At 41.6% G+C, this 45,954-nt stretch carries 43 protein-coding genes and 1 rRNA gene (1 of these 44 only partly in view); 17 read left to right on the plus strand and 27 right to left on the minus strand.

Annotated elements, in window-relative coordinates; genetic code table 11:
• Window positions 1–809, minus strand: a 16S ribosomal RNA gene (locus AADY36_RS16540); it reaches 732 nt to the left of the window's first position.
• Between the two features lie 534 nt (window positions 810–1,343).
• Between AADY36_RS16540 and AADY36_RS16545 the strand changes: the two genes are divergently transcribed.
• Window positions 1,344–1,877, plus strand: a complete 534-nt coding sequence (locus tag AADY36_RS16545) for a gamma carbonic anhydrase family protein (protein ID WP_054563788.1) — start codon at window positions 1,344–1,346, stop codon at window positions 1,875–1,877.
• On the opposite strand, the gene AADY36_RS16550 is transcribed toward AADY36_RS16545, so the two are convergent.
• Window positions 1,874–2,128, minus strand: coding sequence for a DUF1488 domain-containing protein (locus AADY36_RS16550; protein WP_055022178.1), 255 nt, complete (start codon window positions 2,126–2,128; stop codon window positions 1,874–1,876). The genes AADY36_RS16545 and AADY36_RS16550 overlap by 4 nt on opposite strands.
• Window positions 2,125–2,949, minus strand: a complete 825-nt coding sequence (gene aroE / locus AADY36_RS16555; protein ID WP_055022179.1) for a shikimate dehydrogenase — start codon at window positions 2,947–2,949, stop codon at window positions 2,125–2,127. The genes AADY36_RS16550 and aroE overlap by 4 nt, the downstream gene beginning before the upstream one ends.
• Window positions 2,950–2,990: 41 nt before the next feature.
• Between aroE and AADY36_RS16560 the strand changes: the two genes are divergently transcribed.
• The 3 genes from AADY36_RS16560 (at window position 2,991) to AADY36_RS16570 (ending at window position 5,618) form a co-directional block, all read left to right on the plus strand.
• Window positions 2,991–3,422 (plus strand): group II truncated hemoglobin, encoded by a 432-nt coding sequence (locus AADY36_RS16560; RefSeq protein WP_054554758.1) that lies wholly within the window; start codon window positions 2,991–2,993, stop codon window positions 3,420–3,422.
• Between the two features lie 81 nt (window positions 3,423–3,503).
• A complete protein-coding gene (locus tag AADY36_RS16565; RefSeq protein ID WP_239962544.1) occupies window positions 3,504–5,099 on the plus strand; it encodes a methyl-accepting chemotaxis protein in 1,596 nt (531 codons plus the stop codon).
• A 66-nt stretch (window positions 5,100–5,165) separates the two neighbouring features.
• Window positions 5,166–5,618: a hypothetical protein gene (locus tag AADY36_RS16570; protein WP_239962546.1), complete on the plus strand. Its 453-nt coding sequence runs from the start codon at window positions 5,166–5,168 to the stop codon at window positions 5,616–5,618.
• On the opposite strand, the gene hemF is transcribed toward AADY36_RS16570, so the two are convergent.
• The 6 genes from hemF to AADY36_RS16600 form a co-directional block, all read right to left on the minus strand.
• A complete protein-coding gene (gene hemF / locus AADY36_RS16575; protein WP_239962548.1) occupies window positions 5,615–6,565 on the minus strand; it encodes an oxygen-dependent coproporphyrinogen oxidase in 951 nt (316 codons plus the stop codon). The genes AADY36_RS16570 and hemF overlap by 4 nt on opposite strands.
• A gap of 2 nt (window positions 6,566–6,567) precedes the next feature.
• Window positions 6,568–7,134, minus strand: coding sequence for an L-threonylcarbamoyladenylate synthase (locus AADY36_RS16580; protein ID WP_055022182.1), 567 nt, complete (start codon window positions 7,132–7,134; stop codon window positions 6,568–6,570).
• A 34-nt stretch (window positions 7,135–7,168) separates the two neighbouring features.
• Entirely contained in the window at window positions 7,169–7,738 is a 570-nt protein-coding gene (locus tag AADY36_RS16585; RefSeq protein WP_054563781.1) for a DNA topoisomerase family protein, read from the minus strand.
• A gap of 71 nt (window positions 7,739–7,809) precedes the next feature.
• Window positions 7,810–8,283: a DUF494 family protein gene (locus AADY36_RS16590; RefSeq protein WP_342409245.1), complete on the minus strand. Its 474-nt coding sequence runs from the start codon at window positions 8,281–8,283 to the stop codon at window positions 7,810–7,812.
• Entirely contained in the window at window positions 8,276–9,373 is a 1,098-nt protein-coding gene (gene dprA, locus AADY36_RS16595) for a DNA-processing protein DprA (protein WP_054563779.1), read from the minus strand. The genes AADY36_RS16590 and dprA overlap by 8 nt, the downstream gene beginning before the upstream one ends.
• A 29-nt stretch (window positions 9,374–9,402) precedes the next feature.
• A complete protein-coding gene (locus tag AADY36_RS16600; RefSeq protein ID WP_342409246.1) occupies window positions 9,403–10,521 on the minus strand; it encodes a LysM peptidoglycan-binding domain-containing protein in 1,119 nt (372 codons plus the stop codon).
• A 118-nt stretch (window positions 10,522–10,639) separates the two neighbouring features.
• On the opposite strand from AADY36_RS16600, the gene def reads away from it, so the two are divergent.
• From def to trkA, 4 genes are read left to right on the plus strand one after another with little or no spacing between them, the layout of a single operon-like run.
• Entirely contained in the window at window positions 10,640–11,149 is a 510-nt protein-coding gene (gene def / locus AADY36_RS16605) for a peptide deformylase (RefSeq protein WP_054554770.1), read from the plus strand.
• Window positions 11,150–11,169: 20 nt separating this feature from the next.
• Entirely contained in the window at window positions 11,170–12,123 is a 954-nt protein-coding gene (fmt, locus tag AADY36_RS16610) for a methionyl-tRNA formyltransferase (RefSeq protein ID WP_342409247.1), read from the plus strand.
• On the plus strand, window positions 12,116–13,402 hold the full coding sequence (gene rsmB, locus AADY36_RS16615) for a 16S rRNA (cytosine(967)-C(5))-methyltransferase RsmB (RefSeq protein WP_054563776.1): 1,287 nt from the start codon (window positions 12,116–12,118) through the stop codon (window positions 13,400–13,402). The genes fmt and rsmB overlap by 8 nt, the downstream gene beginning before the upstream one ends.
• Window positions 13,403–13,414: 12 nt before the next feature.
• On the plus strand, window positions 13,415–14,791 hold the full coding sequence (trkA, locus tag AADY36_RS16620) for a Trk system potassium transporter TrkA (RefSeq protein ID WP_054563775.1): 1,377 nt from the start codon (window positions 13,415–13,417) through the stop codon (window positions 14,789–14,791).
• An 80-nt stretch (window positions 14,792–14,871) separates the two neighbouring features.
• Here trkA and AADY36_RS16625 read toward each other — a convergent pair whose 3' ends face one another.
• From AADY36_RS16625 to AADY36_RS16665, 9 genes are all read right to left on the minus strand, one after another.
• Window positions 14,872–15,090: an EF-hand domain-containing protein gene (locus tag AADY36_RS16625; RefSeq protein WP_054563774.1), complete on the minus strand. Its 219-nt coding sequence runs from the start codon at window positions 15,088–15,090 to the stop codon at window positions 14,872–14,874.
• Between the two features lie 86 nt (window positions 15,091–15,176).
• Window positions 15,177–15,392, minus strand: coding sequence for a calmodulin (locus tag AADY36_RS16630; protein ID WP_342409248.1), 216 nt, complete (start codon window positions 15,390–15,392; stop codon window positions 15,177–15,179).
• Window positions 15,393–15,532: 140 nt separating this feature from the next.
• Window positions 15,533–15,745: a calmodulin gene (locus AADY36_RS16635; RefSeq protein ID WP_054554776.1), complete on the minus strand. Its 213-nt coding sequence runs from the start codon at window positions 15,743–15,745 to the stop codon at window positions 15,533–15,535.
• A gap of 67 nt (window positions 15,746–15,812) precedes the next feature.
• On the minus strand, window positions 15,813–16,022 hold the full coding sequence (locus AADY36_RS16640) for a calmodulin (RefSeq protein WP_054563772.1): 210 nt from the start codon (window positions 16,020–16,022) through the stop codon (window positions 15,813–15,815).
• Window positions 16,023–16,490: 468 nt separating this feature from the next.
• The gene (locus AADY36_RS16645) at window positions 16,491–17,147 is read right to left on the minus strand and encodes a flagellar brake protein (RefSeq protein WP_272982726.1); all 657 of its coding nucleotides are present in this window, start codon (window positions 17,145–17,147) and stop codon (window positions 16,491–16,493) included.
• 38 nt (window positions 17,148–17,185) lie between these two features.
• Window positions 17,186–18,637, minus strand: a complete 1,452-nt coding sequence (locus AADY36_RS16650) for a TrkH family potassium uptake protein (protein WP_054563770.1) — start codon at window positions 18,635–18,637, stop codon at window positions 17,186–17,188.
• Between the two features lie 95 nt (window positions 18,638–18,732).
• Entirely contained in the window at window positions 18,733–19,350 is a 618-nt protein-coding gene (locus AADY36_RS16655; RefSeq protein ID WP_054563769.1) for a YigZ family protein, read from the minus strand.
• Between the two features lie 57 nt (window positions 19,351–19,407).
• A complete protein-coding gene (gene pepQ, locus AADY36_RS16660) occupies window positions 19,408–20,730 on the minus strand; it encodes a Xaa-Pro dipeptidase (RefSeq protein ID WP_054563768.1) in 1,323 nt (440 codons plus the stop codon).
• Between the two features lie 93 nt (window positions 20,731–20,823).
• The gene (locus AADY36_RS16665; RefSeq protein ID WP_054563767.1) at window positions 20,824–22,710 is read right to left on the minus strand and encodes a transglycosylase SLT domain-containing protein; all 1,887 of its coding nucleotides are present in this window, start codon (window positions 22,708–22,710) and stop codon (window positions 20,824–20,826) included.
• A gap of 195 nt (window positions 22,711–22,905) precedes the next feature.
• On the opposite strand from AADY36_RS16665, the gene fadB reads away from it, so the two are divergent.
• From fadB to tusA, 3 genes are all read left to right on the plus strand, one after another.
• Window positions 22,906–25,065: a fatty acid oxidation complex subunit alpha FadB gene (gene fadB / locus AADY36_RS16670; protein WP_342409249.1), complete on the plus strand. Its 2,160-nt coding sequence runs from the start codon at window positions 22,906–22,908 to the stop codon at window positions 25,063–25,065.
• A 5-nt stretch (window positions 25,066–25,070) separates the two neighbouring features.
• The gene (gene fadA / locus AADY36_RS16675) at window positions 25,071–26,237 is read left to right on the plus strand and encodes an acetyl-CoA C-acyltransferase FadA (protein ID WP_054563765.1); all 1,167 of its coding nucleotides are present in this window, start codon (window positions 25,071–25,073) and stop codon (window positions 26,235–26,237) included.
• 153 nt (window positions 26,238–26,390) lie between these two features.
• Window positions 26,391–26,630 carry a sulfurtransferase TusA gene (gene tusA / locus AADY36_RS16680; RefSeq protein WP_054554785.1) on the plus strand — a complete coding sequence of 80 codons (240 nt, stop codon included), beginning with the start codon at window positions 26,391–26,393 and terminating at the stop codon, window positions 26,628–26,630.
• A gap of 211 nt (window positions 26,631–26,841) precedes the next feature.
• Here the strand turns inward: tusA and AADY36_RS16685 are convergent, their stop codons facing one another.
• The 7 genes from AADY36_RS16685 to dnaA form a co-directional block, all read right to left on the minus strand.
• Window positions 26,842–27,291 (minus strand): hypothetical protein, encoded by a 450-nt coding sequence (locus AADY36_RS16685; RefSeq protein WP_054563764.1) that lies wholly within the window; start codon window positions 27,289–27,291, stop codon window positions 26,842–26,844.
• A gap of 61 nt (window positions 27,292–27,352) precedes the next feature.
• A complete protein-coding gene (glyS, locus tag AADY36_RS16690) occupies window positions 27,353–29,422 on the minus strand; it encodes a glycine--tRNA ligase subunit beta (RefSeq protein WP_054563763.1) in 2,070 nt (689 codons plus the stop codon).
• Between the two features lie 8 nt (window positions 29,423–29,430).
• Window positions 29,431–30,330, minus strand: coding sequence for a glycine--tRNA ligase subunit alpha (glyQ, locus tag AADY36_RS16695; RefSeq protein WP_054554789.1), 900 nt, complete (start codon window positions 30,328–30,330; stop codon window positions 29,431–29,433).
• A 141-nt stretch (window positions 30,331–30,471) separates the two neighbouring features.
• Window positions 30,472–32,898: a DNA topoisomerase (ATP-hydrolyzing) subunit B gene (gene gyrB, locus AADY36_RS16700; protein ID WP_054563762.1), complete on the minus strand. Its 2,427-nt coding sequence runs from the start codon at window positions 32,896–32,898 to the stop codon at window positions 30,472–30,474.
• 12 nt (window positions 32,899–32,910) lie between these two features.
• Window positions 32,911–34,005, minus strand: coding sequence for a DNA replication/repair protein RecF (gene recF, locus AADY36_RS16705; protein WP_054563761.1), 1,095 nt, complete (start codon window positions 34,003–34,005; stop codon window positions 32,911–32,913).
• A gap of 6 nt (window positions 34,006–34,011) precedes the next feature.
• Window positions 34,012–35,115 (minus strand): DNA polymerase III subunit beta, encoded by a 1,104-nt coding sequence (gene dnaN / locus AADY36_RS16710; protein WP_342409250.1) that lies wholly within the window; start codon window positions 35,113–35,115, stop codon window positions 34,012–34,014.
• A 13-nt stretch (window positions 35,116–35,128) separates the two neighbouring features.
• Window positions 35,129–36,526 carry a chromosomal replication initiator protein DnaA gene (gene dnaA, locus AADY36_RS16715; RefSeq protein WP_055022065.1) on the minus strand — a complete coding sequence of 466 codons (1,398 nt, stop codon included), beginning with the start codon at window positions 36,524–36,526 and terminating at the stop codon, window positions 35,129–35,131.
• 506 nt (window positions 36,527–37,032) lie between these two features.
• On the opposite strand from dnaA, the gene rpmH reads away from it, so the two are divergent.
• The 4 genes from rpmH to yidC all read left to right on the plus strand — a co-directional run bounded on the left by rpmH (window position 37,033) and on the right by yidC (window position 39,638).
• Window positions 37,033–37,167, plus strand: coding sequence for a 50S ribosomal protein L34 (rpmH, locus tag AADY36_RS16720; protein ID WP_008488847.1), 135 nt, complete (start codon window positions 37,033–37,035; stop codon window positions 37,165–37,167).
• Window positions 37,168–37,174: 7 nt separating this feature from the next.
• Complete coding sequence (gene rnpA / locus AADY36_RS16725) at window positions 37,175–37,597, plus strand: ribonuclease P protein component (protein ID WP_058583673.1); 423 nt, start codon at window positions 37,175–37,177, stop codon at window positions 37,595–37,597.
• Window positions 37,598–37,725: 128 nt separating this feature from the next.
• On the plus strand, window positions 37,726–37,998 hold the full coding sequence (gene yidD / locus AADY36_RS16730; protein ID WP_054563758.1) for a membrane protein insertion efficiency factor YidD: 273 nt from the start codon (window positions 37,726–37,728) through the stop codon (window positions 37,996–37,998).
• An 8-nt stretch (window positions 37,999–38,006) separates the two neighbouring features.
• Complete coding sequence (yidC, locus tag AADY36_RS16735; RefSeq protein WP_054563757.1) at window positions 38,007–39,638, plus strand: membrane protein insertase YidC; 1,632 nt, start codon at window positions 38,007–38,009, stop codon at window positions 39,636–39,638.
• A gap of 57 nt (window positions 39,639–39,695) precedes the next feature.
• Here yidC and AADY36_RS16740 read toward each other — a convergent pair whose 3' ends face one another.
• Window positions 39,696–40,901: a PepSY-associated TM helix domain-containing protein gene (locus AADY36_RS16740; protein ID WP_342409251.1), complete on the minus strand. Its 1,206-nt coding sequence runs from the start codon at window positions 40,899–40,901 to the stop codon at window positions 39,696–39,698.
• A gap of 9 nt (window positions 40,902–40,910) precedes the next feature.
• Window positions 40,911–43,058: a TonB-dependent siderophore receptor gene (locus tag AADY36_RS16745; RefSeq protein ID WP_342409252.1), complete on the minus strand. Its 2,148-nt coding sequence runs from the start codon at window positions 43,056–43,058 to the stop codon at window positions 40,911–40,913.
• A gap of 209 nt (window positions 43,059–43,267) precedes the next feature.
• Here AADY36_RS16745 and mnmE point away from each other — a divergent pair, with 209 nt between their 5' ends.
• Complete coding sequence (mnmE, locus tag AADY36_RS16750) at window positions 43,268–44,632, plus strand: tRNA uridine-5-carboxymethylaminomethyl(34) synthesis GTPase MnmE (protein ID WP_130166143.1); 1,365 nt, start codon at window positions 43,268–43,270, stop codon at window positions 44,630–44,632.
• A 147-nt stretch (window positions 44,633–44,779) separates the two neighbouring features.
• Window positions 44,780–45,520 carry an isocitrate lyase/PEP mutase family protein gene (locus tag AADY36_RS16755; protein ID WP_342409253.1) on the plus strand — a complete coding sequence of 247 codons (741 nt, stop codon included), beginning with the start codon at window positions 44,780–44,782 and terminating at the stop codon, window positions 45,518–45,520.
• Window positions 45,521–45,954 lie beyond the last annotated feature (434 nt).

The raw sequence follows: 45,954 nt of genomic DNA on the forward strand, positions 1-45,954 counted from the left end.
CGTGGACTACCAGGGTATCTAATCCTGTTTGCTCCCCACGCTTTCGTACATGAGCGTCAGTGTTGACCCAGGTGGCTGCCTTCGCCATCGGTATTCCTTCAGATCTCTACGCATTTCACCGCTACACCTGAAATTCTACCACCCTCTATCACACTCTAGTTTGCCAGTTCGAAATGCAGTTCCCAGGTTGAGCCCGGGGCTTTCACATCTCGCTTAACAAACCGCCTGCGTACGCTTTACGCCCAGTAATTCCGATTAACGCTCGCACCCTCCGTATTACCGCGGCTGCTGGCACGGAGTTAGCCGGTGCTTCTTCTGTAAGTAACGTCACAGCTAAGTGCTATTAACACTTAACCTTTCCTCCTTACTGAAAGTGCTTTACAACCCGAAGGCCTTCTTCACACACGCGGCATGGCTGCATCAGGCTTGCGCCCATTGTGCAATATTCCCCACTGCTGCCTCCCGTAGGAGTCTGGGCCGTGTCTCAGTCCCAGTGTGGCTGATCATCCTCTCAAACCAGCTAGGGATCGTTGCCTTGGTGAGCCATTACCTCACCAACTAGCTAATCCCACTTGGGCTAATCTTTTGGCGTGAGGCCCGAAGGTCCCCCACTTTGGTCCGTAGACATCATGCGGTATTAGCAGTCGTTTCCAACTGTTGTCCCCCACCATAAGGCATATTCCCAAGCATTACTCACCCGTCCGCCGCTCGACGCCAGAGGTGCAAGCACCTCTTCGTTTCCGCTCGACTTGCATGTGTTAGGCCTGCCGCCAGCGTTCAATCTGAGCCATGATCAAACTCTTCAATTAAAAGTTTTTTGAAACCGAAGTTTCGCGCTCAATGAATTCTGTATAAATTGACTATATAGTCACTCATAAGAAATTGAGACTCTAAATTTGTTTGCTCCACTTAGTAAACCAAGCTTCGCTGTTAGAACTCAATCTGTACGAGTGCCCACACAGATGATTGCTTTATATTGTTAAAGAACGTTGCGACGTTGTCGCTAGGGATGCGTATAATACATCCTTAATTTTTCGAGTCAACACTTAATTTCAAACTTTCTTTCAATTATTTGAAACCGAAGTTTCACTTAACTCTCTGCTACGTTGTTCAGCGCCTTTCGTTGCTGCCCGCCGTGTCAGTGGGGTCGCATTATAGGGAGATGGATTTTTTACGCAAGCACTTTTTTCAATAAAATTTAAAAAAACGTACTGTTCGCTCAGCTTTTGAACTAAACGCCCTGAAACTGGGTGTTTTGCAGTCAATTTAGGCCTGTTTTGGTGTATTTATTTGCTTCGCTGTTACACTAGACTGAGCGCATTTTAAAATTAAAAGGTGAATTTATGACTATCCGTTCTTATAAAGGGATCACTCCGACATACGATAATAGTGTTTATATTGATGAGTCATCGGTTTTAGTGGGTGATATTACGCTTGGTAAAGATTCAAGTGTTTGGCCTCTTGTTGCTGCGCGAGGTGATGTTAACTATATACGTATTGGTGAACGTACGAACATTCAAGATGGCAGTGTTTTACATTTAACTCGTGCCTCTAAGTCAAACCCCGACGGCTACCCTCTTATTATTGGTGATGATGTCACTGTTGGTCATAAAGTTATGCTACACGGCTGCCAACTTGGTAATCGTATACTTGTTGGTATGGGCGCAATAGTAATGGATAACGCAATTGTTGAAGATGATGTGATCATTGGTGGTGGTTCACTGGTACCACCTAACAAGCGTTTAGAGTCTGGTTACCTCTATGTAGGAAGCCCTGTTAAACAGGCTCGCCCTTTAACAGAGCAAGAGCGCGCCTTTTTAAAAATCTCTGCTGATAATTATGTTCAGCTTAAAGATGAATACTTAGCTGAGGGCTAAAACACTTCGGTTAATTCAATTTGTCCTGCCGAGTTATACTGCTCATCTTCGATCAGTTGCTCGGCGAGTTCTTCGTAATCGAAACGATAAGATTCAAAGTAATTTACTGCACTGCTTTGATCTGCAAAATCATACTTGCTGGTATTAATAACACACTCCACCATCAAGCCACTTACTTGTGCGAAGAATACCAACTGCTTTTCTTCAGGCTTAAATTCGAGTCTGTCTATAAATTGAATAGCTTGATTCACGCAATTTCTCCTGCTTTAAGCGCGATAACAACGGGAATAATTTCTGGCATTTTATTGCGCCATACAAAATAAGCTTGTGCTGCTTGGCCAACTAGCATGCCACAACCATCGAGTGTTAAACATGTTGTGTTAATCGACTTAACCCAACTAATAAATGCGGTATCGTCATTAGCGTAAAACATATCGTAAGCGCACTGACACGTAGCAACATGGTCTTCAGCTATACCCGGCAGGTCTCCAGTTACACTACTTGAGGTTGAATTAATCACCACATCATAGTTGTTTGCTGGGATATCATTTAAAGCAAAGCCCTGTACATCTATTTCACCATTAAAATGACTCGCTAGCGCCTTTGCTTTTTCGGCGGTACGGTTGGCTATTGTTAAGCTTTCGATATGCTCATTCAATAATGGCTGAATGACACCTCGCGCTGCACCACCGGCGCCAATAAGAAGAACTCGCTGCCCTTTTAAGGTGACATTATTAGCTAAAAGATCTTTAACAAGTCCTACACCATCGGTGTTATCACCCAGTAGGCTGCCATCTTCAAGCTGTTTAATAGTATTTACGGCTCCGGCAATTTTCGCTTGCTCTGTTAGTTCATCGACCATAGCAAACGCTTGCTCTTTAAACGGCAAAGTGACATTAGCCCCTTTACCACCAGCAGCGAAAAACTCAGCGACAGTTTTTTCAAATGCATCTGTTGGTGCTAAAATGGCGCTGTATTGTATTTGCTCGTTTAATGATGCAGCAAATTGTGCGTGTATTGCGGGTGATTTCGAATGTTTTATTGGATTTCCAAAAACCGCGTATTTGTCCATAGTGAAGCAACCTCTTCGCCCTGTAGAGCTTTATTAATATTATGATTAAACGACTTTTTTCTAAATCGAAACCAACGCCTGAAACACCTACCCCAGAAAAAACACCTTACGAAATTATTGGCGGTGAAGCAGGAGCTCGAGCAATTGCAAATCGATTTTACGACATAATGGCCACAGATGAATACGCCAAACCATTATATGATATGCATCCGCAGCCTTTAGATAGAATTCGCCAAGTCTTCTTTGAGTTTTTATCTGGCTGGCTGGGCGGCCCTGACCTATTCGTTGAAAAATATGGTCACCCAATGCTAAGAAAGCGTCACATGCCTTTCCCTATTGATCAAGACCTACGTGACCAATGGATGCATTGTATGAATAAAACGCTTGATATCGAGATTGATAACCCACTACTTCGCGAAGGGTTAAGACAGTCGTTATCGCAACTCGCCAGCCATATGATCAATCAAAACTAACTAAGCTTTGCGCTATATCAATGTACGCTTTTTCTAAATAAAGATAATAAATTTTCCTTAATTTAGAAAAAGCGTCGTCGAATGAAGTCTATCCAATTTAAAATTTATGCTTTGTTAGCACTAACAGGCGTATTGGTATTATTTGCCAGTATATTTAGTAGTGCCCAGCAACAACATGAATTAGCAAGAGATACGGTTGAAAGTAACATAAAACTGCTTGCCGATAATTACTTTGATTCTATTAATACCATGATGCTGACAGGCACTATGGCTAATCGTGAAATTCTAAGTACTAAATTAAGAAGCCACCCTAATATTGAAGACGCTCATATCATACGTAGTCCAATCGTTAATAAAATTTATGGGCCTGGAAATGCCAACCAAGTTGTGACTAACGATGCTGAGCGAAAAGCACTAACAGGCACTGAAGCACTATTTATTGATAATCAAAAAAGTACGATGACTTATCTAAAGCCTATGTTTGCTCGCAGTGATTATAAAGGAACAAACTGCTTAGGCTGCCATCAAGCACAAGAAGGCGATGTGTTAGGTGTAGTAAAAATTAGTTATTCGTTGGCTGATATTGAGCAAGAAGTATCGCAAAACACCTTAATGAACACGCTACTATTAGCGGCTATTTTCATTTCGGCTTTCTCACTACTAGCAGTGATGTTTAGAAAAATTTTCATCAAACGCTTAAAAGTCATTAGCCATACCATGCACTTGGCAACCACCAATAAAGATTTAAGCCTCACGGTAGATGACAGTAATAATGACGAGCTTAGCTCTCTTGCCACCAGCTTTAATCACATGATTGGTGCGTTTAAAGATAATATTGCTCAAGTTTCTCATTCTTCTAAGGTATTGATCCACTCTGCCGAAAGCATTTATGCCTCAGCGGATGCAACCGAGCAAGCGATCTTAAAGCAAAAGCAAGGGACAGATTCGGTCGCTGCCGCCATCAATGAACTAGAAAGCTCATCAAGCGAAGTTAAAAACACCACCCATTTTGCATCTGAAAAGTCAGAGCACAGTAATCAACTTGCACAACAAAGCTTACATGTTGCTGAGCACACTGAGCAAAGTATTAATCAACTTGCGGCAGATGTTAGAGCAGCTGCCGAGCAAGTAAGTCAACTGCAAACCCAAACGTTAGATGTTGGTAAAGTACTCGAGGTGATCAGTAGCATTGCCGAACAAACAAACTTACTTGCACTTAATGCTGCGATTGAGGCGGCTCGTGCTGGTGAAGCTGGCCGAGGCTTTGCTGTGGTAGCCGATGAAGTACGTACTTTAGCGACCCGCACCCATGACTCAACCGACGAAATTCGCCGCACTATCGACAAGCTACAAAGTGAAGCGGCACAAACCGTTAATACGATGAATAATTCTTGCGAAGAAGCAGACGAAAGAGCTGTGCAAGTTAAGCAAGTAGCTAAAGCATTACGTGATATTTCTTCACAAATGAGTGAGATAAACCAACTTAACGTGCAAATTGCTGATGCCACTGAACAGCAAAACCTCGCGGCTGAAGAAATTAACCAAAGCGTTATCGCGATTAGTGACAATGCCGAGCACTCATTAGTCGACGCCCATGAAAACCAAAAAGTCAGTGAAGAGCTGTTGTCGTTAGCTCGTTCACTTGATGAGCAAGTAAGACGCTTTAAATTAAGCTAAATTGCGCGCTTTTCGTGCAACTGCTAGAGTTGTTATATGTATTTCATAGTAAATAAGGATGTTTAAATGAAATTTTTAACAACTCTTTTAGTCTGTATTGGGATTATTGCAGCGTTACTATTTACCTATCAACACAGCGTGAATGAATCTGCGGATCAAATAAGCACTGTTAATGAATATATACATCGTGATGATATTCAGCAGATTGCTCAATCTCTTCTCAGCCAAGATAAAACCTCACAAAGCGATAAGTATGAACAAAGTATTGTTGGTGGTTTTGATAAGCTTATTCAGCACCCTGAATATTTTGAGGTGAAACTTGATTTCTATGCCTGTGATATCAGTCAATGCTTAACACAGGTTAGCGCACCTATTGATACAACACCTGATAAGCTAAAAATATTAAAAGCAGAAGTGCTATTTAGTGTCTTGGCAGAGCTGCCTAGCAGTGACAGTGTTGCCACCCTCGTAGAGGGTGACAACGCAATGTTGGTTCGAGTGTTTTCAATACTTGATTAAAGCTGCCATTGACGTGCAACTAAATCAGATTCTTTGCTATTTAACCAATCTTGCGGGCGTAAATAGTACTGATACAACTTAGCCTCAGGGCTATCTGCAGCAGGTACATAGTTATATTCCCAACGAGCTAATGGTGGCATCGACATCAAAATTGATTCAGTACGTCCACCTGTTTGTAAGCCAAATAATGTGCCGCGGTCCCAAACAAGATTAAACTCAACATAACGACCACGACGATACAATTGAAAGTCGCGTTGCTGTTCGGTTGTTGGCGTGTCTTTACGGCGCTCAATTATAGGAAGGTAAGCATCTAAATAGCCATTTCCTACCGCCTGCATAAAGGCAAAGCTTTGTTCAAAGCCAAGCTCATTTAAATCATCAAAGAATAAGCCACCAACACCACGTGTTTCACTGCGGTGTTTTAGAAAAAAGTAATCATCACACCAGTTTTTATATTTATCGTAAACCTCTGCACCGAATGGCTGACATAAATCGCTAGCCACCTGATGCCAATGTTGTACATCTTCAAAAACAGGGTAATAAGGGGTTAAATCAAAACCACCACCAAACCACCAAATTGGCTCTTCGCCTTCTTTTTCGGCAATGAAAAAACGCACATTGGCATGGCTAGTTGGAATATGTGGATTATTAGGGTGGATCACTAATGACACACCACATGCATGAAAACTACGACCAGCGAGCTCTGGACGATGCGCTGTTGCTGATGCTGGCATTGAAGCACCAAATACATGCGAGTAGTTTACCCCACCCTGTTCGATGACATTACCACCTTGGATAACACGAGTACGGCCACCGCCGCCTTCTGCACGCTGCCAATTATCTTCAACAAATTTTGCTTTGCCGTCAGCATTTTCAAGGCCCTGACAAATTGTATCTTGTAAGGCCATTAAATAGGTTTTAACTTGTTCGAGTAGCTCGCTTTGCATGTTTATCCTCTAAATACTTTACCGGTCGCTGCGTCTTTGATCACACTTGGTTGGCTGTTGCCACCTAACGGCTCATCAACATAAAAATCTACCGTGTCTGAAAATTCGCTTTTCGCTTGTGCGATAGTCATTACCGTTTCTTGACCGGTTAAGTTTGCACTTGTTGACACCAACGGCTTACCAAATTGCTGACACAGGGCTTTTACCGTTGGATGATCAGTAACACGTACCGCAATAGTATCAAACTGGCCTGTTAGCCACTTTGGAGTTTCTTTTGCTGCTGGCATCACCCAAGTGATAGCACCTGGCCATTGTGAAAAGATATCAGCTCGTTTATCCATCGGGATTTTGGCATCATCTACATACTTTAATAACTGGCCATAATTGTCAGCAATTAAAATTAAGCCTTTTTCTACAGGGCGTTGTTTGATGGCTAAAAGCTTTTCAACCGCAGCTTGGTTATCAGGATCGCAACCAAGACCAAAAACAGCTTCGGTTGGGTAAACGATTACACCGCCTTGCTGCAAAGCGTCAATTGCATTGGCTGGTTGTGCAACAGGATCAGACAAAGAAACTCTCCTAAATAAACAAATTACAAGTGCATTAAGATTCGACTAACTTATGCATACACGACTTCTGCGGGCATTGTAACACAACACCTGAGGCAGTTTTCTTTTCGGTCATAATTGGCCACTGGCAGGCCGGGCACTCGGTCGGCACAGGTTTGTGGTTAAGGGTATATTTACAGCGCGGATAGCCATCACAAGAATAAAAGGTTTTGCCAAACTTATTACTACGCGCAACCAACTGGCCTTTTTTGCATTTAGGACAAGCAGGTAATTGAGGGGCATCGTCAGGCTCTTCATCATGAGCAATATAGTGGCACTCAGGATAGCCAGTACACCCAATAAACATACCGTAGCGGCCATTTTTAATTACTAATGGCTTACCACACTCTGGGCAGGCACTGTCTTCGAGTACTTTTATTTGTTGGCTATCGTGATGAGCTAATGGGCGGATAAAGTCACACTTTGGGTAACTGGCACAGCCTAAGAACGGCCCTGACTTTGAGTTGCGCATAACCAATTCAGAACCGCATTTAGGGCAAACCTCATACTCTTTTTCGAGTGCATGTTTATCTGCAGAAAAAAGAGAATGGTCGATTTTACTCATAAGATTCCTGTGGGGTTGGCTAATTTTCGCCTAATATACCCAAACTCAACAAAGATACAAGCAAAGTCTACTTAGTGTAATTCATCAGCTGGCTCGTCAAATATTAAGTCTTCCATTTGTGCGTAAGCTTGCTCTGACCCTGGTACATTAAATAACACCATTAGCACCACCCACTTTAGGTCTTCCAAAGAAATAAATGGTTTATCTAGAGCACAAAGTCTATCTATCACCATTTCGCGAGTTACGGTGTTAATTACACCTATTTGCTCGATAAACATTAAAAAACCGCGACACTCAACACTTAACATTTGGCATTCACTATCAGTGTAAATACGCATAGCATGTTGTGGTTGGGCATTAAGGTACGGGTAGATATCGCTTTGTTGTAAGTCAGCAAGTTGCTCTAGCCAATCAAGGGCTTTGTAGATTTCAGGTTTATTGAAGCCAGCACGAACCAACTCATCGGTAAGTTCGTTCTCTTCAGTAAAGATTTCAGCTTCACTATGGATATAGTTTTCAAAAAGATACATGAGGATGTCAAACATGTTTATGTCCTCCAAGTCTTATATAACCATCTAGTACTCGTTCGATTTTATCTGCGAGCTCTAGGTCGAGTAACCGAGCTTGTACTTCGTCTACAGGTAATTGGCTGCGCTGTGTTATTTGATCAACACTTGTTACCTCATACCCTATACTTTTGAACACTGGGCAGTCGGGTTCATCTGCAATAGGCTGTTCTATACTATATAGACTGTTTTCACAGAAAAAGCTCACTTCATCAAGAATATCAGTAATATTTTCTGTCAATTTAGCGCCTTGCTTAATTAAAAAATGGCTTGCCTCTGAAAGTGGGCTTTTTATTGAACCTGGCACGGCAAACACCTCTTTATTTTGCTCAAGTGCATAGCGTACGGTAACCAATGAGCCACTTTTAATTTGCGCTTCGACAATCAATACTCCTAATGACAATCCAGAGATAATACGGTTTCGGCGCGGGAAATTAGCGGCATTAGCAGCCGTTCCCGGTAAGAACTCAGAAACCAACAAGCCCCGCTCAGCAACCTGTTTAATGAGTAAGCGATGGCGTTTTGGATAAGCTATATCGATACCCGTACCAAGTACGGCAATGGTGTTTCCTGACCCTGCTAATGCGCCTTTATGGGCTGCACCATCAATACCCATAGCCATGCCTGATGTCACCGTCATGCCAACAGCAGAAAGTTGATGGGCAAACTCAGCAGCTACTTCAAGCCCTGTCGGTGTGGCATTACGACTACCGACAATTGCTATTTGCGGTGACAGTAATAGTTCTGTGTTACCTAAACAAAATAATAAGATAGGTGCATTGGCTATTTGCTTGAGTAAGGGCGGATAGCTGCTATCAAAGTAGCTTATGACTTTGATTTTAAGTCTTGCTATTAACTCTTGGTAGTGGGCTACTAACTGCCAGTCAGTATTAACTAAGTTATCTGCTTGGCTTTGTGATAAGCCCAGCTGCTGAAGCTCTAAACTAGATAGCTTAAATAGCTCATCCAGTTGCTGTTTTTGACTTAATGCAATAAGGCTTTTTATTCCAAGCCCTTTACATAAATAAAAGGCAAGCCAATGGGATAGCTTGCCTGAAACCTGTGCCATGCTCCCTCCTTGAGCGCCCAAATTGTGAGTTAGTTTATAACTGCATAATCTCCAACTCGGATCGGGTGCTGATTCTTCACAATCAATGCGTAGCTAACGTTGTCATATACCTTAAACACCATTAACTCACCGACTTTTTCCTTTGGCATGTGCCATACATTGCTGTCTTCATTGCTTTCAATTCCTAACACATCATTTGTATCAGTCATGAATTTCTCAAGACTGTTAGAATCTTCGCGGTAACGCGGACCATTGCGGCCGTCATACACTTCAGGTGATTGACGCTGAATATCAAGTACAAAACCTGGTTTCACTTGGTCGGAACCTAAGTTTAGTACAACAATGTCCATGGTACTAAATTCACGCATTTCATTAGCTGCGGCGATAATAGTGCCATCTAAAGTAGCTTCAGGGCGTTTCATAGTGAAATAGGCTGGCAACATTTGCCCTTCCATCGCCGGCATTAAAAAGTCATGCGGCTTAATTTCTTGTTTTACCAGTTCAACTTTAACTGAGGCAGGTACGCCGTTTTCTACGTCACCGCTTCTAAATGCGCGAACAATCGCCACTAATTCCGCTTTATTCGCTAGTACTTCATTGGTATTTGGATCAACAAGATCATTGCCTTTACGGTATACGCCATAAGCTTCGTTAAGTGTTAAGTCACCTTTAACGTAAAGCGTATGGCCCATAGTATTCATTTTGGTATTAACACTGGCACCCAAAATATATGGTTTTTGTGCAATAACATCGGCGCTAATCGCTTGCTCATAACTCAAATATGGGCGCAGCAACTCCAAAGGCAACGTCGGCACTGCTTGCTTGCCTTTTGGTGTAATTCGCCCTTCTGGAGAGAGTTTTTTATAACGCGCATTTTTAACTAAACGAGGATTTCCGTCTTTATCGTAAATTAAAGTGAGCGCATCACCCGGGTATATTAAATGCGGATTCGCAATTTGCGGGTTCATTTGCCATAAATCAGGCCATTGCCAAGGTTCATCAAGATACACGCCCGAGATATCCCAAAGCGTATCGCCTTTTTTGACAACATATTGTTTTGGTGCATCTTTTTTAATTGTTAAAACATCAGCAGCTACCGGAAAAGCACAGCTAATGGCTAACAAAGCCGCAACTAGTGGGTATCTCATTTGGCTTCCTTGAGTTGTTTTTAGATTATTATCGACCAAAACCTGTTAAAGGTGAACACGAATGGCTAAAATAAGAGCATACAATACCCTAAATGAATCACAAGTGTAAAAGGTAACTATGGCTAGGTTAGAAGTTTTGAGATTTCCGGATGAGCGTTTACGTACAATCGCGAAAGAAGTACCAGAAGTAAACGATGAAGTTCGTCAAATCGTCAAAGACATGCTTGAAACTATGTATGACGAAAACGGTATCGGCTTAGCAGCGACGCAAGTAGATATCCACCAGCGAATTGTGGTGATCGACGTATCTGAAGAGCGCGACCAACCGTTAGTGTTAATCAACCCAGAAATCACCAAAAAAGATGGTTCAACTGTGAGTGAAGAAGGCTGTTTATCTGTTCCTTACTCATACGCAAAAGTTGACCGCGCAGAAACAGTTACTGTTAAAGCGCTTAATGAAAACGGTGAAGAATTCAGCCTTGACGCTGACGAGCTATTAGCAATTTGTATTCAGCATGAGCTTGATCACCTTAAAGGCACCCTATTTATTGATTATCTATCGCCTTTAAAGCGCCAACGTATCCGTAAAAAGCTTGAGAAAGAAGCTAAGCTGGCTGCTAAATCATAAGTTAATCAATAGGAATATCTGTGACACAACCATTACGCATTATTTTTGCTGGTACGCCGGATTTCGCTGCGCGCCATTTACAAGCACTGATTAACTCAGAGCACGAAGTTGTTGGTGTATATAGCCAACCAGATCGCCCAGCGGGCCGAGGTAAAAAGCTAAAAGCCAGTGAAGTTAAAGAACTGGCACTTGCTCATGATTTACCTGTATTTCAACCGCAATCACTAAAATCAGATGAAGCGCTTGCAGAGCTTACCAGCCTGAACGCCGATATTATGATTGTGGTAGCGTACGGCTTACTGTTACCAAAAGCAATTTTAGATGCACCGCGCTTAGGCTGCTTAAACGTGCATGGCTCTATTTTACCGCGCTGGCGTGGTGCTGCACCGATCCAACGTGCTATTTGGGCTGGTGACAATGAAACCGGTGTAACAATAATGCAAATGGATGAAGGCTTAGATACCGGCGATATGCTGCATATCAGCCGTTGCCCGATTGATAGCACAGAAACCAGTAGCTCTTTATACGATAAATTAGCTGCACTTGGTCCTGATGCACTGATCAGTACAATCAATCGTCTTGCTGCAGGTGAAATCACCCCAGAAAGGCAAGATGACGCACAAGCAAATTACGCCAAGAAGCTATCAAAAGACGAAGCCAATATTGATTGGTCAATGGATGCTGCGCAAATTGAGCGTAATATCCGTGCCTTTAATCCATGGCCTGTTTGCTTTACTGAAATGGCAGGACAAACGGTAAAAATTTGGCAAGCCGAAGTTGTATCGCAAACTGCACAAGCCGGTAAAATCATTGCTGCTGATAAGCAAGGTATTACCGTTGGCTGTGGGCAAGATGCACTTAAAATCACCCTTCTTCAACCACAAGGTAAAAAACCAATGGCTGTTACTGACTTTTTAAATGGTCGCAGTGATTGGGTTGAACCTGGCTCAGTATTAGGTCAAAGCAATGAGTAATGTAAGAGCACTTGCTGCTGAAACCCTCTATAACGTGGTCGATAAAGGTGCATCGCTAAATCAAGAACTACCTTTTGCAAGCCAAGGATTATCGCCGAAAGATAAAGCCCTACTACAACAAATTTGCTACGGTGTGCTGCGCTATTTACCTAGCCTAGAAAATTATTGTCAGCAACTTTTAGATCAACCACTAAAAGGTAAGCGCCGTATTTTCCAGTTCTTGTTGTATGTGGGTATTTACCAACTTCAACACATGCGTGTACCGCCTCATGCAGCAATCAGCGAAACGGTTAATGCGCTTCAGCAAATGCGCGCACTGGGTTTAAAAGGCCTGATTAACGCTATTTTACGCAGTTTCCAACGTGAACAAGTTGAGCTTGAAGAAAAAGCAAAGCAAATTCCTGTTTGCAAATTTAACCACCCAGGTTGGTTTATCAAACAAGTTACTGCAGCTTACCCTGATAACTGGCAAGAAATTCTTGAAGCGAATCAGCTACAAGCACCTATGTGGTTACGTGTAAACCAAGCGCAATACAGCACCCAAGAATACAGCGAAATGCTTAAAGCAAATGATATTGAGCATACCCTTAATGCTGATTTTCCTGATGGTATTAAACTAGCTAAACCATGTGATGTATACGCATTACCAGAATTTGATACCGGAGCCTGCTCAGTTCAAGATGCAGCGGCACAATTAGCTGCACGCTTTTTAGATCCTCAAAATGATGATGTCATTTTAGATGCGTGTGCAGCGCCAGGTGGTAAAACGTGCCATATCCTAGAGCTTGCTGACGCCGACGTATTAGCACTTGATAGCGACAGCGAGCGCCTAGAACGCGTTAAACAAAACTTAGTGCGTATTGGTTTAGCTGCCGATTTACAATGTGCCGATGCTTCACAACCGCATATCTGGTGGGATGAGCAGCAATTTGACCGTATTTTGCTTGATGTGCCTTGTTCAGCAACAGGCGTAATCCGTCGTCACCCTGACATTAAATGGTTACGTCGTGCATCTGATATTGAAGATCTGGCTAATTTACAAGGCGATATCTTAAATAGCATCTGGCCTCTACTTAAGCCTGGTGGTACGTTAGTTTATGCGACCTGCTCTGTATTACCGCAAGAGAACCAACAACAAGTTGCCAAGTTCCTTGCCAATAATCCAAGTGCTGAACACATACCTTTGCATGAAAACGACACCCCTACTTTACCTGGCCTGCAATTATTGCCTGGTGAAAGTGACGGTTTCTATTATGCAAAGCTAGTTAAAAAACACTAATAAGAACAAGCTATGAAAATAATCATACTCGGTGCCGGACAAGTTGGTGGCACACTGGCAGAAAACCTCGTTGGTGAGCAAAATGAGATCACCGTTGTCGATATCGACGGTAACCGTTTGCGAGAGCTACAAGATAAGTACGACTTACAAGGTGTTACTGGCCACAGTGCGCATCCCGATGTATTGCGTCGCGCAGGCGCAGAAGACGCCGATATGATTATTGCCGTAACCAGTTCAGATGAAGTGAACATGGTTGCTTGCCAAGTTGCTTATAGTATTTTTAACACGCCAACCAAAATTGCCCGTATTCGCTCAGAGCAATACTTAAAGTACCGTGAAAAGCTATTTCATAACGACGACTTACCTGTTGACCACTACATTGCTCCTGAAGCGCTGGTAACTAAGTATATTCGTCGCTTAATCGACTATCCGGGGGCTTTGCAGGTATTACAATTTGCCGATGGCATGTTATCGCTGGTTGCGGTGAAAGCCTATTACGGTGGTTTGCTGGTGGGTTATGCACTTTCAGCCTTGAAAGAACACATTCCGAATGTCGAAACCCGCGTAGCGGCTATTTATCGTCAAGGTAAAGCGATTAAACCGCTTGGCACAACCGTTATCGAAGCGGACGATGAAGTGTTCTTTATCGCTGCAACAAAGCATATTCGAGCAGTCATGAATGAGCTTCAAAAGCTCGAACGTTCATACAAAAAGATCATGATTGCTGGTGGTGGTAATATCGGTGCGGGCCTTGCGCGTTCACTTGAGAAAAACCACAGCGTGAAGCTGCTTGAGCGCAATAAAGAGCGCGCAGCACAGCTCTCAGAAATGCTTGATAACACCGTAGTGTTCTGTGGCGATGCCTCTGATCAAGAACTGTTATCTGAAGAACATATTGAACAAGTGGATGTGTTCATCGCGGTTACTAACGACGATGAAGCAAACATTATGTCTGCGATGCTGGCAAAGCGTATGGGCGCACAAAAAACCATGGTGCTTATTCAACGTGGCGCTTATGTTGACCTAGTACAAGGCGGTGAGATTGATATTGCTATTTCGCCTCAACAAGCCACTATCTCGGCGCTGTTAACACACGTTCGCCGTGGTGACATCGTTAATGTTTATTCGTTACGTAAAGGCGCAGCAGAAGCCATTGAGGCTGTCGCTCATGGTGATGAGCATACTTCTAAAGTTGTTGGCCGAGCAATTGCTGATATCAAACTACCAGCCGGAACAACCATTGGTGCAATTGTGCGTAACGATGATGTACTGATTGCCCATGACGATACAGTTATTCAGTCGGGTGACCATGTAATCATGTTCTTGATTGATAAAAAGCACATTACGGTTGTTGAAAAGCTGTTCCAAGTAAGCGCTATCTTCTTGTAAAAGCTTATAAACGAAAAAAGCAGCCATGACAGCTGCTTTACGACTCTTGAAGTGAAAGTACCTAACTTTTCTAAAAGATTCTATTGAATTTGAGCGAACTCTTCTTTTGAAAGTTCGCCATTACCATCACTATCTAGCTCTGGAAATAACTTTTCAAGCTGCATATTTGCAGACGCTTCCTCTTTGCTGATCACACCATCACCGTCGGTATCGAATGTTGAAAAGCTTACGCCTTGTGCAAAGGCTGCTGATGATGTTGCTAGTGCTAAAATTGCGATTGTTGTGCTTAACTGTTTCATAATAACTACCTTAAATTTGAAAAGAGTGAAATCCGTTTCTGAGATCCCTGTTTAGTGGAAATTGGTATAACTACGTATTAATTCAGTTATTCGGCTTCAGAGAACTCTGCTTCAGTAAGAACGCCGTCGCCATTCACGTCTAATTCTTTAAACTGCGACATAATTTTTGCGTCAACGGCTGCTTCACTTTTGCTAACCACGCCGTTACCGTCTACGTCTAGAGTGTCAAAATCAGTTGCTGCAAAAGCTGCTGAAGAAGATGCAAGTGCGATTAAAGCTAATGTTTTGTTTACTGTTTTCATAATCATATTCCTTCAATTTTAAGAGTGTTAGCTGATCACACTTCCAGTGTTGTCCTTTGTCATGGATTCCCTTATCCATTTAGGCTGTCTTTGGCAGCTCAGAACTAATCAGCTAAATAAACTGGTTTTGCTTAATCACATTAAGCTTTTGAAAATTCTTGTTTCGATAATTCACCGTTACCGTCAGTGTCTAATTCACTGAATTTGCTCATTAGCTCTGCATCTACCGATGCTTCGCTTTGGCTGATAACACCATTGCCATCAACATCTAGAGTATCGAAATCACTCATCGCAAATGCTGCTGATGAAGATACAAGTGCCATAAGTGCTAGTGTTTTATTTACTGTGTTCATAATGTCATTCCTTCAAAATGTGTTGTCTTGAGTTAGAAGTCCTTTTCAGTGTGTCCTTACAATGAAATTAAGCTTTTGAGTACTCTTGTTTAGACAGCTCACCGTTGCCGTCTGTATCAAGCTCTTTAAATTGGCTCATTAACGTTTCGCTTACTGATGCTTCGCTTTTGCTGATAGCGCCATCGCCATTAACATCCAGTGTGTCAAAGTCAGCGGCAAACGCTGCTGATGAAGTTGCAAGAGCTACAAGTGCTAAAGTTTTGTGTAACGTTTTCATAATCACTATTCCTTCAATGTTGTCTCAACTGTGATAAAGGATATGTTCCTGAATCAGTTTTTCTCTGTGTTCGCTAAGACTATTTCAACTTCGATGCCAAAGTTAAAAAGAATAATAAAATCAACACATTAAATCATAATATCGAGAATTAGGGGGAAATAACGCTATTTGTTTGTTGCTGTTTTGCAACAAGCTCGGTGGTTGGTTTTTTGTCACCTTTAAGATCAATAAGTTACAAAGATTAAAATGGAGACAATCGCGATTAACTCGGATTAGAAAACAGAAAAATTAGAAATTTGAAAATAAACTCTATCTGAACAACAAAACTTGAAGAAAAAAATCGAAATTAATTTAATTGATAAAACATTGATTTAATTAGTTATTTAAATTTATTTATAAATTAATTTTAATATTTATAGGGTTAAATCGGGGAAAATAGCCATTTTGTTGCAAAATGGCGAATTGGTATTAGATATCCAACACAGAAAGGTCAATTAAGTGCTCTTTCATAAACGCTTTCATTTCATCTTCACTCGTATCAAGCTGTACACCGAACATAAAACCGCCTGCTCTTTTGCGCACGCTACATACTGTGCCATTAAACTCACGTTTACTAAGTGTGATTTGGCAGCTTTGCCCTTTAAAAGCGCTTAAGTCCTCCTTGCTATTAAGATCAAACTGCACGCCTGTGAGTGAAATATCTTTAATAAGCCCTGCCAGTTTTTGCTCTGCAATGACTAAGTTTGCAGGGAATAACGTAGGAATACGTGCTTCACTACGTAAGCTATAAAGCTGCACTTGCTTAGGAAACTCGAGAAAAATTAAACGGTGAGGATGGGATGCCAAGGCGCTTATTTGCTGACGAAAAGCAATTACTTGCCCACCACCCGTTTCAAGTACCGCGCGTATAACGACCATCACCCCATCTTTGATGAAATCACTACCATTTGCTAAACGCTTTGCTGATGGGTAATTGATAATGATGTACTGATCATTCATCAAACCAATAAATTCTGTTTTTACGCGTTTACTGTCGGTTGGTGTAGTAATTTCAACATCTACCAAACTACCCGCAGGGATACAGGTTAGCTTTTCAAGATTACGTTGTTTTTGAGTTTTTGGCACAGTAATGCCTCCACTTCTAGATAATCACCTTACTTTGGTTAGCCTCGCCAGAAGGTTGGCGTAAATAACACTAATAAGGTGAATATTTCTAAACGACCAAATACCATTGCAATAGTAAGTAGCCATTTTGCCGTATCAGAAATCGCTCCGTAATGAGCAGCGACTTCACCTAAACCTGGGCCTAAGTTATTTAAGCAAGCAGCTGTTGCTGAGAATGCACTGATGTTATCCATGCCGGTGCCCATCAGCGCCAACATAATAATGACAAACACCAAAGCATACGCAGAGAAAAAGCCCCAAACAGCTTCTACAACTTTATCTGGGAGTGCTTTTCGGCCTAATTTAATTGAATAAATAGCCCTTGGATGCACAAGACGATTGAGCTCACGAATACCTTGTAAATAAAGTAAGAACACCCGCACGACCTTCATACCACCACCGGTAGAGCCGGCACAGCCGCCAATAAAACTTGAGAAAATAAGTAAAATAGGTAAGAACAGCGGCCATGCTGAGAAGTTGTCTGTCGCAAAGCCCGCGGTAGTACTCATTGATACCGCTTGGAACATAGCTTGATCGAGAGTCTCATCACCATCAGCATAAATATTATTTGAAGACAGTACAGTAAAACAGACAATGACCAATGCTAATTGAATCAATAAGAACACTTTAAATTCAGGGTCGCGTAAATAAACACGAATATTGCGTGAAGCTACCGCCGCATAATGCAGCGAGAAGTTAATGGCTGCGATCAGCAAAAACACTACGCAAATAAAGTTAATTAATGGGCTATCAAACTGCCCCATTGATGCATCGTAGGTAGAGAAGCCGCCTATCGCAATCGTAGAGAACGCATGACAGATTGCATCAAACCAATCCATTCCTGCAGCCCAATAAGCAAGCGTACAGGCTATCGTCAGCGATACATAGATATACCAAAGATGCTTTGCGGTATCGGCAATACGCGGTGTCATTTTTGAGTCTTTAACCGGACCTGGTGTTTCTGCACGGTATAGCTGCATACCACCGACCCCTAGCATAGGCAGTACCGCGACTGCTAGTACGATGATCCCCATACCACCTAGCCATTGCAGTTGCTGGCGATAAAAGAGGACTGATTTAGGTAGGTATTCTATGCCCGTAAGTACGGTAGCCCCTGTGGTTGTCAGCCCTGAAAAGGCCTCAAATACGGAGTCAGCTAAGGAAAGATTAGGCTCTTGTAAGAACACTAAAGGCACCGCAGCGAAGGTACCTAGTACCAACCAGAACAAGACTACAATCAAGAAGCCTTCACGGGCTTTAAGATCACCATGCTCATGACGGTTTGGATAATAAGCTGCTAAACCAATAACAACACTAAAAATGAAAGCGAGAACGAATGGCACACCACCACCGTCTTTGTAGATCAAAGACACCAGTGCCGGTGGCACCATAGTGATACTAAATAACGCCACCAGCTGGCCGAGAATTTTTATTATGGTACGAAATTGCATCTAGGCGTATCGCTTTCTTATTAAATGTTTAGCTAATACAGTTTATTGTCTTACAGCCTTAATTGTAAGTAAACGGAATGTATTATTTTTACATTTCAAATTTTTCTGACTTTTAGGCTAACTCCGCCATGAGTCAATTCATGGATATCATCAATCGCTTGCTCTGCCTGACGGCTATCGATTTCAATTTGCCATGTGATGTTCTCTGCAAATTGTTTTTCGATATTAAGCACCTGATACTGATTTTTTAATAACTGCTCAATTGCACCTTGTACGCTGTAATCACTTTGGCCAACCAGCTCAACACTCGGTACCTTGGTAATGGTTTTAAGCTCTCGCATGGCATTATTTAAACTACCGCCATAGGCGCGAACTAGCCCACCTGTACCAAGCTTGATGCCCCCGAAATAACGGGTTACCACCGCTGTAATTTCACCAATACCAGAGCCTGTTAATACATTAAGCATTGGCTTACCTGCTGTACCATTGGGCTCACCATCATCAGAAAAGCCATACACATGACTACCACCGGGGTTACCCGCAACATGTGCCCAGCAATTATGACGAGCATCGCTGTATTTATCTTGAATTTCTTTGATAAAGGCTTTTGCTGACGCAAGATCTGGGGTGTGGGCAATATGCACAATAAAGGTGCTTTTTTTGATTTCTTCTTGGTAAAAAACCGGCTCAGCCGGATATTGGTATTCAGACATAATTGCTTATCTAAAAAAATGGGGCCTATTGGCCCCGATATTCACTAACCTTTATCGTTAATCTAAGTGTAGATCACGAGTCATGTTTTCTAGGCTATCTTCATGAACGATAATATTATCTTCAATACGGATACCGCCAAATGGCTTAAACTCTTCAACTTTTTCCCAGTTAATAAACTGTTTGTTGTCAGTTTGCGCAAGGTCACCTAATAACGAGTCGATAAAGTATAAACCAGGTTCAATAGTAAATACTTGGTTCTTTTCGATTAAGCGAGTGCAACGTAGGAACGGATGACCTTCAGGTGGTGCTTGGTGCGCACCTGTATCATCAGCCATGAAGCCACCCATATCGTGAACTTGTAAACCAAGGTGATGACCAAGACCATGCGGGAAGAACGTCGACGTAATACCACGCTCAACAATTTCAGCGGCTGGTAACTTCACAATATTAAAGTCGCTTAGTACTTGCGCTACACGCTGGTGACAATCTAAATGCAATTCACCGTATAACAAGCCAGGTTTTAATGCTTTACCTAAAGCGATTTGATGCTCAGTCATTACTTTAATTAAATCGCTAAACTCACCTGACTTTTTAAAATCATAAGTACGTGTGATATCAGCAGCATAACCATTAAAGTTTGCACCTGCGTCAATAAGGAAAGAGTGATGCGTTTGCGGCGCTTTAGGTTCAAAATGCGTGTAATGTAAAATTGCACAGTTCTCATTTAGTGCAACGATATTGCCGTAAGGCATCTCGTTTTCACTCTGGCGGGTAGCCATAAGGTAAGCTTGCTGAATATCAAACTCTGAACCACCAGCAAAAAACGTATCACGTGCTGCTTTGTGGCCATCTACCGCGATACGGTTAGCTTGGCGTAAACACTCAAGCTCGTACTGTGTTTTATAAGCACGATGAAAATGAAGGTAGTTCATAACTGGCTCTGGGTTCATAATACTAAAGCCCAGCGCTTGCGCTACTTCTAGGTATTCACCGATATAGGCATATTTAGCTTTATCATAAGGAAGCAGTTTTTCTACCTGATCTGGCTGTACTAATAATTCAATATCAAAATACTCAGCCCAAAAATCACGTGGTTCGTCAGGTACTTTATGCCAAAAGTCGACAGGACGATAAAAAATCAGTTTCGGCTTAGATGCACCATCAACCACAATCCAACAATGTGGGTTGTCGATCACTGGTAACCAAGCTTTAAATTGCGGATTCACCTTAAACGGATAATACATGTCATCTAAAAACTGACGTTTAGCCTGACCTGAGTGAATTACTAACCCTTCTAAACCTTCACGCTCTGTAATTGTTCGAGTGCGTTGTTGCAAGGTTGCAATATGTTCGGCATATAACACCGCTAATTTATCCATAGTAAACCCATCTTTAGTAAATTTAACTTGTTAGCAGTCTATCATAGCCAGCACCATCCCCCAACTGAGGGAGGATAGTGTGACAAATCGAGTTTAACCACCCATCGACATATCAAGAATTGGCGCTAGAACATTGCCATCGCGTCCTAATCGTGTGTGATAAACCTGCCTGTAAGCAAATACATTCTTAACGTAGTTTCGTGTTTCTGTATAAGGAATTAACTCAATCCACAGTTCAGCTGGCATAGCTTGCTCTGGGATCCAACGTTTAATACGATGATAACCCGCATTATAAGAAGCCGTTGCAAGGATTTCGTTGCCGTGGTTTTTCTTTTTCAAATACTGCAAATACTCACTACCAAGGCGAATATTAGTACGAGGCTGGTATAACTGCTTTCGTGATACAGAGCTTTTATTCATATACTTAGCAGTGCTTGGTAACAACTGCATCAAACCATGGGCATTGGCATGAGAACGTGCATCGGGCGCAAAAGAACTTTCACGACGTGAAATTGCAATGCTCCAAGCAACATCAATATGGCTGCGACTGCTATATGTTGCAAATACATCTTTGAACGCAAATGGGAAACGTAAGTCGACATAGTCCCACTCTTTTAACTGCGCCAAAGTGTAGATAGTACTGTCGTACCAATCAAGTTCAGCAGCAAGCAAAGACGCGGCGAGCTTTTCTTCTTTGGTTGATGTACCCGTTAAATAATTCCACTCACGACGCGCAGATGTAAAGCGCTCAAGCTCATATAAAGCACGAGCTCGCTTAAAGCCTGGAGCATTCGCCACTTCAAGCTTTAGCTTATTACTAATATTTATCTCTTTATTATTTAAGCTAACCGGAATACCTAAGCGTGCAGATGCTAAAAAGCCGTAATAATCACGCTCTTTAGCTACTGTTTGCCAGATTTCACGAGCACGCTCGACTTCACCACGTTGGTTTAAGCTATATGCTAACCAATATTGTTGACCTAGGCTCAGGTTTTCTTTGCCTGTAAAAAACGCCACAATGCCAGACCAATCTTGTCTCTCTAACATATTGCCAAGTTGCCATTGCATTAACTTTCTAGTTTGACGGTCTTTAGGCACTTTATTTAACCAAAAGCGCGCTTGTTGGTGGCCACTTGAAGCAAGCGACAAGGCAAAGCTGTAGTAAACATCCGCTTTTTGCTCGTCTGTATAATCGAACATGGTTTCGAGCTTTTCCCAGGCACGCAGTGCAAGGTCTTTATCTCGCCATACTAGGCGCTTAACTCCATAAATCGCAATCTGCCCTTCTTTAGCTGATTTTTTCTTGTAGCGATAAAGGCCCGCTGAAGCACTCGGATCTTTGCGTACCTTTAGATATAAATCAGCTAAATATTGGTCAGCACGAGGCAGTAGTGTTTTTAAGTATGGGATTAAACTTGATGAGCCCCCTTCGGCAGCCAAGCTAATGCGCTGCCAAACCCGCTCTTCGGTCTGGTAACCTTTTTTCTTCCAAAGAGAGAACAACTTATCGCACTCTTTTGGTTGTGATTTTCCTACCACCCATAAATCAGTAACTTGATTCATGATGGCTTTTTCAGGCGCACCTAAGTCCAATTGAAAACTTAAATAAGGACAGGTCAATTCGTTATTGCTTGTTTCGCGATAGTTACGAATATAAGCCGCTTTTTTGTTGTACTTTTTTAAGTAATTTAGCCATGCCTTACGTACAGGCCACTCTAGTGGCGTGTTTTGGTAAACATTGAGGTAGTTTTCGATTTCTGTCTGGTGTTTTAAGCTCGGATTACGTTGCCAATAAGCCTTTTCGACATAAGGCTTCAAAGGGTGATCAAGCCCACTTGCTGCCTCTTTCATGTCTTGATAATCACCGTAACGCGCCTTTTTTTCTGCTTTTAAAAAAGCGTCATGTTTATCGTTGGCTTCAGCTGCAAAAAAAGGAAAAAGTAATGCGGCAGCTGTCCAACCAAGGAGTTGTTTTTTCATGATGACCTTTAACAAAAATTAAAGAATTAATAACAAAAAACTTCTCCTACACCTTAGCACCAAACCAGCTATATTTTAACCAATCGCGATAAAGCGCAGTAAATTTTTCGTTGCATTTTCATTTTAAAGCAAGCACACTGATTGAAATGCAAACTCATCGTACCAGTCTTAGTTAATAAACTAGGGAGAATAATAATGTTATATAAAAGCGATTCATTTGAAGTTGCTTTCATCAAGGACAACATCGCCGAGTTTAAGTTCTGTGCAGACGGCTCAGTAAATAAACTTTCGCAGCAAACCTTGCAAGATTGCGCTTTAGCATTAAAAGAATTGGCAACAAACTCAGATATCAAAGGCATGGTGTTCACCAGCGATAAAGATCATTTCATTATCGGTGCCGACATTTTCGAATTTTTACCTACCTTCACTAAACCTCAAGAAGAACTTGTTGCATGGATCAAAAATGCAACTGACGTTTTTGATGCAATTGAAGATTTACCTTTCCCAACGCTAAGTGCTGTAAACGGCATGGCGCTTGGCGGTGGATGTGAGTGGGCACTTGCTACCGATTACCGCGTTGCTAGCTCTAACGCTAAAATTGGCCTACCTGAAGTTAAACTAGGCATCATGCCTGGTTTTGGTGGTACAGTTCGCCTTCCGCGCCTTATTGGCGCTGATAATGCGATGACATGGATCACTACAGGTAAAGAAAACCGCGCTGCTGATGCCTTAAAAGTAGGTGCTTTTGACGCAGTAGTTAGTGCTGACAAACTTTTAGAGTCAAGTATTGCAACACTTGAGCAAACAATTGCTGGCAAGCTAGATTGGCAAGCAAAACGACAAGTAAAATTACAGCCACTGAAAATGAACCGTGTTGAGCAAGGTATGAGCTTTGCGATGGCTGAAGGCATGGTAATGGGTCAGACAAAAGGTCACTACCCAGCACCTGTTATGGCTGTAAAAACAATCAAAGCTGCAGCAAACTGTGAACGCGCTGAAGCAATGGCGATTGAAAACGCTAACTTTGCTAAATTAGCAGCAACAAGCGAAGCTGCTGCACAAACAGGTATTTTCTTAGCTGACCAATACATTAAAGGTAAAGCGAAGAAGCAAGCTAAACACAGTGAACTTGAGATCAAACAAGCAGCTGTATTAGGCGCAGGTATTATGGGCGGCGGTATTGCATACCAGTCTGCTTATAAAGGCACACCTATTATCATGAAAGACATCAACCAAGATGCACTTGATTTAGGAATGGGCGAAGCATCTAAGCTACTTGGCAAAAAAGTACAACGTGGCCATATGGCGATGGATAAGATGGTTGCTACCTTAGGCAAGATCAAGCCAACGCTAAACGATTCAGACTTACAAAGCGCAGACATCGTTGTTGAAGCCGTAGTTGAAAACCCTAAAGTGAAGCAAGCCGTTCTTGCTGGTCTTGAAAAAGACTTACCAGCGGGCACTATCCTAACTTCAAATACCTCAACAATTCGTATTGACGAGTTAGCATCGGCACTTGAAAAACCAGAAAACTTCTGTGGTATGCACTTCTTTAACCCAGTGCCAAAAATGCCATTAGTAGAAATCATTCGTGGTGAAAAAACATCAGAAGCGACAATTAATGCGGTTGTTGATTACGCATTAAAACTTGGTAAATCACCAATCGTTGTAAACGACTGCCCTGGTTTCTTTGTAAACCGCGTACTATTCCCTTACTTTGCAGGTTTCAGCAAACTTGTTGTTGAAGGTGCTGACTTCACTAAAGTTGATAAAGTGATGGAAAATGTATTTGGTTGGCCAATGGGTCCTGCATATCTTCTTGATGTTGTAGGTATCGATACGGCTTACCACTGTACAGGTGTAATGGCTGACGGTTTCCCTGAGCGTATGGCTCGCCAAGATAAAGACCCAGTTACTGTATTTGCAAACGAAAAACGCTTTGGTCAGAAAAATGGTGCAGGTTTCTACCAGTACGCACCAGACCGTCGTGGTCGCCTGAAAAAAGCAAAAGATGCAACAGCAACTCAGTTACTAAGTGCTATCACTGATGCACCTAAAGATTTCGACAAACAAGAAATCATTGACCGTTGTATGATCCCGATGATCAACGAAGTACTACTTTGTTTACAAGAAGGTATCGTAGCGTCTCCACAAGAAGCTGACATGGCGCTAATTTACGGCATTGGTTTCCCTCCATTTAGAGGCGGTGCATTCCGTTACTTAGATCAAACTGGTTTAGCGAACTTTGTTGCGACAGCAGACAAGTACGCTCATTTAGGTGCGATTTACCAAGTATCAGATGAAACTCGCAAGTGGGCCGAAGAAGGCCGTGTATTCTATAAGGTGGAAGGATAAGAAACATGAATAATCCAGTAATCGTAGATTGTATCCGCACACCAATGGGTCGTTCAAAGAACGGCGTATTCAAAAACAAGCGTGCGGAAGATTTAAGTGCTCACTTAATGAAAGGTTTGTTAGACCGTAACCCAGCCGTTGATCCAGCATCAATTGATGATATTTACTGGGGCTGTGTACAACAAACTTTAGAGCAAGGTTTTAACATTGCTCGTAACGCATCACTACTAGCCGGTATCCCTCACTCAGTACCAGCTGTTACAGTTAACCGTTTATGTGGTTCATCAATGCAAGCATTACACGATGCAGCACGCGCTATTATGACTGGCGCTGGTGATACCTACATCATTGGTGGTGTTGAACACATGGGTCACGTACCTATGACTCACGGTAATGATTTTCACCCAGGTTTATCAACGTCTGTAGCACAAGCTGCTGGCGTAATGGGTTTAACTGCAGAATACCTTGCTACGCTGCACGGCATTAGCCGCGAGCAACAAGACGAATTTGCTTACCGTTCACACCAACGTGCACACGCAGCAACTGTTGAAGGTCGTTTCCGTCGTGAAATCCTGCCAATGGAAGGTCACGATGCAGATGGTTCTTTAATCTTAGTTGAAGACGATGAAGTAATCCGCCCAGAGACAACTGTTGAAGGCTTATCGCAACTACGCCCTGTATTCAATCCAGCATCAGGTAGCGTAACGGCAGGTACTTCTTCTGCACTTTCTGACGGCGCGTCAGCAATGCTTGTAATGAGCGAAGAGAAAGCAAAAGAACTTGGTTTACCAATTCGTGCGCGTATTAAATCAATGGCTGTTGCAGGTTGCGATCCATCAATCATGGGTTACGGCCCAGTTCCAGCTTCGCAAAAAGCACTTCAACAAGCAGGTATCACCATCGACGATATCGATGTTGCTGAGCTTAACGAAGCGTTCGCAGCACAATCTCTACCAGTGTTAAAAGACCTCGGTCTGATGGATGTGGTAGATGAGAAAGTTAACCTAAATGGTGGTGCAATTGCACTTGGTCACCCACTTGGTTGTTCTGGTTCACGTATTAGCACAACGCTTGTTCATCTAATGGAAGACAAGAACGCTAAATACGGTCTAGCAACTATGTGTATTGGTTTAGGCCAAGGTATTGCAACTGTATTTGAGCGCGTAGAATAACGAGCTCACACCAAACATCTTGGTGATAAAAAGGCGCACTGACTTGCTCAGTGCGCCTTTTTTATTTGCTTTGCTTTCGGTTATTGAAACTGGCGGCAATAGAAAGTTAAAATAGCTGCTTATTAATCGTCTCTTTCACCTAAAAGGTCAGCCATGAGTTTTGATAATCCCGATCACCAATTAGATGCACTTGGCCTACGTTGTCCAGAACCTGTTATGATGGTGCGTGGCGCAGTACGTAAAATGAAAGATGGCGAAACATTACTTATCATCGCCGATGACCCATCAACCACCCGCGATATCCCAAGCTTTTGTACTTTTATGGATCACACACTTGTGGCTAAAGATGTAGAACAAGCACCCTATCGATACTTGGTGAAGAAAGGGTTGTAACAACGAGTTTCGAGTTTCGAGTTTCGAGTTTCGAGTTTCGAGTTTCGAGTTTCGAGTTTCGAGTTTCGAGTTTCGAGTTTCGAGTTTCGAGTTTCGAGTTTCGAGTTTCGAGTTTCGAGTTTCGAGTTAATCAATTAAAATTAAAAGTGAGCATTTATCAATATTAAACGCTCACTCGAACGGCTTAAAACTGACAGCTGAAAGCTTAAAGCTATTTCTTCGTTACTGTCACTTTTGGTTGATTACTATTGCGGTAATCAAAGCTCACGACATACACGCCTTTTGCAGCGGGTTTAAAGCTGAAATAATTGTAGATGGTATTACAGTCTGCATTGGCGGCTTGGCCTAGCACTAATGATTGCCCTGCTGGGTCCATATCACTGTAACCACAGTTATAGCCTTCGCTAAAATCTGCATCCGCTACTTTGAATTCATAAACCTTACCTGGTGTTGAAAACTTAACGTCGGTTTGGAATATGCCCGGTGCAACTTGCTCTAATTGATACTGCGGCTCGGCATCCCATAAGGTGAAATCACCACGTAAATACATAGTACGGTCAAGCTCTTTGCTAGGCAGAATATCGTCGATGCTTGGCATTTGCATTTGGCTAGAACAGGCCGTTAATAAGCCTGCTAATGCTAAAGTAATTACACGTTTCATTACTGTTCCTTTTGCTACAAAAAAGCCAGCACTGAGCTGGCTTTTATTAATTGGCTACTGCTTACTTCTGAAGTACAGAAATATCAGCAATATCTAAAAACAGACGGCTTAGTTGGCTTAATAATGCTAAACGGTTTTGTTTAACCGCTTCGTCATCGGCCATTACCATGACGTTATCGAAGAAGTTATCAACACTCTCACGGATACCCGCAAGTTGTGACAATGCTTCTTGGTAATCGCCATTTGCATATAAAGGTGCAAGCTCAGTTGCAAACTTAGCAACGTGTGACGCTAATACTTTTTCTGCGTCATCGCTTAATAGGCTCTCATTCACATCACCTTGTGTTGTGATGTCATTCTTAGCCAAGATATTGCTTACACGTTTATTTGCTGCTGCAAGCGCTTCTGCTGCGTCTAATGTACGGAAGTGACTTACTGCTTTAACACGGCGGTCGAAATCAACTGGTTTAGTTGGGCGACGTGCTAGCACTGCTTGAATGACATCAACTTCGATACCTTCATCTTGATACCATGCGCGGAAACGACCTAACATAAACTCAAACACATCTGTTGATACGTTTAGGTTCGTTAGCTTTTCACCGAATAGCGTTTGTGACTTAGCAACAAGGTCTAAGATATCTAGCGGTAATGATTTTTCAACCATGATGCGTAATGCACCGATAGCTGCACGGCGTAGTGCAAATGGGTCTTTGTCGCCTTTTGGCGCTTGACCAATACCAAAAATACCCACCAGCGTATCAAACTTATCAGCAATTGCTACCGCACAGCTGATCACATTTGTTGGTAAGTTATCACCCGCGAAGCGAGGCATATATTGTTCGTTTTGCGCTAGTGCCACTTCTTCTGCTTCACCGTCGTGACGGGCGTAATGCATACCCATTACACCTTGTACGTCGGTAAACTCCATAACCATTTCGGTCATTAAGTCTGTTTTACTTAATAAACCTGCTCGCTTAGCCAGCTCTGCATCAGCACCTAATTGCTCAGCAATATAACCGGCAAGTTCACTAATACGTTCAGATTTATCTTTCAGCGTACCAAGTTGCTTTTGGAATAAAACGGTATCTAGCGATTCTAAACGGCTCTCTAGCGTTTTCTTCTTATCTGTTTCGTAGAAGAACTGCGCATCCGCTAAACGAGGACGAACAACTTTTTCGTTACCAGCAATTACCACGCTTGGATCTTTACTTTCGATATTTGAAACAAATAGGAACTTGTTTAGTAAGTTGCCATCTTGGTCTAATAACGGGAAGTACTTTTGGTCGTCCTTCATAGTATAGATAAGCGCTTCTGAAGGAACATCTAAAAATGCTTCTTCGAATGTTGCTGTCAGCGTTACTGGCCATTCAACCAAGGATGTTACTTCTTCAAGTAAGTCTTCATCCATCGCTACTTTTGCATTTACAGCGCTAGCTGCTGCTTCAATTTGTTCGCGAATTTGTGCTTTACGCGCTTCGAAGTCAGCGACAACGTAAGCAGATTTAAGAACATCAAACACATCATCAGCGTGGTTGATTGTTACTTTTTCTGGATGATGGAAACGGTGACCTTGTAATTGGTTGCCAACTTGCTTACCAAGGATTTCACCTTCAATTAGCGTGCTACCAAATAAGATAGTCGCTGTGTGCACAGGGCGAATAAATTGTGTTTTATTTGCACCCCAACGCATTGGTTTAGGGATAGGTAATTTAGTAAGTGCTTTGTTTACAGCATCACTCATAAGTGATGTAGTTGCTTGACCTTCAACCTGTGCCTTATGTAATAACCAAGCGCCTTTATCTGTCTCAAGTGTTTGTGCATCGCTTACATCGATACCACAACCACGAGCCCAACCCATTGCTGCTTTAGTTGGATTACCATCGGCATCAAAAGCTGCTGCAACTGCAGGACCACGCTTTTCTACAACCTTGTCACTTTGCTTAGCCTCAAGTGCAGTAACACGCAAACCTAAACGACGTGGTGATGCGTACCAGTTAACGCCTTGGTGATTTAATTCTAAGCTTGCAAGCTCTGTTGCTAAGTTCTCAGCAAACGACTCAGCAAGTTTACGAAGTGCTTTCGGTGGCAACTCTTCTGTGCCAATTTCTACTAATAAATTTTCTGCTGACATGCTAATTCTTAATCCTTACAAAGCGGGAAACCAAGAGCTTCACGGGCATCATAGTAACTTTGCGCACATGCTTTAGATAAAGCACGAACACGTAAGATATAACGTTGACGTTCTGTTACTGAGATAGCGTGACGAGCGTCTAATAAGTTAAACGCATGTGAGGCTTTCATTACTTGCTCATAAGCTGGTAATGGTAAGCCTGCTTCAATTAGCTTTTCGCTTTCTTTTTCACAGTGATCGAACTGTGCAAATAAGAACTCAACATCCGCTTGTTCGAAGTTATAAGCTGACTGCTCTACTTCGTTTTGATGGAATACATCACCGTATGTCACACGACCCATAGGACCGTCTGCCCATACTAGGTCATAGATACTATCTACGCCCTGAATATACATTGCTAAACGCTCAAGACCATAAGTGATTTCACCGGTTACAGGTGAGCACTCTAAGCCACCTACTTGTTGGAAGTAAGTAAACTGAGTTACTTCCATGCCGTTTAACCAGATCTCCCAACCTAGACCCCATGCACCTAATGTAGGAGACTCCCAGTTGTCTTCTACGAAGCGAACTTCATCAGTTAGTGTATCGATACCAACGGCAGCTAAAGAGCCTAAATAGAGCTCCTGGATGTTTTCTGGTGATGGCTTTAATACTACTTGGAATTGGTAGTAATGCTGTAAACGGTTCGGGTTTTCACCATAACGACCATCAGTTGGACGGCGGCATGGTTGAACATACGCGCTCGACATTGGCTCTGGGCCAATCGACTTTAAGAAAGTTAACGGATGAAATGTCCCTGCTCCCACTTCCATATCAAGTGGTTGAGCAATCACACAGCCTTGCTGTGCCCAATAGTCCTGTAAAGCCAGGATCAAACCTTGAAAGGTTTTAACGTCATATTTTTGCATATTTGGCTTATAGTATCTGGTGCGTTTAGTCTGAAAATTGCTCTCAGTATACCTTGTGTGCAGTAAGGTTTTAAGCAGTTTGTGCTTTTTCAGCAATAAAAAAAGGAGCCTGTAGGCTCCTTTTTAATTCTTAATTTAGCGTTATACGTCTAGGTTAACTACACGTAGCGCATTCGTTTCGATGAAGTCACGACGCGGCTCAACTTGATCACCCATTAGAGTCGCGAACAATTGGTCTGCAGCTACGGCATCTTCAATTGTTACTTTCAACATACGACGAGCATCTGGGTCCATAGTGGTTTCCCAAAGCTGATCAGGGTTCATCTCACCGAGTCCTTTATAACGTTGGATATAAAGACCACGCTTCGACTCATTGATTAGCCACTCTAATGCATCCACAAAGTTATCAACAGCTAGAGTTTTCTCACCGCGTTGAACATATGCCCCTTCTTCAAGTAAGTTAGCAATGTTTACGCCTGTCGCTGCAATGCGTTTGTAGTCACGCGATGTGATGAAGTCATGGTTAAGTACATGTGCTTTATCCACACCATGCTGACGAATATTCACAACAGGATAATACATGTTGCGCTCAGTATCGTGCTCAGTACCCGCATGGAAGATAGTTGCATCTTCATCACGTGCAATTAAGTCGTCAACAAGGGTGTTAGTCCACTCTTTAACTTTTGCTTCATCTGCTAAATCAGCTTCGGTAATTTCACTTTGATAAATTAAACGTTCCATAACCGAATTTGGATATTTACGTTTTAAGCGCTCAATCACTTTAACTGTATTTTGATAGTCGTGAACAATTCTTTCTAGTTCTTCACCTTCAAGTGCAGATGCACCTTCGCTTGTATAAAGTGCAGCATTGTTTAATGCTAATGATGTTAAGTAATCAACAAGCGCTGGGTCATCTTTAATGTAGCGTTCTTGCTTACCTTTTTTCACTTTATAAAGTGGTGGCTGCGCAATATAGATAAAGCCTTTTTCTACAATCTCTGGCATTTGACGGTAGAAGAAAGTCAGTAGCAAGGTACGAATGTGAGAACCATCCACGTCCGCATCGGTCATGATAATGATACGATGATAGCGTAGCTTTTCTGGGTCATATTCATCACGACCAATACCACAACCTAATGCAGTGATTAGAGTTGCTACTTCTTGAGAAGAAAGCATCTTATCAAAGCGTGCTTTTTCAACGTTAAGAATCTTACCTTTAAGTGGCAAAATTGCTTGGTTTTTACGGTTACGACCCTGCTTAGCTGAACCACCTGCAGAGTCACCCTCCACTATGTATAGTTCAGAAAGTGCTGGATCTTTTTCTTGGCAGTCTGCCAATTTACCTGGTAAGCCAGCTAAATCCATTGCACCTTTACGGCGTGTCATTTCACGTGCTTTACGTGCTGCTTCACGAGCTCGTGCTGCATCAATAATTTTGCCAACAACTGTTTTAGCATCAACTGGGTTTTCTAATAAGAACTCTGTTAATTTTTCTGCCATTGCTTGTTCTACAGCAGACTTAACTTCACTTGATACTAGTTTGTCTTTAGTTTGTGATGAGAACTTAGGATCAGGAACTTTAACACTTACAACCGCAGTTAAGCCTTCACGAGCATCATCACCCGTTGCATTGCTTGTTGTTTTAGCTTTCTTATTAAAGCCTTCTTTTTCCATGTAGTTATTTAGCGTACGTGTTAGTGCTGCTCTAAAGCCAGCTAAGTGCGTACCACCATCACGTTGTGGAATGTTGTTTGTGAAACAGTAAATGCTTTCTTGGAAGCCATCGTTCCATTGCATTGAAACTTCTACACTAATACCGTCTTCTTCACGCTCATGGGTAAAGTGGAAAACACTTTTATGTACAGGTGTTTTGTTACGGTTTAGATATTCTACGAATGCTTGGATACCACCGTCATATTTGAAGTGGTCATTTTTAGATTCTTCGCGCTCATCAGTAAGAATGATACTTACACCAGAGTTTAAGAACGAAAGCTCACGTAAACGCTTTGCTAAAATATCGTAGTGGAAGTTAAGGTCAGTGAATGTTTCACCACTTGGCCAGAAACGTAATTCAGTACCTGTGTCTGTTGCGTCACCAATTATAGCTAATGGCGCATCTGGTACACCCATAGTATATGTTTGTTGGTGAATTTTGCCTTCACGACGAATGGTCAGTTGCAGCTTTTCAGATAGTGCATTTACTACCGAAACACCTACACCGTGTAAGCCACCAGATACTTTATAAGAGTTATCATCAAACTTACCACCAGCGTGAAGTACCGTCATGATAACTTCAGCCGCAGAAACACCTTCTTCTTCGTGAATAGATGTAGGAATACCACGACCGTTATCTCTTACAGAGACTGAACCGTCTAAGTGAATCGTTACAAAAATATCATCACAATGACCAGCTAAGGCTTCATCGATAGAGTTATCAACAACCTCAAACACCATATGGTGAAGGCCTGTACCGTCATCGGTGTCCCCTATATACATTCCTGGACGCTTTCTTACTGCGTCTAATCCTTTAAGTACTTTAATACTCGACGAATCGTAATTCTCAGACATGGTTAATCCCACTTATCTTGTTATTAGGTTGCCATGTTTCACGTGGAACATTTTTAGTTCTCGTTGCATGGGTTCCACCACAGCAGAAATACTTTCAGATAAAATTGATGAGATAAAAAGTTGCGAATCGCAATGAGTCAAAAGTTGACCCACTTTTTCTTTTGTATCTTCACCTAGTTCTGAAGGTAAGTCATCTATTAGCAATATAGATTGCTTATCTGTTTCTGACTCAATTAAGCTATTTTGCGTTACTTTTAACGCATAAAGCAAGAGCTTCAATTGACCGCGAGAAAAGGTATTTTCTACACTGTTACCAGAAACGCTAAAACTAAAATCAGCTTTATGCGGACCTTTACTTGTGAAACCTTGTTTGGCATCACGTTCAAAGCTTTGCTCAAGCGCCTCTGAGAGCGTTTCACTCTCTTTCCAGCCCGCATGAAAGTTAATTTCTAAATCGCTTACAAGCGTTAATTCTGCACACATTTTATCAAAAAACTGCTGCTTAAACCTACTTATATACGCGATTCTTAGATTATTTATTTGTTCAGCTAGTCTAACAAATTCTTTATCCCAAAACTTGATCTGTTCGAAATAATCTCTAGGTTTACTTTTTAATAAAGCATTACGTTGTTTCAGTACTTTATTAAAAGACTGCCACAAGTAAAAAAAGTCATGTTCCACGTGGAACAATCCTAAATCGAGAAATTTTCTACGCTCTTTTGGGCCACCAAAAAACAATGAGTAGCTTTCTGGAGTAATAACTTGCACCGGCACTAGTTGAGCTAATTCAGAGATTTTACGGCTCGTTTTGCCCTGAATCTTTAAAGATGTTTCACCCGCTTGGTTTTTGCTTATACCAATCGGAATAGACAAATCATGCAGCGCTTTGCGCCCATGAATCACAAACTTGTCTTGTTGATGCTGAATGATATTTTTATGTTTGGCGGTACGAAATGATTTACCGTGAGAAAGGAAATATATCGCCTCAAGGAGACTGGTTTTTCCGCTGCCATTTTCGCCATAAATAATGTTAATGCCATTAACCGGCTCAAGTGTCAGCGCCTCAATATTTCGAAAATTATTGAGGCTTAAATGACTTAAACTCATATAAGCTTATAGGCGCATCGGCATAACAACGTACATAGCTTCTTCGTCACCTGCACCTTCAATTAGCGCACTGCTATTAGAGTCTGCAAGTGTAAAGGTTACATCTTCTGTTTTTAATGTATTAAGTACATCAAGTACATAAGAAACGTTAAAGCCAATTTCAAGTTCGCCGCCTTGGTACATTACTTCAACGACCTCTTCAGCTTGTTCTTGCTCAGGGTTGTTTGCTGTAATTTTTAATAAACCTTCAGACAGGTTTAAACGTACACCACGGAATTTTTCATTCGATAAAATAGACACACGTTGGAAAGCACTGCGCAACCATTCACGATTAGCTGTAATTACTTTGTCACCACCACGCGGCAATACTCGACGATAATCAGGGAAACGACCATCAACTAGTTTACTAGTAAATGTAAACTCAGTATCAATAATACGAATATGGTTAGCACCAAATTGAATGGTTACTAGCTCATCATCAGCCACCATTAGGCGCATAATTTCTTGCACACCTTTACGTGGAATAATTAACTGACGCTGTGTATTTAAAGACTGTGGTAATTGCTTTTGTGCAATTGCCAAACGGTGGCCATCTGTAGCCACTGTTTTGATATCTGCGTTATCAACTTCAAATGACATACCGTTTAAGTAATAACGTACGTCTTGATTCGCCATAGAAAAGTGCGTGCTTTCTAAAAGTTTACGCAATTCTAAACGCGTTAGTTGAAATTGAACTTCACCATCCCACTGCTCAAGATTCGGAAAATCTTCAGCGGCCAGCGTAGTTAAAGAAAAACGGCTTTTACCACTTGTTAATAGTAACTGATGATCTTGGCTACTTAACGTTAGGTCTGAGCCATCAGGTAAACTTTTACAAATATCGAGTAACTTTTTAGCTGGTAAAGTGAGTTGCGTATCTGTGGTATCTTCACCGACAAACACACTCGCCACTAACTCAATTTCAAGATCAGTACCCGTCATCGAAAGTTGCCCGTTTTCAACAACTAACAGTACGTTCGATAAAATCGGTAAGGTGTGCTTACGCTCAATCGCACCAGACACTTGAACTAAAGGTTTTAAAAATTGCTCTCTTGATATTGTTATTTGCATAATAAAGTCGGCCTTAAGATGACAAGGTTCTTATTAAGTTTTGATAATCTTCTTTCACTTCGTGGCTTTCGTCACGTAGTGATTTAACTTTACGACAAGCGTGTAATACAGTTGTGTGATCACGACCACCAAAGGCGTCACCAATCTCAGGTAAACTGTGATTTGTAAGTTCTTTTGATAATGCCATGGCCACTTGACGTGGTCTTGCTACTGAACGGCTACGACGTTTAGATAGTAAATCTGACACACGAATACGGTAATACTCAGCAACAGTGCGTTGAATATTATCTATCGTTACCAGTTTATCTTGCAGCGCAAGTAAGTCACGTAGCGCTTCTTTTACAAAGTCGATTGAAATCGGACGACCAGTAAAGTTTGCATTAGCAATAACGCGGTTTAACGCCCCTTCTAATTCACGCACATTTGAACGCAACTTTTTAGCGATAAAAAAGGCAACTTCGTGAGGTAAATTGATTTTACTTTGCTGCGCTTTTTTCATCAAAATAGCAACGCGCGTTTCAAGTTCTGGTGGCTCAATAGCAATTGTTAAGCCCCAACCAAAACGTGATTTAAGGCGATCTTCAACCCCTTCTATCTCTTTAGGATAGCGGTCTGAAGTTAAGATAATCTGTTGATTTCCTTCAAGTAAAGCATTGAAGGTATGAAAGAACTCTTCTTGTGAGCGTTCTTTATTAGCGAAAAATTGAATGTCATCGATCATCAATGCATCAACACTTCGGTAATAACGTTTAAATTCTTCTATGGCATTATTTTGTAGCGCTTTAACCATGTCTTGCACAAATCGCTCAGAGTGCATATAAACAATTTTCGCGTCTGGCTTATTAGCCATAATACCGTTACCAACAGCGTGTAATAAGTGAGTTTTACCTAAGCCAGTACCACCGTATATAAATACAGGGTTAAATGCTGAACCTGGGTTATCTGCAACTTGAGTCGCTGCAGCTTTTGCTAATTGGTTTGATTTACCCTCAACAAAGCTATCAAAGGTGTAATTTTCTTTAATGTTTGATTTATAGCCTGATTTTGGTGCAGGTTCGACCGCTGCTTTTTCAGGTTTTGGCTGTTGTTTTTCGGCAGTTTGTTGTGGAACAGATGCGCTTGCTTCTGTTGCAGCCGGTGCAGATGCCACTTGGGCATTTAAAATAGGTTTACTACCAACATCAAAACGTAATTCAGGTGCTTCATCACCACAAATTTCAACGAGTAGTTCATTAATACGGTTTAAATACTTTTCTCTCACCCAATCCAAAACAAAACGGTTGGGTGCATATATAGTCAACGTATCTTCGGTACTTTCTGCTTGAAGTGGTCTTACCCACATACTGAATTGCTGTGAAGGCAATTCATCTTGCAATACATATAAACAACTTTGCCAAACCGACAGATACACAGTTAAACTCCCAGAGATTTAATTTTTATTCCCGTTCATCTTTAATGATGGAAAATCAAACATTTATTGCTAATCTTTGACCAACTTTCTTGGCCCAGACCGACTATTATGAAGGTACTTTATCCACAAGTACAAGATTGATTTTTATGAAAAATATGATCTCAGCAACATAAAAGAATAAAACACTGATTTTTAAGAAAATTATTTTTTAAGCTCGAACAGTGATCATAACAAATTTGCAGCCAGATCGCGATCAAATTCTACGATCGAATTGGCTTTTCCCAAGCTTTTATTCACTTTTTATACAGAGGCTGTGGAAAACTTCTTATTTATGATGATCCTATATGATCACGTAAAAGGATCCTTTATAATTACGGCCTCTGCAGCGTTTTAATGATTGACTTTTGTTGTCTTCATCTATAATATCTCGCGCTCGCAATGGCACCTGTGCCAGGATCGCGACCTGCATAGGATGTTTTAACCTTAACCGATCGGATGGAATTGTTATGAAAAGAACTTTTCAACCTAGCGTTTTAAAACGCAAACGTACACACGGTTTCCGTGCTCGTATGGCAACAGCAAATGGCCGTAAAGTATTAGCTCGTCGTCGTGCTAAAGGCCGTAAAGTTCTTTCTGCTTAATATATAAGTGGAAGACTTTAGCTTCAGCAGGGAGTTACGTCTGTTAACTCCCTCGCATTACTCTCGAATCTTTAATGAACCAGCACGCGCTGCGACTCCTTTCTTTACCCTATTAGCTAAACGCAATGACCAAACTAATCCTCGATTAGGTCTTACGGTCGCAAAAAAACGCGTTAAAAAAGCCTGTCAACGTAATCGAATTAAACGACTTGCTCGCGAAAGTTTCCGTTTAAATCAACATAAACTCGATAACATTGATATTGTGCTTATGGTTAAAAGTGGTATTGATGAACAGTCCAACGAAGAGCTAACAAAGCAACTAAATAAATTGTGGCGAAAAATTAACGAACGCTGCAAGCCTGGTGCACCTAAACCACCACCATTTAAAAAACGCCCGAATAAATCAGCTAAATCTAATAAACAAGCCTGATAGCAATAGAATTACAGGCTTAATTAAGGTATCTTTAGCTCACCTTTTAATCATGCATTTAAAATTCTACGATGGGAATTTAAATTCATGGTATCCATTGACTAAATTAACGCAGGGGCAGACACATCATGAGGTTACTTAAACCACTTGTTGCTATTCCAAAGCGCTGTTTAGTCATGCTAATACGCGGCTATCAAAAATGGATAAGCCCATTATTAGGCCCGCATTGTCGTTTTAATCCAACCTGCTCTAGTTACGCTATTCAAGCAATTAATTTGCATGGAAGTGTAAAAGGCAGTTGGTTAGCTGTTAAACGCATATTAAAATGCCACCCTTTACATGCTGGTGGGGATGATCCCGTACCGGCAAAAAATCATATTAACCACCAACACGAGAAATAAGAGCTGTTATGGAATCGCAACGCACGTTTTTATTAATCGGCTTGATGCTTGTGTCGTTTTTATTATTTCAAGAATGGAATAACGACTACAACGCACCAAAGGCTGATCCAAGTGCCACAACACAAACACTAGGCGCAACAACACCAGAATCTGATGACTTTATTCCAGCATCATCTGACGGTGAAGTTCCAGCTGTAACGACAGCAAAGCGCTCAGTTATTGATGTAACAACTGACGTATTCACTGTTAAAATTGACACCCGTGGTGGTGACATCATTGAAACAGACTTACTTCAGTACGAAGAAGAAAAAGGCAGTAACACACCTTACATGCTATTAGGTGAGTTCGATGGTAAGCAATACTTCTCGCAAAGTGGCTTAATTGGTTTAAATGGTCCTGACGCAACTGTTGCTGGTCGCCCTGTTTATAAAACCACACAAAAAGCATTCACTTTAACGGGTGATGAGCTACGTGTACCACTTGAGTTTACTGACAGTAAAGGTGTGACGTTTACTAAAACTTATATCTTCAAAAAAGGCGACTACGCTGTAGATTTAGAGTACACAGTAAACAACGTAACAGCTGATCCAATTCAAGTTCAGTTATACACGCAAGTAAAACGCACAGTACAAGAAAAAGGTAGCTTAGTAGATCAAAACTACTTAGGTGGCGCTTATGGCTCAGATGAAGAGAAGTATGAAAAATACAGCTTCTCAGACATGGCTGATAAAAACCTTAATATCACCACATCTGGCGGCTACATTGCATTTATTCAACACTACTTTGTAAGTGCGTGGGTACCAAAGCAAGATCAACAAAATACTCTTTACAGCAAACTTGTATCAGGTAATGCAGCAATTATTGGTGTTAAAGGTGAAGCAGTTAATGTACAAGCTGGTTCGCAAGCAACGCTTGGCTCAACTTACTATATGGGCCCGAAAGAGTCTGATGTACTAGAAGCAATTCACCCAGACTTAGACCTAACTGTAGACTACGGTTGGTTATTCTTTATCTCACAACCATTATTCGTATTACTTAAGTGGTTATACGGTATCTTAGGTAACTGGGGTCTAGCTATCATTGCAATCACGGTTATCGTTAAAACGGCAATGTACCCACTTACTAAAGCACAATACACGTCAATGGCGAAGATGCGTGCACTTCAGCCTAAAATGGCTGCCCTAAAAGAGAAGTATGGTGATGACCGTCAAAAATTCGGTCAAGCTATGATGGAAATGTACCGCAAAGAAAAAGTGAACCCTATGGGTGGCTGTTTCCCACTGTTACTACAAATGCCAATCTTCTTAGCGTTATTCTACGTATTCTTAGAGTCAACTGAGCTACGTCATGCTGAATTCGTTTTATGGTTAAATGACTTATCAGCAATGGACCCATACTACGTATTACCTGTTTTATTTGGTTTAAGTATGTTCATCACTCAAAAGCTGCAACCTATGACGGTTACTGACCCTATGCAGCAAAAAATGATGACCTTTATGCCAGTAGTATTCTCTATTTTCTTCTTATGGTTCCCATCTGGCCTAGTACTTTACTGGTTAGTATCGAACCTTATCTCAATCGCACAGATGCTAATCATCTACCGCGGTATGGAGAAAAAAGGTATTAAGGTAAGAGGCTAAACTCTTAACCCAATAAAAAAGGCGCTAACTGCGCCTTTTTTATTGCCTGGAAAATAGCTAACCGATAATAGGAGAATAAACTTGATTAGGCACACTGCGTTCAGTAAAGCTCAAACTTGTTGTTAGTAGCGAAGCAACTACCAAACCGATTGCAACCACCCCAGATAAACCAAGCCACTTTCCAGTCGTTGTTTTACGCTTAACCCTAAGCCAACTCATATAGATGCCAGCAGCGCTTACAAAGCTCATTAATGCACCAAATACACCCCAAATAAGCTTGGTACCAATTCCTGCAAAGTTACCAAAGTGCAGCGGATCAGCGGTGTCTTTAATTCGTGGAAGCAGGTTGAGTTCTTCCCCTTTTTGTACACCAAGAACTTCACCGGAACTTGGATTTAAATAAACCCGGTTAGCACGCAGGCGCAATAAAATATCATCGTTATAACCACGTACTTCAATAGGCTGATCCACTTTACTAGGATAACGAATATAGCGAATATCAAGGCTAGGAAACGCCTGTTGAGCGGCTTCATAAGTAGCAGCTAAACTAATTGGCGATAGACCTTTACGAGGGCTTTGTTTTTTAAACTCACTCAAGGCTGGTGGACTAGAGACATAGTGAGGTACCTTCGCAGTTTGCAGCCCATGTTCTACCAGATACCAAACCCCTGTGATGGCCATCACACCAATAAACCATAAACTCCAAAGCCCTAACAGCTTATGCCAATCAGACCAACTACTTCGTTTACCAAGGCTTAGCGCAGCAGGCTTTTTCATAAAGCCTTGCCACCAGCGCCGATACACATAAAAACTCGAAACCAATAAAATAACGAGTAAAATACTCAAACTGGTGACGATTAATTTACCCGTCCAGCCCATCGATAAGTTCATATGCCAGTTACGTAAAAACCGCGATATCCGCGCCCACTCTCCTTCACCGAGTAAGCGACCCGTTGCAGCATCTAAATAAACAAAGCGAAATGAATCACCGACTTTAAGAGCCGCTTCAATGGCAAGGTAATCTTGCTTATGACGTTGGATATAAAGTAGCTGAGCTTGCGGATAATGCTTATTAAGGGTGTTTTCGAGAGCTGGGTAGTTAGTCGAAGCAGAAGAAGTTAAAGCACGGTACTTAGCGTCTGTTAAGTACTCGAGTTCATGACTTAACGTAGCGAGTGTTCCCGATACGCAGGTAACAAAAAGCAGGACTCCAACAAAGAGTCCTGCCCAAGAATGTAAGTTAAACCAACTTTTAGCGTTCACACGCCACCATTAAAAGCTGTATTTAGCACTTAAATAAACACGACGTGGTTCACCAGGAAAGTGCCCTGTTCGCTCGATAAAGCCACTGCTTGCGTATTCTTTATCAAATAGGTTTTTAACTGATAGCTGCCATTGCCAGTTATCTACGGTTGTTTGCCACGCCATGTTGTAAACAGTGTAAGGTTTAACACGTTGACCGCCTAAACTAAGCTGTTCATCAACATAATCTAAGCCAGCAGAAATAGATGACGATAAGCTAGGTAGCTCATAGCGTGTCCATATACCTAAGGTATTTTGCGGCGCATTAGCAAATTTATCGCTATCAGGAATTTGGTTACGAATGCTGTCGTTGGCCTTAGTAATACGGGTATCATTATAAGCGTAGCTTGCAGTCACTACCCAGCTATCAGTAATATCGCCAACCACCTCGAGTTCAAAACCTTTACTTTGTACTTCACCAACGGCAACTAAATCATCAACGCCGTCACCTGCAACATCACCTAATAAGCTAGGTTGTAGGATGTTTTCGCGGAAAATATCGTACACAGCCATATTAACAGCAAGTGTGTCTGCTAATAGCTTGGTTCTTAAACCTAACTCATTAATACGGCTAGTCTCTGGCGAGAATGGGCCACCCTTTGCTGTATCTTGATTACTCGCACTTTGCGGCACAAAGCCAGTGCCATGTAGCGCATAAGGGAAGAACATATTGTTAATGTTATAGCTAGTACCAATACGATAAGTTAAGTCGCTATCAGAAAACTCGGTTTGATTTAACAAATCTTTATCTTCAAAACGATCATACCTTAAGCCAGCTGTCACACTCCAATTAGCGGTGATATCTAGCTGATCTTGCAAGTAGGCACCAAAACGGGTGCTATTCGTTTTCCCAAGCCTTGGTGTAATACTATCAAGATCATAATCATCAGCAGAGGTTAAACCATATTCAGGGTTGTTAAGATCAAGTCCTGGTACTGGGCCACCTTTACTTTGTTGCGTAGCTGTACGGTAAACGCTTTCAAAATCATGTTCATACCAATCACTACCAAACAACACTTGATGCTGCATGTCTGCAACTACAAATTCTGCAATCGCATTAGCTGTTAAGCTAAAACCTTCGTTCTCACGTACTTGATCACGAAACTCACGATGGCTCCAATCAACAATACCGTCGTCATCTGTATCTACGAGGCCTCTTGGTTCATGGTAGTTTTGCACTTCTTTGTTATCAAAATAACGTGCTGTGACATCTGTGCGCCAAACATCATTAAACTCATGTTTTAAAGTTGCCTGATAGACATGGGCTTCAACATTTTGAAAGTCTGTCGCCTCGTTATGATTCCAGCTAATATCAGTTAGAAAATTACCGTTATCATCAGCAGGTACACCACGTAAACGTGCCCCACCCAAATCTTGCTCTATATAGGTATACTGAGTGGTCAATTCGGTTGCACTATTTATAAGCCACGTATAACCAAGATCAACAATGGTATTATCGCTGCTAGCATTAGCACGGAATGGCTTTTCAGTATCACGGTAAAGACCAACACGGTAAGCATGATTATCAAGTGATTCACTCAATGTTCCTGTGCTTTCTAATGCACCACTAAAGAAGTCATCATTACCTACTTCAACTTCAATACTGTGTTCACTGGTGAATTTAGGCTTCTTAGTTACATAGTTAATAATACCACCCGGATTACCACTACCGTATATAGCGCCAGCAGGTCCTTTTAAAACCGCAACTTGTTCAATATTAAATAATTGCGGCACAGCAAAGCCATTGAAAGGGTCGCCCTTTACGCCATCATATAAAATCTCATCCTGGCGGAAACCACGGAATGTAACGCCTGAATAACTAAAGGCATTAACACCAGCTATATTGCTATAAAGGTCGGTAATTTGGCGAGCAGCCTGATCACTGATCAGCTCCTGCGGTAAAACTTGAATTGACTGAGGAATTTTCTCTAAAGGTGTATTGGTACGAGTAGCAAAGCTAGACTCGGTTGGGCGATATAAAGAGAACGCACGGCCAACAACTTCTATTTTTTCGAGTTCTTTTGAATCACTTTGATCCGAAGTAGTCACTTCAGTTTGAGCATGGGCAACGCCCGAAAAACCAGCAGCAAGTGCAATAAAAACAGCAGAAAGACGCATAATAAAAAACGATAAGATTTAGAATGCGCAACATGGTAATGAATATAATTATCATTTGCAATGGTCGTTTATTATTAATTAAAGCTAAATAAAGTATTACTTACATCAGACTTTTGCTACCTCATTACTCAAACAGCTATTCGCATGAAATTAAGCCATAGGTTACAATAGAGCCAGCATTCATTCTTTTATTGGCATTATTTCATCGCATGATTAATCAAGACACAATTGCAGCACAAGCGACCGCACCAGGACGTGGTGGGGTTGGTATTATTCGCGTCTCTGGCAGCTTAGCTAAAACAGTGGCAGAACAGATTATTGGCCGTTGTCCTAAAACACGTTACGCAGACTATGTACCATTTAAAAGTTTGAGCGGTGAACAGCTTGACCAAGGTATTGCTATTTACTTCCAAGGGCCAAATTCATTTACCGGCGAAGATGTACTTGAACTACAAGGTCACGGCGGCCCTGTCGTACTTGATATGCTATTAAAAGAAATTAGCCAAATTGACGGTGTACGTTTAGCAAAACCAGGTGAGTTCTCTGAGCGCGCATTTATGAATGACAAGCTTGATTTAACCCAAGCAGAGGCAATTGCCGATTTAATTAATGCAACCAGTGAACAGGCAGCAAAAAGCGCCCTCCAATCACTGCAAGGTGAATTCTCTAAGCACATCGAAACGCTGGTGGAGAAAGTCATTCACCTACGTATGTATGTTGAAGCCGCAATTGATTTTCCAGATGAAGAAATCGACTTTTTATCAGACGGTAAAGTATCAACAGATCTCAATGCCATTATTGATCAATTAGAGAATGTAACTCAGCAAGCTAAACAAGGTAGCATCATGCGTGAAGGTATGCGTGTTGTTATTGCGGGTCGCCCTAACGCTGGTAAATCAAGCTTATTAAATGCTTTAGCTGGCCGAGATGCAGCCATCGTTACCGAAATAGCAGGTACAACACGTGACGTATTACGCGAACATATCCACATTGATGGTATGCCACTACATATTATTGATACCGCAGGCCTGCGTGAAAGCCCTGATAAAGTAGAGCAAATTGGTATTGAACGCGCATGGGATGAAATTAACCAAGCCGATCGCGTACTATTTATGTTAGACGGCACAGACACATCAGCCACTGATCCTCATGATATTTGGCCAGAGTTTATGGCCAAGTTACCAGAGGGTATGGGTGTTACTGTGATCCGAAATAAAGCCGATATTTCCGGTGAAAATGTCGGTATGGATGAACATGATCAATATCCGGTGATCCGTTTAAGCGCTAAAAATGCAGAGGGTATAGAGTTAGTTCGTACTCACTTAAAGGCATGTATAGGTTTCCAAGGTGCCACAGAAGGTGGATTCATGGCACGCCGTCGTCACTTAGATGCACTTGATCACGCAGCCTATCATTTAAACACAGGCAAAGAGCAATTAGAGATGCATATTGCTGGTGAGATCTTGGCTGAAGAATTACGCCTAACTCAACAGTTCTTAAATGAGATAACGGGTGAATTTACCTCTGATGACCTACTTGGGAAAATCTTTAGTTCGTTCTGTATCGGTAAATAAATTCCGGTCATCAATATTATAAAAAAGAGTCGCAAGACTCTTTTTTTGTTTTTACTCCAACTAATCAATTATCGGTTCAGGGCCGAAACCAGCCAGTAATTAACCTCATATCAATTAGTCTAGCGATGTTATTAAACGGAGGACATCATGGACAAATATCAACTCTTTCACCAATTACACCACCAGCAAAGCGGCTTTATACTTGCTAATGCGTGGGATCTTAGTTCAGCACAATTCATCCAAGCTGCGGGAGCTAAAGCAGTAGCAACAACCAGTTGGGGAATTGCTGCCAGTTTAGGGTTAGCTGATGGTGAAAACATCTCTTTTAAAACTCAATTAGCGCTGGTTAAAAGCTTAACCGAACACCTTCATATTCCACTCTCTGTCGATATAGAGTCAGGCTACAGTAACGATCCGCTGCAAATTAGCGAAAACGTTTTAGCGTTAGCAAGATTAGGAGTTGTAGGCATCAACATAGAGGACTCAGATAAAAACACTAACGCACTGAGATCTACCGAGCAGCAATGCACTATTATTAGTGAAATAAAGAAAGTACTTAACGAAAATGGCTTCGGTGGTTTATTTATAAACGCCAGAACTGATACCTACTTTGTTAGTGACTCCCCTTTTCAAGCAACATTAAAGCGAGCAAAAGCGTATCAAAATGCAGGTGCAGACGGTCTGTTTGTGCCCGGCTTAACTAACATAGAGCACATAACCAGCTTAGCTAACACAATAGATATGCCATTAAATGTTATGGCAATGAGCAATTTTAACTCAGCAAAAGCCGCTTTCGCTGGTGGTGCAAAACGGTTTTCATTGGGTAATTCGCTCTATGAACTAGTCGGTAATACGATAAAAACCAGTTTAACTCAGATCGAAAACTAACTTAGCGAGCTAAAAAATCAGATCAAAACAGCTTTTAAGATCTAATTTAGCTAAAAATGTTATCCACATTTGGGGATTTTTTAGATCTAAAGGCTGATTTGATCATATAAAAACGCGGAAATTTGAATTTATTTTCATACAACAGCCCTTTTTGATAACTAATTTTCTTAAAAACAGCCTTTATTAGCGCTTATTTAAGTTTTTTTCGATCTATTTTATTGATCGCAAATTGCAAACCGATCGTTATCAACAAGCGATCTATCCACAAAACGATCATACTCACTCTTTTTATCAGATCTGAAAATTTAAGCGCTTACACATAATTAAAGATCAACAACTTAGCAAAGTTATACAGTTTCCAATATTTAGCTTGATCAGAACTTTCCCCAAATTTATTAACAGCTTGATCAAAGGGTTTAATTTATGAATAAATA

Origin of the sequence: Pseudoalteromonas sp. D15MCD-2, assembly GCF_038562745.1 — a bacterium.
Taxonomy (GTDB): Bacteria; Pseudomonadota; Gammaproteobacteria; order Enterobacterales; family Alteromonadaceae; genus Pseudoalteromonas.

What these genes read in the sequence shown, in the direction of transcription:
- def (WP_054554770.1), top strand. Translation starts at nt 10,640, where the DNA reads ATGGCTAGGTTAGAAGTTTTGAGATTTCCGGATGAGCGTTTACGTACA.
- gyrB (WP_054563762.1), bottom strand. Translation starts at nt 32,898, where the DNA reads ATGTCTGAGAATTACGATTCGTCGAGTATTAAAGTACTTAAAGGATTA.
- fadA (WP_054563765.1), top strand. Translation starts at nt 25,071, where the DNA reads ATGAATAATCCAGTAATCGTAGATTGTATCCGCACACCAATGGGTCGT.
- mnmE (WP_130166143.1), top strand. Translation starts at nt 43,268, where the DNA reads ATGATTAATCAAGACACAATTGCAGCACAAGCGACCGCACCAGGACGT.
- AADY36_RS16590 (WP_342409245.1), bottom strand. Translation starts at nt 8,283, where the DNA reads ATGTTTGACATCCTCATGTATCTTTTTGAAAACTATATCCATAGTGAA.
- AADY36_RS16650 (WP_054563770.1), bottom strand. Translation starts at nt 18,637, where the DNA reads ATGCAATTTCGTACCATAATAAAAATTCTCGGCCAGCTGGTGGCGTTA.
- AADY36_RS16640 (WP_054563772.1), bottom strand. Translation starts at nt 16,022, where the DNA reads ATGAAAACGTTACACAAAACTTTAGCACTTGTAGCTCTTGCAACTTCA.
- glyQ (WP_054554789.1), bottom strand. Translation starts at nt 30,330, where the DNA reads ATGCAAAAATATGACGTTAAAACCTTTCAAGGTTTGATCCTGGCTTTA.
- rsmB (WP_054563776.1), top strand. Translation starts at nt 12,116, where the DNA reads ATGAGTAATGTAAGAGCACTTGCTGCTGAAACCCTCTATAACGTGGTC.
- recF (WP_054563761.1), bottom strand. Translation starts at nt 34,005, where the DNA reads ATGAGTTTAAGTCATTTAAGCCTCAATAATTTTCGAAATATTGAGGCG.
- AADY36_RS16630 (WP_342409248.1), bottom strand. Translation starts at nt 15,392, where the DNA reads ATGAAAACAGTAAACAAAACATTAGCTTTAATCGCACTTGCATCTTCT.
- AADY36_RS16755 (WP_342409253.1), top strand. Translation starts at nt 44,780, where the DNA reads ATGGACAAATATCAACTCTTTCACCAATTACACCACCAGCAAAGCGGC.
- dprA (WP_054563779.1), bottom strand. Translation starts at nt 9,373, where the DNA reads ATGGCACAGGTTTCAGGCAAGCTATCCCATTGGCTTGCCTTTTATTTA.
- tusA (WP_054554785.1), top strand. Translation starts at nt 26,391, where the DNA reads ATGAGTTTTGATAATCCCGATCACCAATTAGATGCACTTGGCCTACGT.
- AADY36_RS16655 (WP_054563769.1), bottom strand. Translation starts at nt 19,350, where the DNA reads ATGTCTGAATACCAATATCCGGCTGAGCCGGTTTTTTACCAAGAAGAA.
- AADY36_RS16565 (WP_239962544.1), top strand. Translation starts at nt 3,504, where the DNA reads ATGAAGTCTATCCAATTTAAAATTTATGCTTTGTTAGCACTAACAGGC.
- AADY36_RS16570 (WP_239962546.1), top strand. Translation starts at nt 5,166, where the DNA reads ATGAAATTTTTAACAACTCTTTTAGTCTGTATTGGGATTATTGCAGCG.
- AADY36_RS16560 (WP_054554758.1), top strand. Translation starts at nt 2,991, where the DNA reads ATGATTAAACGACTTTTTTCTAAATCGAAACCAACGCCTGAAACACCT.
- yidC (WP_054563757.1), top strand. Translation starts at nt 38,007, where the DNA reads ATGGAATCGCAACGCACGTTTTTATTAATCGGCTTGATGCTTGTGTCG.
- AADY36_RS16585 (WP_054563781.1), bottom strand. Translation starts at nt 7,738, where the DNA reads ATGAGTAAAATCGACCATTCTCTTTTTTCTGCAGATAAACATGCACTC.
- AADY36_RS16545 (WP_054563788.1), top strand. Translation starts at nt 1,344, where the DNA reads ATGACTATCCGTTCTTATAAAGGGATCACTCCGACATACGATAATAGT.
- AADY36_RS16665 (WP_054563767.1), bottom strand. Translation starts at nt 22,710, where the DNA reads ATGAAAAAACAACTCCTTGGTTGGACAGCTGCCGCATTACTTTTTCCT.
- AADY36_RS16685 (WP_054563764.1), bottom strand. Translation starts at nt 27,291, where the DNA reads ATGAAACGTGTAATTACTTTAGCATTAGCAGGCTTATTAACGGCCTGT.
- AADY36_RS16625 (WP_054563774.1), bottom strand. Translation starts at nt 15,090, where the DNA reads ATGAAACAGTTAAGCACAACAATCGCAATTTTAGCACTAGCAACATCA.
- rpmH (WP_008488847.1), top strand. Translation starts at nt 37,033, where the DNA reads ATGAAAAGAACTTTTCAACCTAGCGTTTTAAAACGCAAACGTACACAC.
- AADY36_RS16600 (WP_342409246.1), bottom strand. Translation starts at nt 10,521, where the DNA reads ATGAGATACCCACTAGTTGCGGCTTTGTTAGCCATTAGCTGTGCTTTT.
- pepQ (WP_054563768.1), bottom strand. Translation starts at nt 20,730, where the DNA reads ATGGATAAATTAGCGGTGTTATATGCCGAACATATTGCAACCTTGCAA.
- trkA (WP_054563775.1), top strand. Translation starts at nt 13,415, where the DNA reads ATGAAAATAATCATACTCGGTGCCGGACAAGTTGGTGGCACACTGGCA.
- dnaN (WP_342409250.1), bottom strand. Translation starts at nt 35,115, where the DNA reads ATGCAAATAACAATATCAAGAGAGCAATTTTTAAAACCTTTAGTTCAA.
- yidD (WP_054563758.1), top strand. Translation starts at nt 37,726, where the DNA reads ATGAGGTTACTTAAACCACTTGTTGCTATTCCAAAGCGCTGTTTAGTC.
- AADY36_RS16635 (WP_054554776.1), bottom strand. Translation starts at nt 15,745, where the DNA reads ATGAACACAGTAAATAAAACACTAGCACTTATGGCACTTGTATCTTCA.
- fadB (WP_342409249.1), top strand. Translation starts at nt 22,906, where the DNA reads ATGTTATATAAAAGCGATTCATTTGAAGTTGCTTTCATCAAGGACAAC.
- aroE (WP_055022179.1), bottom strand. Translation starts at nt 2,949, where the DNA reads ATGGACAAATACGCGGTTTTTGGAAATCCAATAAAACATTCGAAATCA.
- AADY36_RS16745 (WP_342409252.1), bottom strand. Translation starts at nt 43,058, where the DNA reads ATGCGTCTTTCTGCTGTTTTTATTGCACTTGCTGCTGGTTTTTCGGGC.
- hemF (WP_239962548.1), bottom strand. Translation starts at nt 6,565, where the DNA reads ATGCAAAGCGAGCTACTCGAACAAGTTAAAACCTATTTAATGGCCTTA.
- glyS (WP_054563763.1), bottom strand. Translation starts at nt 29,422, where the DNA reads ATGTCAGCAGAAAATTTATTAGTAGAAATTGGCACAGAAGAGTTGCCA.